This is a genomic window from Pantoea alfalfae (genome assembly GCF_019880205.1).
Lineage (GTDB): Bacteria > Pseudomonadota > Gammaproteobacteria > Enterobacterales > Enterobacteriaceae > Pantoea > Pantoea alfalfae.
On the sequence record NZ_CP082292.1, the window covers coordinates 2,701,218 to 2,756,987 of the forward strand.

Consider the following 55,770-nt stretch of genomic DNA (forward strand, 5'->3'; position numbering starts at 1 on the left):
CAGCGGCGAACTGGCGATCTGCGCCGGTTCCTGTGGACCCGGCAATTTACATCTCATCAACGGTTTGTTCGACTGCCATCGCAATCGCGTCCCGGTTCTGGCGATTGCGGCGCATATCCCCTCGAGCGAAATCGGCAGCGGCTATTTCCAGGAAACCCATCCGCAGGAGCTGTTCCGCGAATGCAGCCACTACTGTGAGCTGGTCTCGAATCCTGAGCAGTTACCGCAGGTGCTGGGCATCGCGATGCGTAAAGCGATTCTGAATCGTGGCGTCTCGGTTGTGGTACTGCCAGGAGACGTGGCACTGAAACTGGCACCGGAAAGCGCCAGCACTGAGTGGTATCCGCCGCAGTTGCCGCAGGTCCTGCCACAGCCCGCCGAACTGGCCCGGCTGGCACAGACGCTGAACGAGGCCACTGACATTACGCTGCTGTGCGGCAGTGGCTGCGCCGGTGCACATCAGGAAGTGGTGGCGCTGGCCGAAGCGCTGAAAGCGCCGATTGTCCATGCGTTGCGTGGCAAAGAACACATCGAGTATGACAACCCTTATGATGTCGGCATGACCGGCCTGATCGGGTTCTCATCTGGTTTCCACGCCATGATGAATGCCGGGACGCTGGTGTTGCTTGGCACCCAGTTCCCCTATCGTGCCTTCTATCCGGAAAACGCTAAGATCATCCAGATCGATATCAATCCGGGTAGTCTCGGATCACACTGTCACGTTGATCAGGCCTATGTCGGTGATGTGAAAAGCACGCTGCAGGCATTGCTGCCGCAACTGACGCACAAAAGCGATCGCAGCCACCTCGACAGTGCAGTCAAGCACTACGTCGAGGCACGCAAAAGTCTGGATGAGCTGGCGCAGCCCAACGACAAGCAACCGATTCATCCGCAATATCTGGCACAGCAGATCAGCCATTACGCCAGCGACGACGCTATTTTTACCTGCGATGTCGGAACCCCGACCGTCTGGGCGGCGCGCTACCTGAAGATGAACGGCAAACGTCGCCTGCTGGGTTCGTTTAACCATGGCTCAATGGCGAACGCAATGCCACAGGCGCTGGGTGCGCAGTCGATCGATCGCAACCGTCAGGTCGTTGCGCTGTGCGGCGACGGCGGCTTCAGCATGCTGATGGGCGATTTTATCTCGCTGGCGCAGCTGAAAATGCCGGTAAAACTGGTGATCTTTAACAACAGCGTGCTGGGCTTTGTGGCGATGGAGATGAAGGCCGGGGGCTATCTCACCGACGGCACGGAGCTGGAAAATCCCGACTTTGCTGCTATCGCCCAGGCCTGCGGCATCCGTGGTATCCGGGTGGAAAAGGCGTCAGAACTGAATGGCGCGCTGGAGCAGGCATTTGCCCATGATGGTCCGGTACTGGTGGATGTTATTACGGCCAAAGAGGAGCTGGCTATGCCACCACAGATCAAAATGGAGCAGGCCAAAGGCTTCAGCCTCTACATGCTGCGCGCCATCATGAACGGTCGCGGTGATGAGGTGGTAGAACTGGCGAAAACCAACTGGCTGCGGTAAAACAGTGATTCCATCCAGGCGGGCGCGATGCCCGCCTTTTTTTTATCTTCCGCCACATTCAGGAGCATAAGGTGATCGATTTACGCAGTGATACCGTGACCCGGCCCAGCGCCGCCATGTTAAGCGCAATGATGTCAGCCGAAACCGGTGATGACGTCTACCGTGACGATCCCACCGTAAATGCGCTGGAGGCGGAAGCTGCACGGCTGAGCGGCAAAGCCGCGGCGCTGTTTTTCCCGACCGGCACCCAGGCCAACCTGGTGGCGTTGCTCAGCCACTGCGAGCGCGGCGATGAATATATCGTCGGTCAGCAGGCACACAACTACAAATATGAAGCGGGCGGTGCGGCGGTGCTGGGCAGCATTCAGCCGCAGCCGGTGCTGGCCGCCGATGATGGCACCCTGCCGCTCGATGTGGTGGCTGCGGCCATTAAGCCGGATGATATTCACTTTGCCCGCACCCGCCTGCTGAGTCTGGAGAACACCCATCACGGTAAAGTTTTGCCGCTGGCGTATCTGGAACAGGCGTGGACCTTTACCCGCGAGCATAAGCTGGCGCTGCATATTGATGGCGCGCGTATTTTCAATGCCGTGGTCGCACAGAAGATCACGCTGGCGGCGATTGCCCGCTACTGCGACTCCCTCACCCTCTGTCTCTCTAAAGGTCTGGGCACGCCCGTCGGTTCGCTGCTGTGTGGCGATACGGCGCTGATTGAGCGCGCCCGTCGCTGGCGTAAAATGACCGGCGGCGGTATGCGCCAGACCGGTATTCTGGCGGCGGCGGGTCTGTACGCGTTAGAACACAACGTGGCGCGACTGCAGGAAGATCATGACAATGCCGCCTGGCTGGGGCAGCAGCTGCATGAACTGGGCGTCAGCGTCATCGATCAGCAGACCAACATGCTGTTCGTGTCCGTGCCGGAAGCCCAGGTCAAACCATTAGGTGAGTGGATGAAGGCGCGCGGCGTGTTAATCAGCGTGGGAACACGCACCCGACTGGTCACCCATCTGGATGCTGATCGTGCGGCGCTGGAGCAGGTTGTCGCCCACTGGAAAGCGTTTCTGCAGCAGTAATCCGCTATTCCGCCGCACCATACTTCTCCAGTAGTGCGGCTGCTATCGCGGCGGTTTCGGCATCGGGCTGACCGCGATAATCCGCAGGCCGGAAATGCATCTGAAACGCGGCAATCACCTTCTGCTGCTCACGCACACTCATCCCCGCTGTCACCGCATAACCGTAGCGTTGCAGGCTTTCCATGAGTGGCTGCACGGGCACAAGGGCGTGCGGATCCTGCCCCGCTAAATAAAATTGCACCCGTCCGGCATCGGGCCAGGCACCGAGTCCCCGCTGTGCCAGCTGTTGCCAGGGGAACAGTGGACCGGGATCCTGCTTGCGCTGCGGCGCGATATCACTGTGACCAACAATGTTTTCTGGTGGGATGCCGTAACGCTGTGCAATATCCCGCACCAGCGCCTCCAGCGTGGTGATCTGCGCGGCGGTAAAGGGCTGCCATTCGAGGCCGGTCAGCGTCCGGCGATAACCCTTATTTACCAGCTCAATACCAATCGAGGTGTCATTGATGCGGATGGCTCCACGCCAGAAGCTGGGCCCTGCATGCCAGGCGAGTTGCTGCTCCGGCACCAGCTGCCAGATAACGCCTTTACCGGCACGTTGGGGCGGCTGGCGGGGAATCAGATAGTGGGCGCTGACTTCCCGATCGGTGAGGGTCGCCAGCGACGAAGAAAAATCTTCGGCGGTGTAGTGGACCACAATCACCTTCACCCGCGGCCGCGCACCCTGCGCCGGATGCCGCAGATCGGCCCAGTAGCCGTCACGGGATTCCATGCCAGAGTGACACCCCGCCAGCAGCAGTGCCAGCAGCATTAACAGCCCGCGTTTCAACGAATGATCACCGCCGTACCGCTGACGCTGACCATCAGCATGCTGCCATCTTTTCCGACCGTTTCGTAATCAATGTCGATACCGACCACTGCGTTGGCACCCAGCACTTTTGCCTGCGCTTCCAGCTCTTCAAACGCGATTTCCCGCGCTTTACGCAGCTCTTTCTCATACGCGCCGGAACGACCACCGACCACATCACGGATGCCCGCGAAAAAATCACGGAAGATGTTGGCACCCAGAATCGCTTCTCCGGTAACCACACCGCAATATTCACTGATGCTGTGACCTTCCAGCGTTGGGGTTGTTGAAAATTTCATCGCATTCTCCTTGTTGAAAACCGGGCTAAGGCTCTTTCGACTAAAAAGCACGGCTATACTCTATGCTAAAAAGGGCACCTTGCCAGAGAACCCTAAGGAAATCGAGATGAGAAACAACGCGTTTGCGCTAATGATCCCGGCGGCCCTGCTGCTCAGCGCCTGTACTACCGTTGAGCCAGTCATTAAGGATAATGGCCCGCGTACCGCCCCCTGTATTGAAGGCGGTCCTGACCAGGTAGCCCAGAAGTTTTACGACCTGCGTGTCGAACAGCCTACGCAGGGTCTGCCTGACAGCAATACCCTGGCAAAATATCGCCCTTACCTGAGTGATGCGCTTTATCACTCCCTGCAGGCGGCCAGCGGCAGCAATGCCGGTTCACAGTGGCGTAACGGCGATCTCTTCTCCAGCCTGTCACAGGGTCCGACGGCTGCCAGCGTCGCCGATGCTTCCACCATTCCGAACCGCGATGCACGCAACATCCCGCTGCGGGTCGATCTGAGCCGCGACGGCAAACAGTGGCAGGATGAAGTGCTGATGATCCACCAGGGCACCTGCTGGGTCGTTGACGACGTGCGCTACATGGCGAACCCTGCACATGCCGAAGGCGGCAGCCTGAGCCAGATGCTTGAAAAATCAAAAAAATAATTCAGATTCAACGGTTATGAGAAGCGCAGCCACCGCAGGTGACTGCGCTTTTTTATTGCCAAAGCCCGCCCTGCGGCCTTTGGCAGCAGCCAGACAGCACATGATATTGTGCTAAGCTTTTGCTGTTTACCTGCTGTTTTACAAATTTTAACCCACCTTAATTGCATAACTATTCTGGTGACGTTAAAATCCGCGACACTAATAGCTATTCAAATCTGGCGCATGAGTATTCAACTAAACGCAATAAACTGCTTCTACGGTGCTCATCAGGCGCTGTTCGACATCAACCTTGAGTGTCCGCAAGGCGAGACCCTGGTGCTGCTGGGCCCCAGCGGTGCGGGCAAGAGTTCGCTGCTGCGGGTGCTTAATCTGCTGGAGCAGCCACGTTCAGGTCAGTTGCAGATTGCCGGCAATCAGTTCGACTTCACGCAGAAACCGTCTGATGCCGCGATTCGCGAACTGCGTCAGAACGTCGGCATGGTGTTCCAGCAATATAATCTCTGGCCACATCTGACCGTGCTGCAGAATCTGATCGAAGCGCCCTGCCGGGTTCTGGGCCTCAGTAAAAGCGACGCCCGCGCCCGTGCCGATAAGCTGCTTGACCGACTGCGCCTGACGCCCTACAGCGATCGTTTTCCGCTGCACCTCTCCGGGGGGCAGCAGCAGCGTGTGGCGATTGCCCGCGCGCTGATGATGGAGCCGCAGGTGCTGCTGTTCGATGAGCCGACGGCCGCGCTGGACCCTGAAATTACCGCACAGATTGTCAGTATCATTCGCGAACTGGCGCAGACACGCATTACCCAGGTGATTGTGACCCATGAAGTGGAAGTGGCACGTAAAACGGCCAGCCGCGTTGTTTATATGGAGAACGGTCACATTGTGGAACAGGGCGATGCCAGCCGCTTTACACAGCCGCAAACCGAAGCGTTTGCTCACTATCTTTCGCACTAAGTCAGGATGCTAAAAATGAAAAAAATGGTACTTGCTGCACTGCTTGCCGGTTTTAGCCTGAGCGCTACCGCGGCACAAACGATTCGTTTTGCGACCGAAGCCTCTTATCCTCCTTTTGAGTTTGTGGATGCGGACAACAAGATTCAGGGCTTTGATGTCGATCTGGCCAACGCGCTGTGTAAAGAGATCGACGCGACCTGCACCTTCACCAATCAGGCGTTCGACAGCCTGATCCCAAGCCTGAAATTCCGTCGCTTTGATGCGGTGATGGCGGGCATGGATATCACGCCGGATCGTGAAAAACAGGTGCTGTTCACCAAGCCTTACTATGACAACTCGGCGCTATTTGTCGCCCAGAAAGGCAAAGTCGCCAGTGTAGAAGCCCTGAAAGGCAAGCGGGTTGGCGTGCAGAACGGCACCACTCACCAGAAATACCTGACGGATAAACACAGCGACATTACCATCGTGCCTTACGACAGCTATCAGAACGCGGTGCTGGATCTGAAAAACGGCCGTATTGATGCTGTCTTCGGTGACACCGCTGTGGTCAACGAGTGGCTGAAGCAGAATGCTGCGCTGGCTGCCGTCGGCGACAAAGTGACGGATAAAGCCTACTTTGGTACTGGCCTGGGCATTGCGGTACGCACCGGTAATACCGATCTGCAGACTAAATTCAATGGCGCGCTGGACAAGATCAAAGCAGACGGCACCTACAAAACCATCTACAGCAAATGGTTCCAGCAGTAATCACTGATGAATGAAATGATGACCCTCGCAAGTGCCGCCGGTATGACCGTCGGCCTTGCTGTTTGTGCCCTCATCGCTGGCCTGGTGCTGGCGATGATTTTCGCTGGCTGGGAGTCACTGCGCCTGAGACCGCTGGCGTGGATTGGCACCGGCCTGGTGACGCTGATCCGTGGCCTGCCGGAAATTCTGGTGGTGCTGTTTATCTATTTTGGCGCCTCACAGCTGCTGCTCACCCTCTCTGACGGTTTCACGCTGAACTTCGGGCTGTTTACGCTGCCGGTTCAGATGCAGATAGAGAACTTCGATGTCAGTCCGTTCCTGTGCGGTGTGATTGCGCTGGCGATGCTCTACGCCGCCTACGCCTCGCAGACACTGCGCGGCGCACTCAAAGCGGTGCCGGTAGGTCAGTGGGAGTCGGGCCAGGCGCTGGGCATGAAAAAGTCGGTCATCTTTCTCCGGCTGATTATGCCGCAGATGTGGCGTCACGCCCTGCCCGGTCTGGGTAATCAGTGGCTGGTGCTGCTGAAAGATACCGCGCTGGTTTCGCTAATCAGCGTCAATGACCTGATGCTGCAAACCAAAAGTATCGCCACCCGCACGCAGGAGCCGTTTACCTGGTTCCTGGTGGCGGCCGCGATCTACTTAGTAATTACGCTATTCAGCCAGGCGGTGTTACGTCGCATCGAACTGCGCACCACCCGCTTTGAACGGGGGAACAGCTAATGCTGGCCTATCTGCCTGAACTCCTGAAAGGGCTGCACACCAGCCTGACGCTGACGGCGGCCTCGCTGGTGGTGGCACTGCTACTCGCACTGCTCTTCACTGTGGTCCTGTCGCTCAAAACGCCAGTGCTGAATCCGCTGGTAAAAGGATTTATCACGCTGTTTACCGGTACGCCGCTGCTGGTGCAGATCTTCCTGATTTACTACGGTCCGGGACAGTTCCCCTCGATCCAGCAGATCCCCTGGCTGTGGCATTTACTGTCGCAGCCGTGGCTGTGCGCGATGCTGGCGCTCTCGCTGAACAGTGCGGCTTACACCACGCAGCTGTTTTACGGTGCGGTCCGGGCGATTCCCTCCGGACAGTGGCAATCGTGCGCGGCACTCGGCATGAGCCGCAAAGATACCCTGCGCATTCTGCTGCCTTATGCATTTAAACGCGCCCTCTCCTCCTACTCTAATGAAGTGGTGCTGGTGTTCAAAGGCACCTCGCTGGCCTACACCATCACCCTGATGGAGGTCATGGGCCACGGCCAGCTGCTTTATGGCCGCACCTACGACATCACGGTCTATGCCGCGGCGGGTCTGATTTATCTCTGCGTTAACGGTTTGCTGACGCTGATGATGCGACTGATCGAAAAGCGCGCCCTGGCCTTTGAACAGCGTAACTGATTCCCGGGCGAGGCTCCTCGCCCTTTTCGCCTGAAAAATCATACTAATTGCATAAAAATTCATTTTATGGCAGGGTATCGCCTTCTCTGGCTGACCACATCACAGGAATCATAAAATGAAAAAATGGATTATCGCTGCTGCGCTGGCTTCGCTGGCGGTGACCGCTCAGGCCGCGGAAACGATTCGCTTCGCCGCTTCAGCAACCTATCCGCCATTTGAATCTCTGGACAAAGAAAATAACCTCGTCGGATTCGATATCGATCTGGCTAAAGCGCTGTGCCAGCAGATGAAAGCAGAGTGTACCTTCACGAACAATGCCTTCGACAGCCTGATCCCCTCACTGAAGTTCCGCCGCTATGACGCTGTGATTTCTGGTATGGATATCACCACGGAACGCAGCAAGCAGGTCGATTTTACCCAGCCCTATTACGCTAATTCCGCCATTGTGATTGCGCAGAAAGGTAAGTTCAGCAGCTTCGGTGATTTGAAAGACAAACGCATAGGCGTTGAAAACGGCACTACCCACCAGAAATACCTGCAGGATAAGCATCCGGACGTGAAAGTGGTGGCGTATGACAGTTATCAGAATGCGATTCTGGATATGAAGAGTGGCCGGCTGGATGGCGTGTTTGGCGACAGCGCGGTAGTGAATCAGTGGCTGAAGACCAATCCGGATCTCGCGACGGTCGGTGAACATGTTACAGATGCAGATTACTTCGGCACCGGCCTGGGCATTGCTGTGCGTAAAGGTAATACGGCGCTGCGCGATCGGTTCAATCAGGCACTGACTGAACTGAAAGCCAACGGCAGCTGGCAGCAGCTCAATCAGAAATGGTTCCCGGAGTAACTTCGGGGATTACCGGACTCAGTGCTGACGGCGGGTTAACAGCGTCAGCACTTCAAAATGCGCGGTGTGCGGGAACATGTCGAACAGCTGTACCTTCGTGACCTCATAGTTATTCAGTTGGGCAATATCCTGCGCCATGGTCTGCGGATTACAGCTTGAATAGAGCAGATAATCCGGGGCCATCTGGCTGAGATAATCACACAGCGCCTCACCGATCCCACGGCGCGGCGGGTTCACCAGCACCAGCTGCGGCACCGCGTCACGTCCGGTCGCAAACGCCGTCGAATCCAGCGCCGCAAACTGCACGTTTTTCAGTCCCAGCATCTCAGCAGAACGCTGGGCGCATTTAATCGCCTCAGCACTGATCTCAATGCCGGTCAGCGCCATCTCCGGTGTCGCGCAGTGCAGGCCAAAACCGCCTACGCCGCAGAAGAGATCCCACATGCTGTTAACCGGCAGCGCACGCACCCAGTCGCGCGCGGTGGCATAGAGCGCGCTGGCAACCTGCGGATTGGTCTGAAAGAAGCTCTGTGGGCGGATCCACAGCGGCACGCCATTAAAGTTCTCTGCCAGCGACTGCGCAGGCGTCAGCGCAATCTCCTCCTCTCCCTCCAGAATCGCCATGTGCACCGGCTGAATGTTGGCAGAAATCACTACCAGCTGCGGTAACTGCTGTTGCAGCCACGGCAATGCCGCGCGCAGCTGTTCCAGTTTGGCGGTTGAGCGCAGGACAAAGCGCAGCATGATGCCGCCCTGCTGGCTTTCGGTAATCAGCAGGAATTTCAGTTCGCCGCGTTTGCGCGCCACGTTATAGGGCGTCAGCCCGGCACGGGCGATAAACGGTTTGAGCGCTGCAAACACCGGCTGGAAGCTGGCGGGATAGAGCGGGCAGTCGCAGAGATCGACAGGCTCACCATCACGGTGAACAAGACCCAGCACCGGACGCTCCACACTACCGCTGACCACCATTTTGGCTTTGTTACGGAATGCCTGCTGCAGTGATGTCACTGGCGGCAACCAGGACGCAACCGGCTGATCGGCGAGTAACTGTTCCAGCATCGACTGTTTGTCGCCTAGCTGAATGGGATAGGGTTTTTCCAGCCACTGACAGGAGCGGCAACGGTTAGCGTCATAAAGCGCGCAGTGCATGGTAGAGCCTTAACGATGGGGTCGGGCGGAGCGCGATTGTATCATCGCTTCCTGAAAAAAGCGCGACTGCTGGCAGGCAGAAACAGCAGCATCAGCACCACCAGATCGGGGATTTTCTGCGACAGGGTATGGTGGATAATCTGGGCGTTATTGTCGCCATCGATGCTGAAAATCTCCGGGTAAATCCCGCCCAGCGAGGCGAACAGCATATAGATCAGCACAACCCCCTGCGTGGCCACATAGCCCCAGCGGCCACGGTTACTGCCGCGCATCAGGGTAAAGGCGCAGCGCAGTTCGAACAGGAAGATCAGCTGGCTGGCGATAAAGATAAGCGTAGAGTCCCAGGACTGGGCGCTGCGGTGAACAAAGTTGGCGATTTCATTATAACCCAGCTCATTGGCCAGCATCAGTACGCTCAGGCAGCGGGTCGCAATAATGGCAATGCCCGCGACCGTCACCGGAACCGGTGCGTCTGAAAGCGTTGCACTGCTTTTGAAGATTTCTGACATAGTCCCTGACTCCACCTGATCGAAAAACGGGCCGGTTAAACCGGCCCGTTCATATAGTGGCAAAGGTTACGTATTTCAGCCACGTTTAGCTTTCTGAATATCGCTTAAACGCTGTTTTTCTTCGTGTGCCATGAATCGCCAGGCGATAAAACCGACTAAACCGACCACAAACAGGATCAGGGAAGCCAGCGCATTGATTTCCGGGTTCACGCCGCGGCGTACGGTAGCGAAGATCGCCATCGGCAGCGTGGTGGCGCCGGGCCCGGTCACAAAGCTGGCGATTACCAGATCGTCGAGTGACAGAGTAAACGCCAGCAGCCAGCCGGTGACAATTGCCGGCGCAATCATTGGCACGGTAATGACGAAAAAGACCTTCAGCGGCGTCGCGCCTAAATCCATCGCCGCCTCTTCGATTGAGCGGTCCAGTTCACGCAGACGCGAGTTAATCACCACCGCCACATAGGCGGTACAGAAGGTGACGTGCGCCAGCCAGATGGTCAGCATGCCGCGCTCACTTGGCCAGCCAAAAGCGTTGCCCATGGCCACAAACAGCAGCAGCAGCGACAGACCGGTGATCACATCGGGCATCACCAGCGGCGCCGTCAGCATAAAGGCAAAACCGTTGTGCCCACGGAAGCGACCAAAGCGCACGATGATGACCGCCGCCAGCGTGCCCAGCACCACCGCCATGGTGGCCGACAGCCCGGCAATGCTCAGACTCAGCAGCACCGCGTCAATCATCGCGCTGTCCTCAAACAGCACTTTGTACCAGTGGAATGAGAAGCTGTCCCACACCGTTACCAGCGGTGAGCTGTTGAAGGAGTAAACCACCAGCAGCAGCATCGGCGCATAAAGGAACAGGAAGCAGCAGACCAGAATGCCGGTACGCCAGGGCGAGCGAATAGTTGGCAAATTATTCATGCCTTCTCTCCCATTTCACGGTTTTGATGCTTATGGAACCAGATGATCGGCAGAATCAGGATCAGCAGAATAATCACCGCCAGCGCGGAAGCCACCGGCCAGTCGCGGTTGTTAAAAAACTCCTGCCACAGGATACGACCAATCATGATGCTGTCCGGCCCACCCAGCAGTTCAGGGATCACGTATTCCCCCACCGCCGGGATAAACACCAGCATCGACCCGGCAATAATGCCGCCTTTGGTCAGCGGCACAATCACGCTGAAAAAGGTCTTCAGCGGACGCGCACCCAGATCCAGTGAGGCTTCCACCAGCGAGTAGTCGATACGGGTCAGCGCGGTGTAGATTGGCAGCACCATGAAGGGCAGATAGCAGTAGACGATACCGATATAGACCGCGGTGTTGGTGTAAAGAATAACCAGCGGATGATCAATTACGCCCAGCCACAGCAGGAAGCGGTTCAGAATACCGTTGTTGTTCAGCAGCCCCATCCAGGCGTAGACGCGCACCAGAAACGAGGTCCACGACGGCAAAATCACCAGCAGCAGCAGGATGGTGCGCATCGAGGGTTTACTGTGCGCCACGGCCCAGGCGAGCGGATAGCCAATCAGCAGACAGATCACGGTCGAGATCGCCGCCACTTTCAGCGACTGCAGATAGGCATCGACGTAGAGCGGATCGTCGGTCAGCGTCAGGTAGTTGCCGAAGTTGAGCACGATGCTGAACTGATCATCTGCCCAGCTCACCAGTTCGGTGTAGGGCGGGATAGCCCGCGCAATGTCCGCAAAGCTGATCTTCAGTACCGTCAGAAACGGTAACAGAAACAACAGCACCAGCCAGACATAAGGCAGAGCAATGACCAGCTTGCGGCCATGCTGCATTTTTACCCGCGTGGCCCAGCGTTGCAGCGGCGTGCCGACCAGTCGGGCGGGCGCTTTGGCGCGTTGAAAAATCTGGCTCATAGCCGCTCCTTAAACCGTCAACACCACGCAACTGTCGCTTTCCCAGCAGAGACGGACTTCATCCCCCCATGTCGGCAACCCTTTGCGGTAGCGATGCGCGTTTTGCAACTGTGCGCTGATCATCTGTCCGCTGTGCAGACGGACATGGAAGATAGAGAGATCGCCGAGATAGGCGATGTGGACCACTTCACCCACCGCAAAGTTACAGCCATTGGCCGGCACCTCATCACACAACATCACTTTTTCCGGACGCAGCGCGACATGCACCGGTACGTTATCCACCACAGAGACATCGGAATCGACTTTCAGCGGATGCATCAGGCCGGGGCTGTCGATTACCAGGCCATCTGCCTGACGTTCACGCAGCAAACCTTCGAAGACGTTAACCGAACCGATAAACTCGGCGCTGTAGCGGCTGGTCGGATGCTCGTAGATCTCCTCCGGCTCGCCAATCTGCACGAACTTACCGCGATTCATAATCGCGATACGGCCCGCCATCGTCATTGCCTCTTCCTGGTCGTGCGTCACCATCACGCAGGTCGCGCCCACACGCTCCAGAATATCAACCACTTCCAGCTGCATCCTGTCGCGCAGCTTCTTATCCAGTGCGCCCATCGGCTCATCCAGCAGCAGCAGTTTTGGCCGTTTCGCCAGGCTACGTGCCAGCGCCACGCGCTGACGCTGACCACCGGAGAGCTGATGCGGTTTGCGTTTCGCAAACTCCTGCATATGCACCAGCGCCAGCATTTCGGCGACGCGGCTGGTGATCTCCCCTTTCGGCAGCCGATCCTGCTTCAGACCAAAGGCGATATTCTGCTCCACCGTCATGTGCGGGAACAGCGCGTAGGACTGGAACATCATATTGATCGGACGCTGATAGGGAGCAACGTGCGACAGATCCTGTCCATCCAGCACAATCTGGCCGCTGGTGGGCGGCTCAAAACCGGCCAGCATACGCAGCAGCGTGGATTTGCCGCAGCCCGATGCGCCCAGCAGAGCGAAGATTTCACCTTTATAAATGGTCAGACTGACATCATCCACGGCGTGCTGGCCGTCAAAGGATTTGGTCAGATTGCGGATCTCCAGCAGCGGCGTTAAGGCCTTTGCGGTTTTATGTTGAGGGCGGGGAATGGCATCGTTCACAAAGGGTTCTCTCCGGAGCCAGGCGGAACATGGCGGCAAAATCCGCCGCTAAAAATGGCACAACAGAGGCCGACACTGCGCCTCTGTTGCTGATGCGTGACAGGTCAATCCGTTAAGGACGAATTACTTACCACTTTTTACTTTAGTCCATGCGCGCGTACGCACACGATCCAGTTTCGGATCCTGGACTTTCAGCACGAACAATTTCGACATCGCTTCTGGCGTCGGGAAGATACCCGGGTTGTTGCGGACGTCGGCATTGATCAGCGGCAGCGACGCTTTGTTGCCGTTGGCGTAATTCATTTTGTTGGAGACATCAGCGATCACTTTCGGATCCATGATGTAGTTCAGCCAGGCGTAGGCACCGTCGAGGTTTTTGGCATCCTTAGGAATTGCCATCATATCGAAGAAGGCCAGCGCCCCCTCTTTCGGCACGCTGTAGCCCAGATGCACACCATTTTTCGCTGCATCGGCACGGTTTTTCGCCTGCAGAATATCGCCCGACCAGCCGATGGCGACGCAGATGTTACCGTTAGCCAAATCGTTAATGTACTGCGACGAATGGAAGTAGCGGATATTCGGACGCAGTTTCAGCAGCAGGTCGGTCGCCGCGCCGGAATACTCTTTGGCATCAGAGGTATTCGGGTCTTTGCCCAGATAGTTGAGCACGGTGGCGAAGATCTCTTCTGGCGCATCCAGGAAGGAGACGCCACAGCTTTTCAGCTTCTCCAGATTTTCCGGCTTCAGTACCAGATCCCAGCTGTTGACCGGCGCATCAGCGCCCAGTGCGGCTTTAACCTTGTCGATGTTGTAACCGATACCGGTGGTGCCCCAAAGATAAGGAATGGCATATTTGTTACCCGGGTCGTGCTGCGCCACTTTTTCCATCAGCGCCGGATCGAGATTTTTATAGTTAGGCAGTTTGCTTTTGTCCAGCGGCTGGAATACCCCGGACTGCAGCTGACGCGCCAGGAAGCTGGAGGATGGCACCACGACATCGTAGCCGGTGCTGCCCGCCATCAGTTTGCCTTCCAGCACTTCGTTGGAGTCAAACACATCGTAGACCACTTTAATGCCGGACTGCTTTTCAAAGTTTGGCACGGTATCTGGCGAAATATAATCGGACCAGTTGTAGACGTGCAGCGTTTTATCTTCCGCCATACTGGTGGCCGACGCGGCCATCAGCGCAGCAGCTACTACAGCTGACAGCCATTTCTGACGTGAGTTGAACATATTTTTCCATCCTCCTGAGCGGGTCATTTCAACGCTGCAAACCTGAGATCCCTGCATTGCGTTCTGTACAAGACGTCAGTGACACAATGAATCATTATTCAGCGGGAGTTTAATAGCAAAATCCTATAGCTGGGACGCAGTTACACGTCTGTTACAGCCCCGCAAGCATAGCCCCCCCGGTCAGGCTTCACCAGACCCCAGCGTAAAAAACGCCTGAAACCGATATTTTATGCATGTTTGAGCTATGAGGTTCGGCTTTGATGGCATAAACCACGACAAATATCTGGCGGTAAAGGGCAAAGTGCAGAATAAAAAAAGGGGGCGGCAAATCGCGGGCATAAAAAAGCCGTCTCAGGGACGGCTTAGTGGGCGACCATGTCGGGCTTAGTGCAGCACAGAATGAACGCTGGTCACCGCAACGTGCTCTTCTTCTTCACCCACAATCAGCAGATTATTGGCAAAGGCTTCCAGGATGACCATGGAGATTTGCTCTTCACTCTGTTTCATAAAGTGTGAGAACTGACCAAAGGTTAATCCGGCGGTAGTGGTCATTGACTGACAGACAATGAGCTTCGGCAGATTATCATCCTGAATGTCGATAAAGGCTTTCACCGTCAGTGAACTGGCATTAATTTGCGACAGATCGCCAACCAGTGGAATCAGCGCCGTCGGCTTCACTTCAGCCAGCGCCGAAAACAGAATGACGTTGTCGACCAGATCGATTTTGGCGTCAAACACCCCATCGAAGTTTTGCATGTGCGGCAGATGAAGTGCCTGACAGGCATCGCATTCGAACCAGGTGATATTTTGCTGATCCAGCCAGCGACGCAGCAGGTCGATATCCGGAACGACAAGAGAATCCATCGTAAAATCCCAGTGGGGTGATAAACAGGCGACTTAGCTTACGGAAAAATGCGCGGCGATGCCACGAAAACTGCTGAAAAGCGCGTGTCAGCCAGCGGTTTTAGGACGGAGCCCGGGGATGGCCTGCTGCTCAATCCGCTGAATCATCAGCGCGGCAATGTTAAGGCCGCTGCTGGTTTCGATGCCTTCCAGACCGGGCGAGGCGTTCACTTCCATCACCAGCGGACCGCGATGAGCGCGCAGAATATCGACACCGGCGACTTCCAGCCCGAGCGTGGCCGCTGCTTGCACGGCGATCTGCCGCTCCTGAGGCGTGATGACCACCGGATACGCTTTACCGCCGCGATGCAGATTAGAGCGGAAATCGCCCTCTTTCGCCACCCGCTCTATTGCTGCCACCACCTGATTGCCGATCACCAGACAGCGAATATCTCGTCCCTGTGCTTCTTTAATAAACTCCTGCACCAGAATGTGGGCGTTCAGGCCGCGAAAAGCATCGATGACGCTCTCCGCCGCCTGACGCGTTTCCGCCAGTACCACACCGATGCCCTGCGTGCCTTCCACCAGCTTAACCACCAGCGGCGCGCCGCCCACCATGGCGATCAGATCGTCAGTGTCATCGGGTGAAGAGGCAAAGCCGGTGACCGGCATGTCGATGCCTTCCCGTGCCAGCAGCTGCAGCGAGCGCAATTTATCCCGGGTGCGGGTTATGGCGGCGGACTCATTCAGCGGAAAGCTGCCGCACATCTCAAACTGTCGCAGCACTGCCGTGCCATAGAAAGTAATGGCGTTGCCGATTCGCGGAATAACGGCGTCGAAATGGCCCAGCGGTTCACCACAATAGTGAACCGCCGGTGAGGCGGGATTGATATTCATATAGCAGGAGAGCGGATCGATGATTTGCACCTCGTGGCCGCGCGCGGCGGCCTCGTCACGCAATCGTCGGCTGGAGTAGAGCGTCTCATCGCGCGACAAAATGGCTATCTTCATCGCAGCTCTCCCTTGATGGATTAACGCGTGGCCCAGCCCTGCTGATGCAGATAGTCGAGCATAAACGGACGCGTCTCTTTAACGATCAGCCGCTGAATCAGCTCGCTCCAGGTTTCGCTACGCTGGTTGCTGTCGCGCTGCTGATAATAGAGTTCTGTGCGGCTGTCGTATTCTGCCAGCACTGCCGGATCCAGTGGCTGATAGCGGTTTTCATGCACCAGCATCGCATGCGGCATACGCGGTTTGACGTCCGGCTTTGACTCCGGATGCCCCAGGCAGAAACCAAACAGCGGCAGCACAAATTTTGGCAGGCCCAGCAGCTCGGTCACTTCCGCAATGCTGTTACGAATGCCGCCGATAAAGACGCCGCCCAGATCCAGCGATTCCGCTGCGACCATCGCGTTCTGTCCCATCAGCGCGGTGTCGACGCAGCCCAGCAGCAACTGCTCGGCACGTCCCAGTTGCGCATCCGGGCAAATCTGCAGGTGGCGATTAAAATCAGCGCAGAAAACCCAGAACTCAGGCGCATCCGCGACCCACGTCTGTCCGCCCGTCAGCGTCACCAGCTTGTCACGCAGCGCTTTGTCGGTGATACGGATAATAGAAGAACACTGTAAAAAGCTGGATGTGGACGCCGATTGCGCCGCATTAATAATCGCTTCACGCTGGGCTTCGCTGACCGGCTGGTCAGTAAAGGCGCGGATTGAACGGTGGCTGCACAGTAAATCAATGGTCGGTGTCATAAAGTCTCCAGCAACATTATCTTTTTTTATCAATCTGATTAAACAGCTGTGGCGCGATAGCTTTCGCGGTGCGCCACATCAATAGCCAGGCAGCAGGCAGCATCAGCACCACGCCGGCGATGAACAGCACGGTAGCCAGCGTTCTGGCATCAGCCTTGTCTGGCAGCGGCAGCCAGTGGTTGATCAGCAGCAGCGCACCCAGAATTAACAGGCCGCCAGCCGCCTCCAGCACCAGGATAAACCGGGGTAATCTGGCCACACTCTGCATCACTTCCTCCTGCCTTTGCGGCTTACTGAGCGTCAATTATGGCCAACAACCCAAAAATTGCGCGGGTTACACGGGCTGCCGTTGTGAAAAAGCTCTTGTTTCAGACGCTTCCTGAACGGCGGCAATAGCGTGCGGGCATCAGACTAACAGGCAAATCCTGCTTTCCTTAAGCGATACGAGCGGGCATGATGGTTGCTATTCTCTGTTTGATTATGTGATACGCATCACATAATAGTCGCTGCAAGGAGTTCTCAATGATTGCTGTTATTTTTGGTCGTCCGGGCTGTCCCTACTGTGTCCGTGCCCATGAACTGGCCGACAAACTGACCGCGGAGCGCGATGACTTTAGCTATCAGTATGTTGATATTAATGCAGAAGGCATTACTAAAGCCGATCTGGAAGCCAGCGCCGGTAAACCGGTCAGTACCGTGCCACAGATTTTCGTGGACGAAAAACATATTGGTGGCTACACCGAGTTTGCGGCCTGGACCAAAGAGAATCTGGGATTTGTCGCGTAAGCGCAGATAACCGGAATGAAAAAGGCGAGGCAGGATTTTCCTGTCTCGCCTTTTTGCTCTCTGGCTGATGCCAGCCATCCGGCACCGTTTAGTTGAGCGACGCCATCACAATCTGCATTAACCGTACCAGCAACGCCCCGCAGCCTGCCCAGAACAGCGCACTGAGACTCCATGCGATGGCAAACAGTCCGCTGCTGTGAATAAACAGGCTGTTATTGAGCAGCAGTGCTGCCAGCAACGTTCCCCAGAGCCCCATCAGCAGCGTGCTTTTTAACGGGCTTTCCACCTGCATCAACGCCATCACAATACCAGGTAACATAAAGAGCAGTAATTCGGGCTGACCACGAAGCGGGCCGGGACCGACCTGCCAGAAGTGACAGGTAAAAACAAACACCAGACTGTACATCACCACGCCGCACAGGCGGGTAGTCCAGAGATAAGAACGCTGCGGCATACCACCCCACTGATTAAAAGTAACCCCGACAATAACCTGCTGATATCCCTGATGCGTTCTGGTGGAAATAAAAATAAACAGTTCGTTGTGGCAACGAATGAAAACAGCCAATGGCTGTGAAAGATATTTGTGATTAGAATAGCGCCGCGATAACGGTTCCATTTGCAGTGTTGATACAACAGCACCTCAACGGCTTGCTCACGATAGCGAAAAACAGGCCACTCTTCAACAGGTTACACGTAAACAAGAAGTTAAACAGTGAATATTAACGTCGCAGGATTGTTAAGCGGAAATGACATTTTGTTATTATTTGTCGTTTTAGCGCTCGGCCTCTGTCTGGGCAAGTTGCGTCTTGGCTCAGTTCAGCTGGGAAATTCGATTGGCGTATTAGTAGTTTCGCTCTTATTAGGGCAGCAGCACTTCGCGATCAATACCGATGCATTGAGTCTGGGCTTTATGCTGTTTATTTTTTGTGTTGGTGTTGAAGCGGGTCCCAACTTTTTTTCTATTTTCTTTCGCGACGGCAAAAACTATTTCATGCTCGCCATCGTCATGGTGGTCAGCGCGCTGTTGCTGGCACTGGGGCTGGGTAAACTCTTTGGCTGGGATATTGGTCTTACCGCCGGCATGCTGGCCGGGTCGATGACCTCAACCCCTGTGCTGGTCGGGGCGGGTGATACCCTGCGGCAAAGCATCAGCGATCCAAAGCAGCTTGGATTGATGCAGGATCAGCTGAGCCTCGGTTATGCCGTGACCTATCTGATCGGCCTGGTCAGTCTTATTTTCGGCGCACGCTACCTGCCCCGTCTGCAACATCAGGATCTGCCGACCTGTGCGCAGCAGATTGCCCGGGAACGCGGTCTTGATGCGGACAGCCAGCGTAAAGTCTTTCTGCCGGTGATCCGCGCCTATCGCGTGGGCCCGGAACTGGTGGCGTGGAGCGGCGGCAAAAACCTGCGCGAGCTGGGTATCTATCGTCAGACAGGTTGTTACATTGAGCGTATCCGCCGCAACGGTATTCTCGCCAGTCCCGATGGGGATGCGGTGCTGCAGCTTGGTGATGATATCTCGCTCGTCGGCTATCCCGATGCACATGCCCGGCTCGACCCCAGCTTCCGTAACGGCAAAGAGGTGTTTGACCGCGATCTGCTGGATATGCGCATCGTCACCGAAGAGATCGTCGTGAAGAACCATAACGCAGTAAACAAACGCCTCAGCAAGTTAAACCTTACCGATCACGGCTGCTTCCTGAACCGCGTAATACGCAGTCAGATTGAGATGCCGATCGACGACAGCATCATGCTCAACAAAGGTGATGTGCTGCAGGTCAGCGGCGAGGCGCGACGGGTAAAAAGCGTGGCAGATCGCATCGGCTTTATCGCGATTCACAGTCAGATGACCGATCTCCTGGCCTTCTGTGCCTTCTTTATCGTGGGTCTGATGATTGGTCTGATTACGTTCCAGTTCAGCAATTTCAGTTTTGGTATCGGTAACGCGGCGGGTCTGCTCTTCGCCGGTATCATGCTCGGCTTCCTGCGCGCCAACCATCCGACCTTTGGCTATATTCCGCAAGGCGCGCTTACCATGGTGAAAGAGTTTGGCCTGATGGTATTTATGGCGGGTGTAGGATTAAGCGCCGGCAGCGGGATTAATCACGGCCTGAGCAGCGACGGTGCGCTGATGCTGTTGTGCGGTCTGCTGGTGAGCCTGATTCCGGTGATCATCTGCTATCTGTTTGGTGCCTATGTGTTGCGGATGAACCGCGCTCTGCTGTTTGGGGCCATCATGGGCGCGCGAACCTGCGCACCGGCTATGGAGATCATCAGCGATACGGCACGCAGTAATATTCCGGCGCTGGGCTATGCCGGAACCTATGCGATCGCTAACGTGTTACTGACGCTGGCGGGGACGCTGATTGTGATTATCTGGCCGATACTGCCCCTATAAAATTTTTTTGCTGACGTCCAGAACTTTATTGTTAAGCGATAGTCATAATAAGTGCCACTGCTTTTCTTTGAAATCCCCAAATTGTGGAGCCCGCTGGTCTTTTTCCCGGCGGGTTTTTTTATGCCTTTTTTCGTCCCATCCCGCGCTTCCATACCGGAATCAACTCTCAAACCGTCATAAAACTTAAACAGTTGTGCAACTCATCATGAGATTAAGAGCCTTTCCATAGACGAACTGGCCGACAAAAAGCAGGATAGCGCTCTGATAAGTTAGCAAATTGTGCTGCTTGATTGGTTGGGCGCGCTGTCGCTGAACGTTTATTTGCCGCTGTTATCGAGCCTGGGTGACCGGATGTTACCTGACGCTGATGACCGGCCTGTCTGCTGAGGAATTTATCCCGAAATGGAAGAGCTGAACCACGCACTGTTTACTGCCATCAATGCCACACCGGCGTCACCCACCTGGTTGCTGCAACTGGCGACCTTTATTGCCAGAGATCTGATCGCCATTGTGCCGCTGTTAATCGTCGCGATGTGGCTCTGGGGACCGCGCGATCAGGTTTCTTCGCAGCGGGCGCTGGTACTGAAAACCGGTATGGCGCTGATCTATGCGCTGGCAATCTCCTGGTGTGTGGGTCATCTGCTGCCGCATCCCCGCCCTTTCGCCATTGGCTACGGTTATCAGTTCCTGCCTCACGCCGCCGATGACTCCTATCCCAGCGATCACGGCACAACAATATTCACCTTTGCTCTGGCATTTATTTTCTGGCATCGCCTCTGGTCAGGCGTGGTGCTGATGGTGGCGGGTTGCGCCATCGCCTGGTCGCGGGTCTACCTGGGCGTTCACTGGCCAATGGATATGCTGGGTGGATTCCTGGTGGGTCTGCTGAGTTGTCTGGCGTCACATCTGGCGTGGCAGTTCTACGGCGAGCGGATGCTGGCGGTGATCAACCCACTCTATCGGGCGCTGTTTGCCGTGCCGATTCGTAAGGGCTGGACGCAGAATTAAAATAAGTGGCTGCTCATATGCCTGAATCAGGATCTCACAGCAACGTATAAAATTAACGCGAAGGGAACACGGTCAGAAGAGGAAGCGTCCCGCGGCATGGATAAAAACGCCAGGCGTTTTTGAACAACGCAACGCGCTGGCCCGGCTACGGGCGCACCTCAGGGATGAGGTGCGTAATTGCGCGAGTCGGGTATGTCAGGGACTGACCTTAGCGTCTTTCCGATCTGACCGTGTTCCCTGAGCAGGCGCGATATGACCGCTATTTGAGAAGCATGAATCAACAACTCAGGGACACATCAGCGTCCCTGCTTACTTATGAAAACCACTTCCCGAACCAGCCGTTGAACTTCATCATCACAAAATCAATCATCCGGCTGAAGAAGCCGCCTTCCGGCACATCCTGCATCACCACCAGCGGCCGCTGCTCAATCGTCTTACCGTCTAACTGAAAGTCGATGGTGCCGACCACCTGATTCTTCTTCAGCGGGGCTTCGAGTTGTGGCGTAGTGAGTCTGAAACTCGCCTTCAGGTTCTTCATCTGCCCTTTCGGGATGGTCAGCGCGGCATCTTTCGCCACGCCCAGATTCACCTGGCTCTTATCACCAAACCAGACCCTCTGCTGCGCAAACGGCGCATCCGCTTTAATCGGCGTTACCGTTTCAAAGAAACGGAAGCCCCATGTCAGCAGCTTTTCACTTTCGCGGAAACGAATCGCGTCGCTGGCGGTGCCGAGCACCACCGAGATCAGGCGCATATCGCCCTCGGTCGCGGAAGCCACCAGGTTATTACCCGCGCCGGAGGTGTGACCGGTTTTGACGCCATCCACCTTAAGGTTGGTGCTCCACAACAGGCGGTTACGGTTAATCTGGCGAATATTGTTGAAGGTAAACTCTTTCTCTTTATTCAGTGCGTACTCTTCGGGCACATCGCGGATCAGCGCCTGGGCAATCAGCGCCATATCTCGGGCCGTGCTGTACTGGCCTTCTGCATCCAGACCATGCACCGTCATAAAGTGGGTATTTTGCAGTCCCAGCGCCTTCACATAGTTGTTCATCAGGCCGATAAAGGAATCCTGACTGCCCGCCACATAATCTGCCAGCGCAATACAGGCGTCATTGCCGGACTGGATCACAATCCCTTTGTTCAGCTCATGCACCGGAATGCGATCGCCCGGCTTGAGGAACATCAGCGAAGAGCCACGCAGCTTAGGATTACCGGTCGCCCAGGCATCCTGTCCCACCGTGACCAGGTCATCCGGTTTGATTTTGTCCGCTTTAATCGCCTGACCGACTACGTAGCTGGTCATCATCTTGGTCAGACTGGCAGGATCGAGACGCTGATCGGCGCTGGATTCGGTTAACACTTTACCGCTGGCGTAGTCGATCAGAATCCACGCTTTAGCATCAATGCCGGGCGCAGCGGGAGCCTGCTCAGCAAAAGCGCTAAGGGGGGCGATAATCAGTAATGAAGTGGCAACGAGGTGCCGCAGGCGAGATGTGAAGCAAGAGTTTGTCATGGGCTTGGCCGGATTGTCCTTGTTAAATCGAAATTCCAGGGGCAGAAAATTCTCACTCAAACGCTAACCGTTGACGGCAGTGAAAAAAACCGCCGAATCGTAAAGTTTTTTAGAGTTTAGTAGAGTAACCCTGGCATAAGGGCCGCGCGCGTGTCGCTTTTCCCCACGTCTGTCACTTTCAAAACTGCGTGAAATTCCGATTTTTCGCAGAAGCGTTAAGCCCGTCACAATTATCGGCTAACCTGAAAGCCAGTCAGCCGAGGAGACCACCCATGGACTTAGCCCTTTTTGATCTTGATGAAACACTGATTTGTGAAGACAGCACCAGCCTGTGGCTGCGCTGGCTGGTATCACAGGGATTTGCCCCCAGCGAACTGATTGATCAGGAACAGGCATTAATGAATCAGTATTATGCCGGTACGCTGTCGATTGAAGAGTATATGAATAAAACACTCTCCCCTCTGGCAGGCATGGCGACACTGACCGTTGAAGGCTGGGTGCGCCGCTTCATTCACCGTGACATCATGCCACGCGTTTATCCTGCAGCACGCGAGCGCATTGAGTGGCACCGGGCACGCGGCGACAGAGTGATGATCATCTCCGCCAGTGGCGAACATCTGGTGGTGCCGATTGCTGAGAAGCTGGGTGCCTGCGGCGCGCTGGCGATTGGCGTTGAGATCGTGGATGAGCGCTACAGCGGCAACACCTACGGTACCATGACCTACAAAGAGGGCAAAGTGACCCGCCTGGGTGACTGGAAAGCGCTGCAGCAGCAGGAGAACTTTAACCGTACCTGGGCCTACAGCGATTCCATGAACGACCTGCCACTGCTGAAGCAGGCCGATCATGCCCACGTTATCAATCCGGATGAACAGCTGCACCAGGAAGCGCTAAACCGCGGCTGGCAGGTTTATCACTGGGCGCGATAATCCAGAGCCTGTCCTGGCAGACATCGTTGTTTCAGTCAGTCGGGACACGAACTACGCGCAACAACCAGCACGTACGGATTACGTGCTGGTTGTGAGCACTGCTCTGGTCCAGACTGACAAATAAAATCGTCTGCCAGGTCTTGCTCTTAGCCGCGGGACGCGCCAGCGTCCTGCGCTAATCCCACTTTCAGCAGCTTACCATTGGCCTCATCGGTCAGCACATAGAGCCAGCCATCCGGTCCCTGCCGCACATCACGGATTCGCGCCATCTGATCGCCCAGCAGGCGCTGCTCTTCCACCACTTTTTCGCCGTTGAGACTCAGACGGATCAGGTTTTTCTCTTTCAGTGCCCCGATAAACACCGAATTCTTCCACTGCGGAAAACGGGCGCTATTATAAAATGCCATGCCACTGATGGCCGGCGAATCCTTCCAGTGATAAAGCGGCTGTTCGGTGCCTGCAGCATGGGTGCCCTTTGATTCCGGCACTTTATCGCCGTTGTAGTCAATGCCGTACGTCGCCAGCGGCCAGCCGTAGTTTTTGCCACGGCTCATGATATTCACTTCATCGCCACCGCGCGGGCCATGTTCATTTTCCCATATCGTGCCGGTCCAGGGATTAAGCGCCAGTCCCTGCGGATTACGCAGACCATAGGCCCAGATCTCTGGCCGCGCGCCGGGCTTTTTCACAAACGGATTATCGTCCGGCACGCTGCCATCGGCGTTGAGCCGCAGCAACTTGCCCTGCAGCTTATCGAGATCCTGGGCTGCGCTGCTGACAAAATTATCGCCGAACGCGATCCAGAGGTATCCCTGGGTATCAAACGCCAGCCGGGTGCCGATATTGTTGCCGCTGGAGAGCATCGGCGTCTGCCGGACTACCTCGCGGAAATCGCTGAGTTGCCGGTTATCCGGACTCAGCGTCCCGACACCCACGACGGCACCCGCTTTGCCGCTGCTGTTCGCCTCAGTGTAGCTGAGCCAGACGCGACGGCTGGTCGCAAAATCGGGTGCCAGCACCACGTCCAGCAGACCACTCTGCCGTTCTGCCCAGACCTTTGGTACACCCTGGATCGGCTGCGACAGGCCACTCTGCGGACTCCAGCTGCGCAGCGCTCCGCTACGCTCAGTAATCAGCAGCGTTTTGTTGTCGGGCAGGAAGGCAACAGACCATGGATGTTGTAACTTATCCTGCAGTACCTCGACCTTTACGTCGGCGGCAAACAGTGGTGAGGCGCAAAGCAGCGCGCCGCCGAGCACAAGAGCAGTCGAAAAACGGGACATAAGGTTCTCCTGACGGGATAGCGTGCCCTTAAGCGTAGTCATCCGCTGCGTGGTGAACCTGAGGATTTACAAAAGATTAAACAGGGCGACAAGGATGTGCCGCCCCGAAAGGTTATGGCGCGTTGAAACTGACCGTGTCATGAACCAGCGTATCAATACCCGGCTTCAGATCATCAAAGGTGACTGGCGTCGTGCTGTTACTGACCGTTTTGCCAACGGCTTTTCGCACGATCCAGATCAACGGTTTGCCGGTCACGGCATCGCTGGCTTCAATCTCCAGGAACAGTTCACTGTTCGGAAATCGGTGGACGGATGCCGCCATGGTGCTGGCGACGACTGCCGCGATCGGCACGACTTCGTAAAACTGTACGCTCTCGTTCTCTGCCGAGACGGCGGTGATCGCGGCACGCACTTTAAGAGTATGTGGCGAAGCCTGATTAACCAGCGGCAGACGGGTGGCAATCGCCCCTTTCAACTGAATATCGGTGTAACTGCGTATCTGATCCAGCGTCTGCTGACTGACACGAGCCGTAGGCCGGGCAGCCGGATAGAACACGACCGGTGTATAGAGCACATCCTGATACTGGCTGCTCTTATAGTCGGGAGAAATCCAGCGCAGAGTCGGTTCCCCGCTGGCTGACTCAGAGGGCTTCAGCTGGCTGTAATCCGCTAAGAAACCCGAATAGTGCTGCTTGTCTGCACCATGAGAAGTACATCCACTGAGCAACAGTGCGGAGACTGCCAGCAGAGCAGCAATGGACGGTATACGCATGATCAACTCGCTTGTGTCAGGAAGGTTTAAGCAAGCATAGATAAATCACGGGGAAAAGGCTGAAAATAAGCGGTGTTTTAAGGGGTTATCTGTGCGGAAGGTAGGAATATACCCGCTGCATAACGCAGCGGGTGAAAGCCATTACTCGAAGCAGGTATCAGGATTATCTGACAGGGTGATGAACTGCTTACCGCCCTGGGTCAGCGCCATGATGGTGCCGCTTTCGATATCGTAAACCCAGCCATGCAGACGCAGCTTACCGTTACGCAGGGCAACGGAGACCGACGGATGAGTCTTCATGTTGTTCAGCTGAGCGATAACGTTCTCTTTGACCATCTCGTTCAGTTTCTTCTCTGGTGAGTCATACTCACGCTGCTCGACGACCGCCTTTGCTGCATCGGCATAGCGCAGCCAGTGCTCAACTGCAGGCATGGTATCCATGCAGGCACAGGAAGCGATGGCGTTCATGGCACCGCAGTTGGAGTGACCGCAGATGATGATGTCTGAGACGCCCAGCGCGACCACAGCATATTCGATCGTAGCGGAGACACCGCCCGGCTCCGGGCCAAATGAGGGAACGATGTTGCCCGCATTGCGGATAACGAACAGCTCTCCTGGCTCCTGCTGCGTCACCAGTTCAGGCACCAGACGGCTGTCTGAACAGGAGATAAACAGCGCTTTCGGATTTTGATTTGACGCCAGGCTTTTGAAAAGATCCTTCCTTTCAGGAAACACATTCTGCTGGAAATTCAGAAATCCGTTGATGATCTCTTTCATTATTTAGCTCTCACATTATCCATTTCATTACCTGAGGGGCATAGCCCCCTCAGTGGGGTTTGCTGGTTTATTATTAATGAAAACAAGTGAATATCAACCCGCGTTTTTCAGACAACCCTGAAGCGCTGGCATCGTCAGCGTTTCGCTTATTCACCATCCAGCGTTCCTGGAGCCGATTTCTTTTTACAGCACGGGAAGTTACTGGAAAAGGCAGAGGGCGATCCACCCACTTTTTTTGTCTGCGTCCTGAACCGGCTTTTACGCGTTTTTTCACTACTTTACGTCGCAGTTTGACCGAAACCAAAGATTTCTGTTTTGCATCTGGCCTTTCAGGGCAGGAAAAGGGGAGCAGGATAACGCCCGGAGAATGAGCCGGGCGGGTTCAGGCAATGATGTCAGCCACGGTGGAGGTGGCCGGGGGAGGAGATTTAGCGCTTAACCATACTGCTGCTGATGCGCCTTCTTGCGTCGCAGGTAGTCCTCGTCTTCACGTAGTTTGTCCCAGTAACCCTTGAAAATGGCCGCTGCAGCAGCCTTTTCCTCGTTGACGCCACGCGGCAGCTCCTTGCCATCCGCGTCATATTTGCGCCCGCCTTTGTGGTTGCTGTAACGACGCGCTCGGGTGTATCCCATCTGGATAAATTTGCGCGCCATATCCATGCCGACAAAATCGTCCTGACGCCGGTAATCCTCAAACAGCGCCATGATTTTTTCAGCCGACTCTTCAGCAATGGGGACGGTGCGAAAACGCCAGTGCGGCAGAATTTCGCCTTTATAAGGCTCGACCATCAGCACACCCTGCTCACCTCGCCCGACCTGATAAAGCTCGGGATGCTGGCGGAAGTCGATCGTGCTGAAGTCCTGATCATAATCGAAAGGTTTCATCTCTTTAGTTTAGGATCAAGTGCGTCACGTAGCCCGTCGCCGAGCAAATTAAATGCCAGAACCGTGAAGAAAATCGCCAGGCTGGGAAAAATCGCCACGTGCGGGGCAATCACCATGTCGGCCCGCGCCTCATTCAGCATGGCGCCCCACTCCGGCGTTGGCGGCTGGGCGCCCAGCCCGAGAAACGACAGACTGGCGGCAGTGATAATGGAAGTCCCTACCCGCATAGTGAAATAGACCACAATCGGCGATACCGTGCCGGGCAGAATATGCCGCATCAGGATTGTCCAGTCAGACGCGCCGATGCTGCGTGCCGACTCAATATAGGTCTGATGCTTCAGCACCAGCGTGTTACCGCGTACCAGTCGGGCAAAGGCCGGGATACTGAAGATAGCGACTGCCACAATCACGTTGCTCATGCCGCTGCCCATAATGGCCACCACCGCAATCGCCAGCAGAATGCCGGGAAAGGCAAACAGCACATCACAGATGCGCATGGTGATACGGTCCCACCAGCCTTCGTAATACCCGGCCAGCAGACCAAACAGCGTGCCAATCACTGCGCCAATGACCACCGAGAAAAAGCCGGCAATGAGAGAGATACGCGTGCCGACCAGCACGCGGCTGAAGATATCGCGCCCCAGCGAATCGACGCCAAAGAAATGCATCAGCGACGGCCCGTCGTTGAGCCGGTCATAATCGAAGTAGTTCTCGGCGTCGAACGGCGCAATCCATGGGGCGATCACTGCCAGTACAATCAGTATCAGCACAAACACCCCGGCCAGCAGCGCCACCGGCTGACGCCGGAAGCGTCGCCAGAACTCACGCCACGGCGTACGCACCCGGTTCTCCGCTATCAGCGGCATCGTTTTCAGGGCCGCTTCACGTCGCCAGTTTTTCATCGCGACTCCTTGAAACGAATAGCGGGGTTAATCACCGCATAGAGCATGTCGACAAACAGATTGATCAGAATAAACTCCAGTGAAAACAGCAGTACTTCGGCCTGAATAACCGGATAGTCGCGCATCGCCACGGAGTCGACCAGCAGACGCCCCAGGCCCGGCCAGTTAAACACCACCTCGACCACAATTGAGCCACCCAGCAGAAAACCAAACTGCAGCCCCATCATCGTGACCACCGGGATCATCGCGTTGCGCAGGCCATGTTTCACCACCACCAGCGACTCGCGTACCCCTTTGGCCCGGGCGGTACGCATGTAATCTTCCTGCATCACCTCCACGAACGAGGCGCGGGTAAAGCGCGCCATGACTGCCGCGACCGCTGCACCTAAGGTGATGGAGGGCAGAATGTAATGCTTCCAGCTCTCAGCCCCGACGGTGGGCAGCCAGCCCAGCTCAACCGAGAAGACCTGCATCAGCAGCATCCCCAGCGCAAAGGCGGGAAACGAAATGCCCGACACCGCCAGCGTCATGCCGAGCCTGTCGGGCCAGCGGTTACGCCAGACAGCCGAAACGATACCGATGGTCATGCCAAAAATCACCGCCCAGATCATGCTGGCCAGTGTCAGCCACAGAGTCGGCATAAAGCGCGAGGCGATCTCATCCGCAACCGGGCGTTTGGAAACCATCGACTGACCAAAATCACCCTGCAACGCATTCAGCATAAAGTGCCAGAACTGCTGTGGCAGCGGCAGATCGAGACCCAGTTCCTGACGCACCAGCGCCACCACCGAGGCATCCGCTTCCGGCCCGGCGATCAGGCGTGCCGGGTCGCCCGGCAGCAGGTGAACAAACAGGAATACCAGCACCGCCACGATCAGGAGCGTGGGGATCAGCCCAAACAGTCGTTTGAGAAAGTAGTTAAACATGCAACATCCTGCAGTTGCGGCCAGCCACGCGGGCTGGCCGGCTCCGTTACTTCAGCGTGGCCTCATCAAAATTGAATGAGGTATCGGGCATCACATAAAAACCAGTCAGGTTTTTGCTGTTGGCAGAAACCAGTTGCTCAACCACCAGCGGGATCCAGGGATGGTCCTGCCAGATGGTGTCCTGCGCCTCTTTGTAGAGACGCGCTTTTTCAGCACGGTCAGTGGTTTTCAGCGCATCGGCCAGATCTTTATCGACCTTCGGATTGCTGTAAAACGCGGTGTTGAAGATTGCCGGTGGCCAGGCAGCGGTGGCAAACAGTGGCGTCAGCGCCCAGTCGGCCTCACCGGTTGAGGCAGACCAGCCAGTATAGAACATACGCACGCCGCTCTCTTTCTGGCCTTTACCTTCGACTTCAGCAGCACGCTGACCCGCATCCATCGCCGTAACTTTTACCTTCACGCCAATCTGCGCCAGCTGCTGCTGCGTGAACTGCAGCACCTTCTGCGCGGTGCTGTGGTTGTGCGACGACCAGAGCGTGGTTTCAAATCCGTTCGGGTAGCCCGCCTCTTTCAGCAGCGCTTTGGCTTTAGCGGGATCGTAGCTGATAGCCGGATAGGTCTGCGCAAAGTCGATAGCGGGCGGCACGATGCCGGTCGCAGGCGTGGCGTAACCGGCGAAGGCCACCTTCGCCAGCGCCTGACGGTTGATGGCATATTCCAGCGCTTCACGCACCTTCGGATTGTCGAACGGCTTCTGCGTCACGTTAAGGCTGATGTAACGCTGCATAATCGAAGGCGTGGTTACCACATTGAGCTTGCTGTTCTTCTCCAGCAGTTTTGCCTGCTCATAAGGCACCGGGAACGCAAGGTTCGCTTCGCCGGTCTGCAGCATGGCCGCGCGGGTATTGTTATCCACTACCGGTCGCCAGGTAATGCTATCCAGCTTCGGATAGCCCGGTTTCCAGTAGCCGTCCCACTTCTTCACCTTCACAAAGTCGGTCTGATTCCAGGTTTCAAACACAAACGGACCGGTTCCCACCGGATGGAAACCGATCTCTTTGCCATATTTTTTCAGCGCGGCAGGCGAAATCATCGCCGCCGCCGGATGGGCCAGGATGTTGATAAAGGCGGAGAACGGCTCTTTCAGCGTGACTTTCACCGTAGTTGGATCCACCACTTCGGTGCTGGCGATATGTTTAAACAGGTTGTAGCGCTTGAGATGGTTATCCGGGTTGCTGGCACGATCGAGGTTGACCTTTACCGCGTCCGCATTGAAGTCCGTGCCATCCTGGAATTTAACCCCGGAACGCAGCTTGATGGTGTAGGTCAGGCCGTCGGCGCTGGCCTGATAGCTCTCCGCCAGCACATTGGTGAGCTTCATCTCTTTATCAAAGCCAAACAGCCCCTGATAGAACGATTTCGCGACCGCCTGCGACAGCGTGTCGTTGGCGTCATAGGGATCGAGCGTGGTGAAGTTGGACGCGACGGCAATCACCGCATCCTGTGCTGCCCAGGCGGGCAATGCCATTGCGCTGCTTAACACGCCAGCCGCCAGTAACCCTTTACGCATCGTACTCTGCATTTTGTTCTCCTGTAATCCCTGTTGGGTTGGTCGCCGGGGCGACATCGTCACTGTTCAGGTCGCGCTGATAACGTGGCGGGCGACGAAATGGCCCGGAGCCACCTCTATCAGCGGTGCCACTTCAGGTTCATCCCCTAACGCATGAATCGGGCTGGGGATCTCATCGACCAGTAAGGCGCGTTCACGAGGCCGGTGTGCCGGATCGGCTACCGGCACCGCGGCCATGAGTTTTCGGGTATAGGGGTGTTGCGGCTGTTCAAACACTGCCTGACGCGGCCCTATCTCAACAATCTGACCGAGATACATTACCGCCACGCGGTGGCTGATACGCTCCACCACCGCCATATCGTGAGAAATAAACAGAAAGGCGATGCCAAACTCGCGCTGCAGGTCGAGCATAAGATTAATAATCTGCGCCTGAATCGACACATCCAGCGCGGAGACAGACTCATCGGCGATGACCACCTTCGGATTCAGCGCCAGCGCGCGGGCAATACAGATGCGCTGGCGCTGCCCGCCGGAAAATTCATGTGGATAGCGCTGAGCATGCTCCGGCAGCAGACCGACTTTATCCAGCAGCCAGGCAACGCGCTGCTCCGCCTCGCGCCGCGGCATCGCCTTGTGAACCAGCAGCGGCTCCATAATCGAGAAGCCGACCGTCAGCCGGGGATCCAGCGAGGCGTAGGGATCCTGGAAGATAAACTGAATGTCGCGTCGCAGATGGGCGAGCGCAGCACCTGAGAGATGGTCGATGCGCTGTCCGTCAAAGGTCAGCGTGCCGCCCTGGCTGGCAACCAGCTTCAGTAGCGAGCGTCCGGTGGTCGATTTACCACAGCCCGACTCCCCCACCAGCGCCAAAGTCTCTCCGGCATAGAGATCAAAACTCACTTTTTCGACAGCATGGACCCGGCTTTTGACGCGATTCAGCAGGCCGCCGCGAATATCGAAGCGGGTGACCAGATCGCGCACCTGCAGAATGGGTGGCTGCAGGCGGCGTACCGTATCCTGCGGCACGTCATCAACCGCATCGCTATTCAGAAGCGAAAATTTGGCCGGCAGCGGCTGGCCCTGCATCGAGCCGAGTCTGGGCACCGCGGCCAGCAGCGCCTGGGTGTAGGGCTGCTGCGGTGCGCTGAACAGTTCGGCGACGGGCGCATTCTCCACCACATCGCCGCGATACATGACCTGAACGCGATCGGCCATTTCAGCGACCACGCCCATATCGTGCGTGATAAAAATCACCCCCATCTGCATCTCTTTTTGCAGCACGCGGATGAGTTGCAGAATCTGCGCCTGAATAGTGACGTCAAGTGCGGTGGTCGGCTCATCGGCAATCAGCAGCGCCGGTTTGCAGCAGAGCGCCATCGCAATCATCACGCGCTGACGCATTCCGCCTGAGAGCTGATGCGGAAAACGAGACAGGACATTGTGCGCATCGGGAATGCGTACCAGATCAAGCATCCGGCGCGCCTCTGCCAGTGCCGCTGCGTGGCTCAGCCCCTGATGAAGACGGATGGATTCAGCAATCTGCTCGCCCACGGAGAAGACCGGATTCAGCGAGGTCATTGGCTCCTGAAAGATCATTGCCATATCCGCGCCGCGCACCCGACGCATCTGACTTTTTGAGGCGCGCATCAGATCCAGCACCTCGCCGTTGCGACGACGTAATTGCACCTCGCCGCTCACCCTGCCGCCAGCCTGCTCAATCAGTCGCATCAGCGCCAGCGAGGTGACCGATTTTCCTGAACCTGACTCGCCTACCAGCGCCAGCGTTTCGCCGCGAAACAGATCGAGTGACAAATGACGCACCGCGTCTGTGACGGTGGCTTCGTGCTGAAAACGCACACTGAGATCGCGCACCGCCAGCACCTGATCAGGGGCCAGCGGCGGTAGCGTTTGCCTGTCGCTCATTTCTGCATCCTTAACTTTCGCGATAGATAGCGACGTCAGCCGCCTCGCCGACCCGCGCAACGCCCCGGTACATACCTTCGCTGTTGAACGGCAGCGCCACGTTGCCTGCGCGATCGACGGCGATTAAGCCGCCACTGCCGCCCAGTTCCAGCACGCTGTCATGAATGACGTTAACACTCGCCTGCTGCAACGAGCGTCCGGCGTAGCGCATCTGCGCGGCCACATCGTAGGCCGCCAGCGTCCGCATAAAGACTTCACCGGTGCCGGTACAGGAGACCGCCACGCTGTCGTTGCTGGCATAGCAGCCCGCGCCCGGCAGCGGCGAGTCGCCGACGCGTCCGGCCTGCTTATTGGTCATCCCGCCGGTTGACGTGGCCGCAGCGAGGTTGCCCGCCAGATCCAGCGCGACCGCCCCGACCGTGCCGAACTTACGGTCCGGGTCGAGCGGGTCGTCACTGAGTGCAGCACCATCATGGTCCAGCACCGCGGTATCGCTGTTGAGCGCGCGCTGTAACTGTTCCCAGCGTTCCGGCGTAGAGAAGAAATCAGGCTCGACCGTTTCCAGCCCCTGCGCCACGGCAAACTGCTCTGCGCCTTCCCCGATAAACAGCACATGCTCGCTTTTTTCCAGCACGGCACGTGCCGCCAGGACCGGATTACGTAATCGCGTTACGCCTGCGACCGCGCCCACTTCCAGCGAACGGCCATCCATGATGCAGGCATCGAGTTCATGGGTGCCCTGATGGGTGAAGACCGCGCCTTTGCCCGCGTTAAACAGCGGACACTCTTCCAGCAGTCGCACCGCCTCGGTCACTGCATCGAGTGCACTGCCGCCCTGCGCCAGTATCTGCTGACCCTGTGTGACAATATCGTGGAGCGCCTGACGGTAGCGTTGTTCCTTTTCAGCGCTCATTGCTGCGCGCGAAATCGCACCTGCGCCGCCGTGAATGGCGATCACTGCATTGACCATAACGCTCTACCCTGTGATTGCATCAGGACGAAAAACACTGATTTAAAATGGTTTTCACCCATTTTTGGTGATTTTTGACTATAGAAAGCCTGCTAAGTGTTGTAAAGCGGAAACTGTTCCTGTGGTTATAACCTTTTCTTACCGTCATATTTCACTTTGGTCGCAATGACCGGCAGGTCAGGCCGACGCCGATGTGACTCAGCGACCAAATCCCACCATAATAGGCAGCATCTGACATAACCAGGCTGGACTGTTCATGGAAAGTTTTACTGCAGGTTTGATCTCCCTTGAGGAGGCACAACAAAAAATGCTGTCACAGCTGACGCCCGTCACCGACTCGCTGAGTGTGCCGCTGGCCGAGGCGGTCGGGCGCATCACCGCAACCGCAGTCACCTCACCGATTGCCGTGCCGCCCTTTGATAACTCCGCGATGGATGGCTACGCCGTCAGGCTGGCCGATGTCAGCAACGGACAGCCGCTGCCGGTGGCGGGTAAAGCCTTTGCCGGCGCGCCGTTCAGCGGTGAATGGCCGCAGGGCAGCGTGATTCGCATCATGACCGGTGCGCCGGTGCCCACTGGCTGTGAAGCGGTAGTGATGCAGGAGCAGACCGAAACGCAGTGCGAGGAGATTGTGATTACCGCGCCGGTGCGTCAGGGACAGAATATCCGCCTGACCGGTGATGATATTCAGCCGGGCCATGTGGTGCTGGAAGCGGGTACGCGTCTGGGTGCCGCCGAGCTGCCGCTGCTCGCCTCGCTGGGTATCGCTCAGGTCAGCGTACTGCGAAAACTGCGGGTCGCTATCTTCTCAACCGGTGATGAACTCCAGCCAGTTGGTGAGCCGCTGGCAGACGGCCAGATTTATGACACCAACCGCTTTGCGGTCTCGCTGATGCTGCATAAGCTGGGTTGCGAAGTCATCGACCTTGGCATCATCAAAGATGATCCGTCCGCACTGCGTGCTGCTTTCACCGAGGCCGATCGGCAGGCGGATGTCGTGATTACTACCGGCGGCGTCTCGGTGGGCGAAGCGGACTTCACCAAAACGATGCTGGAAGAGCTTGGTGCCATCAGCTTCTGGAAGCTGGCGATCAAGCCGGGCAAGCCATTTGCCTTTGGCCGCCTTAACAGCAGCTGGTTCTGCGGCCTGCCGGGCAATCCGGTCTCCGCCGCCGTCACTTTCTATCAACTGGTGCAGCCGCTGCTTGCCACCCTCACCGGCCAGCAAAAATCAGCATTGCCGCCACGTCAGAAAGTGCGCTGCGCCTCGCGGCTGAAAAAGTCACCAGGCCGGCTCGATTTCCAGCGCGGCATCCTGCGACAGAACGCCCAGGGTGAACTGGAGGTAGAGACCACCGGGATGCAGGGCTCACACGTCTTCAGCTCTTTTGCCCAGGCGAACTGCTTTATTGTGCTGGAACGGGAACGCGGCAACGTGGAACCGGGCGAATGGGTCGAGGTGGAACCGTTCAACGCCCTGCTGGAGGCGTAAATGCTGCCTGAATTAAGTGATGAGGAGATGCTGCGCTACAACCGGCAGATCGTCCTGCGCGGCTTTGATTTTGACGGTCAGGAGCGGCTGAAAGCCAGTCGCGCGCTGGTCGTCGGGCTGGGCGGGCTGGGCTGCGCGGCTGCGCCCTACCTGGCTTCTGCCGGCGTCGGCAGCCTGACGCTGCTCGACTTCGATACCGTGTCGCACTCTAACCTGCAGCGGCAGATCCTGCACCATGACGCGGATATTGGCCGCGCCAAAGTGGACTCAGCCGCACACAGCCTGGCCGCCATCAATCCGCACTGCCAGTTGCATCCGGTCAACGGACAGCTTGACGATGCGGCGCTGCTGGCGCTGATCGCCCAACAGCAGGTGGTGCTGGACTGCACCGATAATGTCGCGGTGCGTGAGCAGCTTAACAGGCTCTGTCGACAGCAGCGGATACCACTGGTCTCCGGCGCTGCGATTCGGATGGAAGGTCAGATCAGCGTATTTAACTGGCAGCCCGGCACGCCCTGTTATCGCTGCATCAGCCGCCTGTTTGGCGAACAGACCCTGAGTTGCGTGGAAGCGGGTGTCATGGCTCCGCTGGTTGGCGTGATGGGTGCGATGCAGGCGATGGAAGCGATTAAAGTGCTGACGGCATTTGGCACGCCCGCCACCAGCCGGTTGCTGATGTACGATGCGATGAGCGCGGAGTTCCGCAGCATGAAGGTGGCGCAGGATGCGCACTGTGAAGTGTGTGGTGGAGGGGCTTAACCCTCTGCGGACATCCTTTTACAGACAGCTCAAAACTCAAGACGTATGCTCCTTGAGCCCTCACAGCTTTGCAGTGTTACCTGCTTAGGGAACATGGTCAGATCGGAAAGTCGCTTAAACCCTCCCAGGCGCTCGTCCCGCGCCATCCAGGGCGCGGGACGCTTTCCTCCTCTGACCATGTTCCCTGCGCCTTGAGCACATGCGTTGCTGCCAGATAATCCCTGAGCCTATGCTGAACGACAGAACCAGCCAAACCACCGGCATCAAAAATAACAAAACCAATCATCAGCACCAAAAAAAACGGGGTGGCCTGCGCCACCCCGTTTTTATCAGACGATACCCTGACTACGCAGGTAATCTTCGTAATTACCGGTGAAGTCCACCACCTTGTCTGCTTTCAACTCAATCACACGGGTTGCCAGCGAGCTGACAAATTCGCGGTCATGCGAAACAAACACCAGTGTGCCTTCATACATCTCCAGCGCCATATTGAGCGATTCAATCGACTCCATATCAAGGTGGTTGGTCGGCTCATCCATAATCAGGATGTTCGGTTTTTCCATCATCAGCTTACCGAACAGCATACGTCCCTTCTCACCACCGGAAAGGACTTTGGCTGGCTTCTTAATATCATCCTGCGAAAACAGCAGACGACCGAGAATACCGCGAATGGTCTGCTCATCATCGCCCGGCTGTTTCCACTGACTCATCCAGTCAAATACCGTCAGGTCATTGGCAAAATCATCGGCGTGATCCTGAGCGTAATAACCAATACGCGCATTCTCTGACCATTTAACCGTGCCATTATCAGGCGTAAGCTGACCCACCAGCGATTTCAACAGCGTCGATTTACCAATACCATTGGCACCAATTACCGCCAGCTTCTCACCCACTTCCAGCAGCAGATTTAAATTCTTAAACAGCGGACCGTTATCAAAACCTTTCGTTAAACCTTCCACTTCCAGCGCATTACGGAACAGTTTCTTGTCCTGCTCAAAGCGGATAAACGGGTTCTGGCGACTGGAAGCTTTCACTTCATCCAGTTTAATTTTATCCATCTGCTTAGCACGTGAAGTCGCCTGACGTGATTTAGAGGCGTTGGCGCTAAAACGACTGACGAATGATTGTAAGTCAGCAATCTGCGCTTTCTTCTTGGCATTATCAGATAACAGACGTTCACGTGCCTGCGTTGCCGCGGTCATATATTCGTCATAATTACCGGAATAAACCCGCAGCTCGCCATAATCCAAATCGGCCATGTGGGTGCAAACCATATTCAGGAAGTGACGGTCATGCGAAATGATAATCATGGTGCTGTCACGCTCGTTCAGAACCTGTTCCAGCCAGCGAATCGTATCAATGTCCAGGTTGTTCGTCGGTTCGTCGAGTAACAAAATATCCGGATTAGAAAACAGCGCCTGCGCCAGTAGTACACGTAATTTAAAGCCAGGGGCGATTTCACTCATCGGGCCATAATGCTGCTCAACCGGAATGCCGACACCGAGTAATAATTCACCGGCACGCGACTCGGCGCTATAGCCATCCATCTCACCGTAAAGCGCTTCAAGATCGCCGACTTTATACCCCTCTTCTTCGCTCATTTCTGGCAAAGAATAAATGCGGTCGCGCTCCTGCTTTACTTCCCATAATTCATGGTGACCCATGATAACGGTGTCCAGCACGCTGAATTGTTCAAAGGCGAACTGATCCTGACGCAACTTACCAATGCGCTCGTTGGGATCGTAAGAGACGTTGCCGCCTGAAGGCACCAGATCGCCACCCAAAATCTTCATGAAGGTGGATTTTCCGCTGCCGTTCGCACCGATTAAACCGTAACGATTACCGCCGCCAAATTTAACGGAGATATTTTCGAACAGTGGCTTGCTGCCAAACTGCATGGTGATATTGCTGCTAACTAACACGGCATTGACCTTTGTGAAGAGAATGGATGAAAAAACGGCGGCTATTATGCCAGATGTGACGCAGCGCACGCCAGCGTCAGGCGTGGATTCCTGGCGGGGTGATTGATATCCCGACAGAAATAAAAAAGCCGGAGGACCATAATGGCCCCCCGGCTCCCACTTACAAGGATTGTGTTGATCAATCGATCAGGAAACTGTCCAGGCTTTTACCGGAATCCAGCGCTTTTTTAATCGCTGCCGGGGTGCGGCCCTGACCTGTCCATGATTTCTGCTCACCGTTTTCGTCGGTGTAAGAATATTTAGCCGGACGCGGCGCACGCTTGGTACGTTTTTTTCCGCTTTCCAGCGCACCTAATAATTCATTAGGATCGATGCCGTCAGCCAGCAGCATTTCGCGATATTTAGACAGCTTTTCTTCTTTTTCGCGATTCTGCGTCTCTTCCGCTTCTGCTTCTTCGCGGCGCTCAGTAACAACAACGGTTAATTTTTCCAGGATCTCTTCAAGATCGGTCAGTGGCAGTTCACGAGCCTGGGCACGTAATGTGCGAATATTGTTCAGTACTTTAAATGCGTCACTCATCACAATGTCCTTGTTTAAGGGGGGTTAATAAAACTGTAGCGCCAAGATTACCTAATTCAAATAAAAAAATAAATTATTTTTACGCCCCAGATAATTCTTAAGTATTAATTCAGACAAAACAGCACTATTAAAATCGGCAGTGCCTGACGTTTTATTAACGCTGAATTAACAACAAATCGTGCTCAGGTTGCATTGTTGAAAACGATTTCAGAGGCTTTATAGCGAAAGCTGGCAGTTTATCTTATCCACTAAAGTGGGTTTTCATAGCATCATTATTTACGGTTGCGCACCTGGCAATAGCTGATTAAAAACGTGCTCTGAACGCGATCTCAGTCACACCAGCTTACAGATTATGTTTAAAAATCCCCCTCCGGGCCGTTAAAGAGCCCAAAATAATTACCGCCCTGATGAATTTTTAATATTGCCCGTTGCCATCTGTTAACTTTTTTTTGCCGCTGCGATTTGCAGCAGAGTCAGATTATTCGCAGTTCCCTCAGCTACGCAATAACAGTTCTGGCTGAAGCAGGCGGAGGAATAGTTGCACCCGGCTTACGAGCCTGGTCATGAGGCAACTTAAAAAATCCGTCCGGAGAATAAACTCAGAAAGGTGATGGAGTTCAAAAAGCTGACTCAGAATAGACCAGCAACATAAAAATAACGTCGCTTCGCGGCTGCTGATAATAACCCTGTGCTTATCACGCGTTTATTTTCTGCTGCCAGTGTCGGGAACAGAGGCGGTGAGATACCTGGTTATTCAACAGGTTAGATAATTATCAATAGCCGTGAGAGGCTGTCAGCATCTGATGCAATGCTGACAGGAAGAACGATTAAGGGCGGTTACTGCACAGAGGCAGCGACCGCCAGAGGGCTAATTTGCCTGGGTTGCGGGGCCAAATACCGGATATTGCGGCATCTCAACGTTCTGATAGGTTTCCCAGCCGCCGCCCAGCGCTTTATAGAGGGCGACTAAATCGAGCGCACTCTGCATCCGCGCCTGTGTCGCCTGCTCCTGCGCCTGTGCCAGCTGACGCTGTGCATCCAGCACCTCGAGGAAGGTTGAAAGCCCCTGCCGGTAACTGTCGCTGGCGAGATCAAAGGCGCGCTGAAGGGCACCGGTCGTTTCATCCAGCGCGGTAACACGCTGCTGATCGGCGCGATAGCTGACCAGCGCATTCTCCACATCCTGCAACGCCGTCAGCACCGTCTGACGATAATCCAGCGCGGCGCTGGCCTGCTGTGCCCGGGCGAGTTTGACGCTCGACACCAGCTGTCCACCCTGGAAGATCGGAATCGACAGCGACGGACCATAACTGTAGAAATGGCTGCTCCAGTTATCCAGATAGCTGACGTCGGTATTGCGCACGCCCAGCTGACCCGTCAGTGACAGGCTTGGGAAAAGCTGCGCCACTGACACGCCAATCTCTGCGGTTTGAGCATGAAGCGTCGCTTCAGCCTGACGAATATCAGGACGACGACGTGCCAGCGTGGAGGGAATACCCACCGGGACAAACTGCGGTAGCGTCGGTAACGCTTTTGGCGTACTGAGTTCAGCATCCAGCGCACCCGGCGTTTTACCAAGCAGCACCGCCAGCCCATTCATCGCCTGTCGCGCCTGAGACTGATACTGCGGCAGTTGGGCCTGCAGCGTACTGAGCTGGGCTCGGGCATTTTCCACATCGGTCAGCGGAGCCAGACCATTCCGCTGCTGGCTCTGCGTCAGCTCTGTAGTCTGCTGCGCCACCTCAATCTGCTGCTGCAGCGTCTGAATGGTGCTCTGCGCGCCACGCAGCTGCAGCCAGGCTCGCGCCACTTCGGCTTCCAGTGAGACCAGCGCATCGTTGCGCTGCTCTATCGCGGCCTGCTGCTGGGCATTGGCGGCCTCAACCTGACGGCGCACTTTGCCCCACAGGTCCAGCTCCCAGCTGGCATCGAAGCTGCCCTGATAGAGGTTAACCGGCTGGGTCAATCCATTGAGCTGGCTGGCCACGTTGCTGTCGAGCTGATCGGTTGCGCCATTGGATTTCAGCAAGCCTTCCAGCCCGAGCTGCTGACGCGTCACTTTGGCTGAACCTCCCAGGGTGGGGAACAGACTGCCCTGCGCCTGCGTCAGCTGTTCACGTGCACCGGCAATGCGCAGCACCGTCTGCTGCAGGCTCAGGTTGCCCGCAATTGCCCGCTCAATCAGACTGTCGAGCTGCGGATCATTGAAGCTGCGCCACCAGCGTGAATTAATCGCGGCATTTTGTGGCTTTGACGCCTCCTGCGAATCCAGGGTGTTGTAACCACCCGGCACGGCAGGTTTCGGCGCCTGATAGTCAGGTCCGACGGCACAGCCCGCCAGTCCGAAGGCCAGCAGTAAACTCAGGGGTTTCAGGCGATGAGAGAAATAAACCTTCATGTTAGTGTGCTCCTGCACTGCCTTCGCTCTTAATCGGCGACAGCAGCCAACAAAATGGAATCAAAATCAGGGCGACAATACTCAGGCCTGAGAAGACATCGATGTAAGCGAGGATACGCGACTGCGCAATCATCTCCTGATAGAGCTGACCGGTTGCCAGCGTGACGGGATCGCCCACCGCCGAGGTAAAGTCACGTATCGCCTGTGCCCAGTGCTGAAGCGTAATGTTGAACGGCTCATTCAGCGGCGTCATGTTATGCACCATGTGCGCTGACCGTACCTGTTCGCGCTCGGTAATGGCCGCGGTCGAGAGTGAAATCCCAATCGATCCGGCCACGTTACGGAACATGGTAAAGAGCGCCGAGGCGTCAGCATTAAGCCGCTGCGGAATGGTGACAAAGGCGATAGTCGTCAGCGGGACAAACAGGAAACCCAGCCCGATCGACTGCGCGCTGCGCATCAACACCAGCGTTTTAAAATCGACATTGGGTGTTAAAGTCGAGGAGTAGAGAAACGCCACGGCCAGACAGCTGAAGCCAAAGGCGATGATGTAGCGCGTCTGAACGATCGGCATCAGTTTCAGCACCAGCGGAATCGTCAGCACGATTAGTACCGCGCCAGGCGACAACACCAGACCTGACCAGGTGGCGGTGTACCCCAGATCCTGCTGCGCCAGCTGTGGTAACACTACGGAACTGCCATAGAGAATCATCGCCATCCCCGCCATCAACAGCCCGGCGACCCAGAAGTTGCGGTCTTTCATCACCAGAATATCGACCACTGGCTTACGGGCATACATCAGCCAGTAGATGGCCCCGACGATGCCAATCAGCGCCAGAATGGCGAACAGCACGATAAAGTGCGAGGCAAACCAGTCCTCATCCTCTCCGCGATCCAGCATCACCTGCAGACAACCCAGTCCTAAGGTAATCAGGCTGATGCCGATATAGTCGATCTTTAGCTTACCTTTGGCCCACTTACGCTCCCATGGTGGATCTTCCAGCAGCTGATAGATCGCCAGCACGGTAAGCACGCCGACCGGAATGTTGATAAAGAAGACCCAGCGCCAGCTGTAGTTGTCGGTAATCCAGCCACCTAATGTCGGGCCAATCACCGGCGCGACAATAATGGCAATAGAAGAGAGTCCAAATGCCTTGCCGCGATCTTCTGCCTTGAAGTAGTCCAGCAGCACAGACTGCTGAACCGGCTGCAATCCCCCACCAAAAAAGCCCTGCAGCACGCGGAACAGAATGATTTGCCACAGTTCGGTAGCGATGCCGCACAGGAAAGAGCAGATGGTAAACATCACGATGCAGATCAGGAAAAACTGTTTACGGCCAAACAGCCGGCTGAAGAACGCAGAGATAGGCAGCACAATGCCGTTCGCCACCAGATAGGAGGTCAGCACCCAGGTTGACTCATCGTAACTGGAGGAGAGCGAACCGGCGATATGCGGCAGCGCCACGTTAACAATGGTGGTGTCGAGGATCTCCATAAACACTGCCAGCGTGACCGTGATCGCCACTAACCACGGATTACTGGCGGGTTTCCAGCTCTGCGCCGTACTCATTCCACCGTTACCTTCGGTTCAACCGAGAGACCCAGCGGCAGCGGATGGTTTGGATCAAGTCCCTTATCGACCACGATTTTCACCGGCACGCGCTGAACGATTTTCACATAGTTGCCGGTGGCGTTCTCTGACGGGAAGGTTGAGAAGCGCGAACCAGAGCCCATCTGAATACTGTCGACATGCCCTTCCAGCTTCATATCCGGCCAGGCATCGACGCTGATTTCCACTTTGTCGCCCGGATTCATACGTTGCAGCTGAGACTCTTTGAAATTCGCCGTGACCCAGATCTCAGGTGAGACCAGCGAGAACAATGAGGAACCGGCCTGCACCAGGGTGCCCAGCTGAACGTTACGCTTGGTGATAAACCCGTCATAAGGCGCACGAACCTGGGTATAGGAGAGATTCAGATCGGCCGTGCTTAACTGTGCTTTCGCCTGCTCAACCTGTTGCTGACGCGCTTCAACATTGGTCTCCTGCTGACGAATCTGCAGGGCAACCTGTGACGCCACTTCAACCTGTGCTTTCGCACTTTGTAACTGCGCCTGCGCCGAACGTAACTGCGCGGACGCGCTGTCGATATTACGCTGACTGGTTGCACGCGGATCAACGCCACGCTGGCGACGATAATCCGCCTGCGCATTCAGCAGGTTCGCTTCAGCCTTAGCCTGGTCCGCCAGCGCCTGATCGCGCTGTGCCGGATACTGTACTTTTGACAGCGCCAGCTGTGCCTGCGCCTGATGCAGCTGTGCGACCGCTAAACCGAGCTGCGCATTAGCCTGTTCGCGCTGAGCACGATTGTCGCTGGGATCGATTTCCACCAGCAGATCGCCCTTCTTCACCCGCTGGTTATCTTTTACCAGCAGCTTCACGACATAGCCGGACGCTTTAGGCGCAATGGTAACGGCATCGCCTTCGGTAAAGGCATCATCGGTGGTTTCAATGTTGCGGGTAGAGAACCAGAACCAGAAGCCGACAATCAGCATAATCACCACCACCACCGCCAGAATAATCAGCGGCTTTTTACCGGGGCGTTTGCGCTCAGGCTGCTGGTCGTTGTCCTGATTTTCCTCTGGCTGACGGCTTTTATCCGTCGCGTTTTCTGCGTCCTGCTGGTGTTGATCGCGTTGATTATTCTCGCTCATAGTTCCCATCACTGGCTAAGGCCCTGATTCCGGGCATAAAGGTCCTGTTAACCTTATCTCGGAAATTGACAAAATCCAGTGCAACTTTACGAAACTTGAGGAATGGCGCACATCCTGCCACTTGATGGGCGTAGCAGGATGCGTCCGGGCTAATGGAGTAACTGCAACAGCAGCCAGCCGCTGGCCATTGACCAGGCCAGCAGAGGAAGGGAAAAGAGATGGAATTGCCACCAGACAGCTTTGTCTTTCGCCATGCGCAGTGCAATCAGGTTAGCAAGCGATCCCGGCAGCAGACCGAACCCGCCAATGTTGACGGCCCAGGCCAGCACATCCGTGGGCGGAACTTTTTGCAGCAGCAGAATTGTCGCCGGGACGTTGCTGATCACCTGAGACAGACCAATTGCCAGCAGATAGAGCGGTCCCTGGCCGAAATGCGTCACCGCATCGAAGTGCGCCTGCATCACCGGCAGACGTGTCAGCAGGAAGACGTCAATAAACATGGCGATGAACACCGCCAGCAGGCTCCAGTCAATGCGCAGCAGCACCGGGCGTGCCATCACCAGGAAAATAGCGAGGATCAGCAGCAGTATCCAGCCGGTGATCTCCAGCTCAAGACCGGCGATAAACAGCAGGTACAACACGACGCTGACGATAAACAGCGGCTTCTGCCACTGCGGCTGTTCCGGGTTGTCATGCTTATCAATCGACCGCTTTGAAAAACTGAACCAGGTTAACGCCACCAGACTCAGCAGCAGCCAGGCGGCCAGCGGCAGCATCTGCACGATAAACGCCACCACGCTCAGCTTGCCGTGACTCCACAACAGAATGTTTTGCGGATTGCCAACCGGTGTCAGCAGCGATCCGGCATTAACCGCCAGCGCCTCAAAAATAATCAGTCGCGAGATAGGTAAACGGGAGAACTTACGCAGCGTCAGCGTCAGCGGAACCAGAATGAACAGCGCCACATCGTTGGTCAGAAACGTAGAGAGCAGCGCCGCTGCCAGCACCATAAAGAGTGCAAGCGCGCGTTCATGCCGGAAACGCGCAATCAGCCGTCCTCCCAGCACGTCAAAGTAGCCGCTGGTTTCCAGCCCTTTGGTCAGGATTAACAACCCGGTGAGCGTGATAATGGTATGCCAGTCTACGGCACCGGGCAGATCGGCCCAGCGGAAATCCGCCAGAAATGCCAGAACTACGCCAATCACGATTAATAAATGCAAAATAGAGTCATGCAAAAAAGATCGAAGCAGTTGAGGCATAGTGAGGGTACGCCTTAGCGTTAACGGGTTTCGGAGAACTTCTTAAATACAGCCAGCGTTTCATCACTGACGTGATGCTCAATACCTTCTGAATCGCGTCGGGCCGTTTCGGGACTGATGCCTAACGCCAGCAGAAAACTTTCAACGATATGATGACGGGCGCGGCTCTCCTCTGCCAGCTTCTCACCTTCACCGGTAAGGAAAACACCGCGATAAGGCACCTGCTCAACCAGCCCGGCACTGCCAAGCCGCTTCAGCATTTTCGCCACGGTAGGTTGCGAAACGCCCAGACGGGCCGCCATATCGACCTGACGCGCTTCGCCAAATTCACCAATCAAATCAGAGATTAACTCAACGTAGTCATCAATTAATTCCCGACGATGCGCTTCACGCACCTGCCGAAAACCTTCGACATGCTCTTCAATATCTTTCAGTGGTCCTTTTGGCGCAGAAACCACGCTTTTAGCACGACGACTCATTCAGCTTCCTCATTATTATTTCCCGTACTGACACTGCTATACGGATTTAGCTGCGCTCATTGTAAACCAGCCGCAAAGAAGCTCAAATTTTTCGTCATTAGGCTTGGCTAAACAATATAGCCAGTGCTATATTTGTTGATAATGTAAGCAGCAAAAAAGTGGGATCCTGGTTGATCCTCTGTTGCGCCGGTGTGATGACATTTCTCACCGCAGGCTGCTGACTACCGCGTCGACAATGATTGGGAGGTGATTCTATGAGCACCCTGAAATGTTGCTTAGATTGCAGCAAATGCTTCCAGGCTGAAAAGAAAACAACCACGGAGATGAAATCCTGGCTGTGCCTGCTGACGCGTTCCCCGTTCACACTGCGTCTGATGTTGATTGAGAAGCTCCTGGGCCATAAGCCTGCCGATCGTCGCTGCCAGCATCTGATCTGGCGCGGCTAATTCTGATTCAGCGCCTTTCAGCCAGCGGCTGAGAGGCTTACTTCCCTCTTTCCGCATCCCTTTTTCTTATTTGTCCACGAAATCTTTATGCCTTACGGCATTAACGACGATGGCTGGTTATCGGCAGTGGATAGCAGGAGTCATCAGAGAGCGATTCGCGGTGTAAGGCGGGATGGTAAAATCAGCACAATAAAAAACGGCCCACAAGGGGCCGTTTTTTTGCAGGTCAGCTAAGCTAAACTTAGAAGCTGTAACCTACGCCAGCAATCCAGGTGCCAACGTCAACGTTACGGATACGGCTCTGCTCGTAACCAACGTCCAGCGCGACGTCCTGAATTGGGTTAAACTGCAGACCTGCACCGTAAGAGAAGCCTACGTCGCTTGAATCAGTTTTAGCGCGTGATGCAGTATCGTTCTGCTGGAATTTACCATAGCCGATACCCACAACACCGTAGATGCTAGCCCAGTCGTTCAGACGGAAAGCTGGACCACCGGTCACACCGTAGTACTGGCCTTTATTATAGATGCCAGCTTCGGTACGATCTTTTTCAGTGTAGGTGAATGAACCGATCCAACCCAGTGGGTTAGAACCGTCTTCGTAGCGGTATTTCAGGTTGAAGCCGTTAGCTTTGTTAGCCACGCCCTGATAGTCGCTCTGAGCATAGCCACCAGTTACGGTGCTCTGTGCCATTGCTGAACCTGCAGATACTGCCAGTACACAGGCTAATGCTGAAAGACATGCAATTTTTTTCATAACCACCTCAAATGTGAAAATACTTCTCTCCTGACAACGCTGAAAATATAACAAAAAATAGCGAGAAACTCTGCCCGGATTTTGTTGTCTAACAGAAAGTTTGGTGTAACAGGAAGTTAATGCGACATCCTATGTCATTCATTTTTCTTATAAAATCCGTCATCTTTCTGCAATAATCATTTTGTGCTCATTTCGTTCTTTAAGTTAAATCCTAAAAAATCCTGACATTTCTTTACCTAAATGGCCCTGATTCTGGCCAAAATTTGCTCAGTTAAGTCAAATTTAAAACGCGATTCCGTGATTCTTTGCCCGCTATTTCCTTTACACTGGCTGACTCATTACGTTAATGACCAGGAAAAGTACACAGGATGTCTGCCTCTCCCGCTTCCAAAAATCTCGCCCCGATAGTCATGCCGATTGCCGTGCTACTGATTGCGATGTTGTCGCTGCAGGGCGGCGCTTCACTGGCAAAAAGCCTGTTTCCTTCTGTGGGTGCCACCGGGATTACCGCACTGCGCCTGGGCTTTGGTACCCTGATACTCTGTGTCATTTTCAAGCCCTGGCGTTTACGCTTCAGCCGGGAGCAGCGTCTGCCTCTCCTGATGTATGGACTGGCTCTGGGCACCATGAATTTTACGTTCTATCTGGCGATTCGTACCGTGCCACTGGGCGTGGCGGTGGGACTGGAATTTACCGGCCCGCTGGCGCTGGCGCTGTTTGGATCGCGTCGGCCGCTGGATTTTGTCTGGGTGTTGCTGGCGGTAATTGGCCTGTGGTTCCTGCTGCCGTTTGGTACAGAGATGACCGCGATTGATCCGCTGGGCGCAGCGCTGGCAGTGGGTGCAGGTGCCTGCTGGGCGATCTATATCCTGGCGGGACAACGGGCAGGTGCAGAGCATGGCCCCGCAACCGTCGCCATCGGTTCGCTGATTGCCTCAGTCATTTTTGTGCCACTCGGGCTGACGTTCGCCGAAAGCGGCATCTGGACATGGGCGGTTATGCCAATCGCGTTGCTGGTCGCACTGCTTTCCAGCGCCATTCCCTATTCCCTTGAGATGATCGCCCTTACCCGCTTACCGGCGCGCATTTTCGGTACACTGATGAGTCTTGAACCCGCCATGGCCGCCTTTTCCGGCATGCTGTTTCTGGGGGAAACCCTGACCGGGCTTCAGTGGCTGGCGTTGCTGGCCATCATCATCGCCTCAGCAGGCTCAACACTGACTATGCGCCCGAAAAAGAGTCAGTTAAGCAGCGTTGAATTATCAGACGATAGGCATTAATAAGCGATTTCAGCCCGTACGCTGGCGGGCGAAATAACAATCATGCTCAGCATGAGAATTATTCTTAAACGCTGCGATTTACGGTTCATCCTATTTTGAAACAGTCACTTACCTGCTATTTACAATTTAGTATAACTTTATGATTTAGATGGCTATTTAATAATATTTATATTTTAACATAGCTTTAACCTTACCCGCACAGCCCTGCTTTTAAAAAAGACTGACACTATTTCATCCATCGTCAAAGTCGTTTCTGCAAAGCTGAAAAGCGCTGCTATACTTATCCCGTACTTGATTAGGACAACCATCAAAGAGAGGACTGAAACGATGAGTACCGCTAAATTGGTTAAAACGAAATCTTCTGACCTGATTTATACCCGCAACGACGTGGCCGAAGATGAGAAGAAAGCCACCATCGCGGTGTTGAACCGTCTGGTAGTCGAGTTTATTGACCTGTCATTGATCACTAAGCAGGCGCACTGGAACATGCGCGGTGCTAACTTCATTGGTGTGCATGAGATGCTGGATGGCTTCCGCACCACGATTACTGACCATCAGGATACCATTGCCGAGCGTGTGGTTCAGTTGGGCGGCGTGGCGCTGGGCACCACGCAGGTTGTAAATGACACGACTCCGCTGAAAAGCTATCCGCTGAATATTCACAGCGTGCAGGATCATCTTAAAGCACTGGCCGATCGTTACAGCGTTGTGGCGAATGATACCCGTAAAGCCATTTCAGAAGTTAAAGACGAAGATACCGCTGACATCTTTACTGCGGCATCGCGCGATCTGGACAAGTTCCTGTGGTTCATCGAAGCCAACATTGAATAACACGCAATGCACGCAATCAGGCGGGGAAACCCGCCTTTTTTACGTCTGTGTTAGTACAATTTTATGACCCTGTTAACAGTTCTTCCCTCCTCCGCTTCACAGCCTTAACATCTGAGGCACACTACCGATTGCACCAAAATAGCCACCTGCACCAAAGTTGAGCACCAATAGGGTGCAATGGCAGAATTAACTGCAAAATCGTGTCAGCTGTGTTATTTAACTTTCTGATTTCGCGGATTTTGCAAAGTTGGCATAATTCTTTCATATGACAAGCCGCAAACGCAGGCCCTGCCGCCTGGTAGTAAAAAAAGGAAAAATGATGAAGTCACTGTTAAAAGTTTCTGTGGCCGCGCTGGCGCTGGCCTTCTCCCTCTCCTCCACCGCAGCAGAAAAGAAGCTGGTCGTCGCTACTGATACCGCCTTTGTTCCGTTTGAATTCAAACAGGGTGACAAGTATGTCGGCTTTGATGTGGATCTATGGGATGCCATTGCGAAAGAGCTGAAGCTCGATTACACCCTGAAGCCAATGGACTTCAGCGGCATTATCCCTGCACTGCAAACGCGCAATGTCGATCTGGCACTGGCGGGCATCACCATTACCGAAGAACGTAAAAAAGCGATCGAGTTCTCTGATGGCTATTACAAAAGCGGTCTGCAGGTGATGGTGCGTAACAATGAAAACGACATCAAAGGCATCAGCGATCTGAACGGTAAAGTCGTCGCAGTAAAAAGCGGCACCGGCTCTGTGGAATATGCCAAAGCCAACATCAAATCGAAAGATCTGCGTCAGTTCCCGAACATCGACAGCGCCTACATGGAGCTGGGCACCAACCGTGCGGATGCCGTGCTGCATGACACGCCAAACATCCTTTACTTCATCCACACCGCCGGTAAAGGCCGCTTTAAAGCGGTAGGCGATTCAATTGAAGCGCAGCAGTATGGTATCGCCTTCCCGAAAGGCAGCGACGATTTACGTGAGAAGGTAAACGGCGCACTGAAAACCCTGAAAGAGAACGGCACCTACAACACGCTTTATAAAAAATGGTTCGGCACCGAACCTAAATAATAATTTGCCCGTTATCTGATTTCAGCAGGGAAACTTTTTCCCTGCTTTTTTCCATCGCAACATATCTGGAGTGACACTATGGAGTTTGACTGGAGCGTCATCTGGCCCGCCATGCCAGCGCTGCTCGAAGGCGCCAAACTGACCTTAATTATCTCAATCATTGGCCTGGTTGGCGGCCTGTTTATCGGGCTGGTGGCCGGTTTTGCCCGCGCTTACGGTGGCTGGATCACCAATAACATCGCACTGGTGTTTATCGAAATCATCCGCGGCACCCCTATCGTGGTGCAGGTGATGTTTATTTACTTTGCGCTGCCGATGGCATTTCCTGACCTGCGTATTGATCCTTTCACCGCCGCAGTGGTGACCATCATGATTAACTCTGGTGCTTATATTGCCGAGATCACCCGTGGTGCCGTGCTGTCGATCAACAAGGGATTTCGTGAAGCCGGACTGGCACTTGGCCTGTCGAGCCGCGAGACGCTGCGCTACGTGATTATGCCGCTGGCACTGCGTCGTATGCTGCCGCCGCTGGGCAACCAGTGGATTGTCAGCATCAAAGATACCTCACTATTTATCGTTATCGGCGTGGCTGAACTGACACGTCAGGGTCAGGAGATTATTGCCGGTAACTTCCGCGCTCTGGAAATCTGGAGCGCCGTCGCGATCATCTATCTGGTGATTACGCTGGTGTTGAGCTTTGTGCTACGCCGCATTGAGAAAAGGGTGAAAATCCTGTGATTGAGTTTAAAGATGTCTCCAAGCATTTTGGCCAGACCCAGGTGCTGCACAATATCGATCTGAAGATTAACCAGGGTGAAGTGGTGGTGATTATCGGCCCATCCGGTTCCGGTAAATCGACGCTGCTGCGCTGCATTAACAAGCTGGAAGAGATCACCAGCGGCGAGCTGATTGTTGATGGCCTGCGCGTTAACGATCCGAAAGTCGATGACCGCCTGATCCGTCAGGAAGCCGGTATGGTGTTTCAGCAGTTTCATCTGTTCCCACAGATGAGTGCGCTGGACAACGTCGCCTTTGGTCCCATCCGGGTGCGCGGTGCCAGCAAAGAGGCCGCACGCCAGCTGGCGAGAGAGCTGCTGGGCAAAGTAGGCCTGGCAGAGCGTGCACACCACTTCCCGTCTGAGCTGTCTGGCGGCCAGCAACAGCGTGTGGCGATCGCCCGCGCGTTGGCGGTGAAGCCGAAGATGATGCTGTTTGATGAGCCAACCTCTGCGCTGGACCCGGAGCTGCGTCACGAAGTCCTGAAAGTGATGCAGGATCTGGCGGAAGAAGGTATGACGATGGTGATTGTGACGCACGAAGTAGGCTTCGCACAAAAGGTCGCATCGCGTCTGATCTTTATCGACAAAGGCCGGATTGCGGAAGATGGCGATCCCGACAGCCTGATCAGCAATCCCCCCAGTGAACGTCTGCGCGAATTCCTGCAGCACGTCTCCTGATCAAAACGGGCCGCATCGCGGCCCGTTTTGATTGTTGGCAAAGTCTGCCCTGCCCAGCTGTGAGACCGAGGCTGCGAAGGAAACATGGGCAGATCGGAAAGTCGCTTAAACCATCCCTGGTCCCTCGGCCCGCGCGATTACGCACCTCATCCCTGAGGTGCGCCCGTAAACGGGCCAACGCGTTGCGTTGTTCAAAAAACGCCTGCCGTTTTTGTCCCAGGCGCGGGACGCTTTCCTCCTCTGCCCGTGTTCCCTGCGTTATTAGCTAATATGTTGCTGCCAGAGCAACCCTGATTGGGTTTGTCAGCAGTCTGAAACGGCCGTATCGCAGCCCGTCCTTTTTTCTCCGCAGATAGATTCCAGTTATGCGCGAAAAGAGATGCCTTAGCTTCCCAGGCGACTCAGCAGCTTGCTGCGCTGGGCGGCAGGCATAAAACTCCACGCCAGGAAGCGGCTCTGCTTCTGCCCCTGCGCCATATTCACCACCCGCAGCTCTGCGACGTCGAGCGCCTGCAGCTGTTTTTCCAGCGCCGGTAAATTCTCTTTGCGCGACACCAGTGAGGTAAACCAGCCAATCTGGCGACCAAACGCCACGCTCTCGGCGATCATCTTGCCGATGAACGCCTTTTCTCCACCGGGATACCACAGCTCATTGTGTTGCCCGCCAAAGTTAAGCGGCGCACTCTTATCCAGCCCAAGATTACGCACCTTACGCTGTGAACCCGAAACCGCCTCTTCCGCCGACGCGTGGAATGGCGGGTTACACATCACCGCACTGAAAAATTCATTTTTGCTGACCACACCCGCCAGCACCGCATCGCTGTTTTTCTGACGACGCAGACGGATCTGACGCGTCAGGCGCGGATTGGCTGCGACAATGCGATTAGCGGCTTTGATGGCGGCTTCATCAATTTCGGTACCGGTAAAGCGCCAGCCATATTCCGCCGCACCAATCAGCGGATAGATACAGTTTGCGCCGCAGCCAATATCCAGCACGTCCGCGGCCGGGATCGCGCCGTTGTTATCCAGTGCCAGCAGATCGGCCAGGTAGTGCAGATAATCGGCACGTCCTGGCACAGGCGGGCAGAGTGAGCCGGGCGTCAGTTGCCAGTCGATGTCATAAAAGAGTTTGATGAGCGCTTGGTTCAGCAGCATCACCGCCTCCGGGTCCGCGAAATCCACGGACTGCACGCCATAACCGTTAGGCCGGACTTTCGCCGCCAGCGGCGGATGGGCAGCGGTTAGCGCGGCAAAATCGTATTCGCCCTGATGGCGATTGCGGGCGTGGAAGGGCGACGTGCTGGCTGACTTTTTCATACGTTCTCTCAATTATTCAGGCGCGCGTACAATACGCTGTAGAGGGCGGAAAATAAACCCGCACCATCCGCTTACCTCATTCCGGTTCCGTCGGGCGATGCTGTCGGGCTAAGATAGATAAAATCATCTGCCGGAGACGTTATGAGCCATAAACGCTATTCTTATCAGCCCCGTGCGGGCCACGGTCTGCCACACGATCCGCTGAACGCCATTATCGGGCCGCGCCCGATCGGCTGGATTAGCTCTGTCAGCACCAGCGGCCAGCGCAATCTTGCGCCTTACAGCTTTTTTAACTGCTTCAACTATCATCCGCCGATTATCGGTTTCGCCAGCAGCGGCTGGAAAGACAGCGTCCGGAATATTGCAGAGACTAAAGAGTTTGTCTGGAATCTGGCGACCCGTCCGCTGGCCGAAGCGATGAATGAAAGTTCCGCATCGCTCCCTGCCGATCAGGACGAGTTTGCCTTTGCCGGATTAACCTCGCTGGCGGCTTCCCAGGTCAGCGCCAGCCTGGTGGCGGAAAGCCCGGTCAACTTCGAGTGCCGCCTGACGCAGCTGATCCAGTTGCAGGATGCCAGCGGCACCCTGCTCGACAGCTGGCTGGTGATGGGCGAAGCGGTGGCGATTCACATCGATGAATCGCTGCTTGAGGAGGGCATTTATCAGACCGCCAAAGCTGAGCCAATCCTGCGTGCAGGCGGCCCCAGCGCCTATTACGGCATCAGCGAAGCTCAGCGCTTTGATTTAGTCCGTCCGGACGCCCGCCGCAGGTAATCTCACTCCACAAGCGCATCGGCCCGGTGCGCTTTGATCTGCGCCAACGCGCGGGCGATGTCGGGGGCCAGCCAGCGATCCTGCTGCCAGCGATCAACCACCTGCCTTGACAGTAGCCAGGCGCGGCCAGGACGGGATTCGGCAAGCAGAAAGGCGCGGTTCGACAGCAACGTCAGCAGCAGGTAACAGGCTCCGCCCACCAGGTAAAAGGAGAAGTAGTCACGGGTCGAACCGGCCGCTATCTGGCTGGCCCGCATTAGCCCGACAATGCCGGTCACCGACACCAGCGCCGAATCTTTCAGGCTCATCTGCCAGACGTTTGACAAGCCGGGCAGCGCATAGCGCGCCACCTGCGGCAGCAGAATGCGTTGGCGGATGCGCCAGCGCGGCATGCCAATCGCGACAGCGGCTTCAATCTCCCCTTTCGCCAGGGCCAGCCGCGTGGCGCGATAGACTTCCGCCTGATAAGAGCCGGAGATAAGCCCGATAGCCAGCGCCCCGATCAGAAATGGTGGCGCTTCGATAAAGCCGTCCGCGCCAGACAGGCAGCGCTCCCCTGCACCCGATTAGCGCAGCGATGCACCAGGGCGGCGCATCGCTGATTTATTGCGGCCTGGCCTGCGCCAGCATGGTATGGATCATCGCCTTCAACACTTTTTGTAGCTCTGCGGCACGCGCCTGCTGCCAGGCATAAGGCGGGGTTTCATCCATGTAGTTCAGCTGCGCCAGCTCCAGCTGAACCGCCTCGATCTGCTGCTGTGGCTGGCCATAAGCGCGGGTGATGTAACCGCCTTTAAAGCGTCCGTTGAGCACCCAGCTGTAGTCGTGCTGGGCGGCGCACACCGCCTCTATGGCCGCGCTCATTTCAGGCGTGCAGCTCGCGCCGTCGTTGGTGCCGATGTTGATATCGGGCAGACGCCCCTCAAACAGGCGGGGAATTTCACTGGCAATGGAGTGGGCGTCAAACAGCAGCGCATAGCCGTGCTGCGCTTTGAGCCGCGCCAGCTCCTGCTGAATCTGCTGATGGTAAGGCTGCCAGATTTGATCGATGTAGCCCTGACGCGCCGTGACATCGGGCGTTTTGCCTGGTGCAAAGGTCGGCGTGCCGTCGAACAGGGTTTCCGGGAACAGACCGGTGGTGGCGGTGGTGTAAAGCGGCTGGTTGTCGGGCGGACGATTAAGATCGACTACAAAACGGGAATAGCGGCCAATTAACACACTGGCCCCGAGGTCACGCACAAAATCATACAGCAGCGGGATATGCCAGTCGGTGTCGGGCAGGCCGCGCGCGGCCGCGCTCAATCCGGCGTCCACCTCAGGCGTCAGTTCAGTACCGGCATGGGGAATGCTGACCAGCAGCGGCAGGCTGCCCTGGGAAAAATAGAAAGGGTTCATTGCGGTTCTCCACGATAGATAACGGTACAGGGCAGTTCACCACCCAGCCAGTAAACCAGTTCTGCCGGACGAGACAGCGGCCAGTGGACGAAGTTTGCCACTTTACCCGCCTCCAGCGAGCCGTGACTCTCCGCCAGCCCCAGCGCTTTAGCTCCCCACAGCGTGACGCCCGCCAGCGCCTCCTCCGGCGTCATGCCAAACAGCGTGCAGCCCATGTTGAGCATCAGACGCAGCGACAGCGCAGGTGAGGTGCCAGGATTGGCATCGCTGGCCAGCGCCATCGGCACACCGTGGCGACGGAAGAGATCCACCGGCGGACGCTGAGTTTCGCGTAGCAGATAAAACGCACCGGGCAGCAGCACCGCCACGGTGCCATGCTGCGCCATCGCCCTGGCATCCTCTTCGGTGGCATATTCAAGATGGTCAGCTGAAAGCGCACCATAGCGGGCGGCCAGTGCGGCACCGCCCAGCGCTGAAAGCTGTTCCGCATGCAGTTTCACCGGCATATCCAGCGCCACCGCCCGGTCAAATACCCGCGCCACCTGCTCCGGGGAAAAGGCGAGATGCTCGCAGAAAGCATCTACAGCATCCGCCAGCCCCTGCGCCTGCGCCTGCGGCAGAAGACGGTCGCAGATGATATCGATCCAGCCATCCGGGTCATGCTTAAACTCCGGCGGAAAGGCATGCGCTGCCAGACAGGTGGCGTGGACATCGGCGGCCACGCTCTCTCCCAGCCGGCGAATCGCCCGTAGCATCCGCAGTTCGCTCTCTTCATCCAGACCATAGCCGGACTTAATCTCTACGGTGGTGACACCCTCTGCCAGCAGGCGATTAAGTCGCCAGCGGGCCGAAGCCACCAGTTCCTCTTCCGTCGCCGCGCGGGTGGCGCGCACGGTAGAGAGAATGCCCCCGCCCTGCGCGGCAATCTCTGCGTAGCTGACGCCATTCAGACGCTGTTCAAACTCCTGACTGCGGTCGCCGCCAAACACCAGATGGGTGTGACAATCCACCAGCCCCGGCGTCACGATACCGCCAGGCAGACGATGATGCTGATCGGCGACGAACGCGGGCATCTCCGCTTCAGGCCCGACCCACACCAGCCTGCCCGCCCGCACCACCAGTGCGCCCTGAGGTATCAGATGGTACTTTCCGTCACGCATGGTGACCAGGTCGGCCCCCGTCCACACCGCCTCTACGCGCATCTCTTCTGTCATCGCTGCCTCATGCCTCCGCCGTTTACACTGTGCTTCAAAGTATGTATATGTATATACAACCACATCCGATGAGGATCAACCATGGCGACTTTTTTTGCCCCACGCGCACTGCTGGCGGAGGGCTGGCAGCAGCAGGTCCGT

The 55,770-nt window shown here is 55.8% G+C and carries 58 protein-coding genes and 1 pseudogene (2 of these 59 running past the window's edge); 23 read left to right on the plus strand and 36 right to left on the minus strand.

Features of this window, described 5'->3' with window-relative positions; genetic code table 11:
* Positions 1-1,534: the 3' portion of a ubiquinone-dependent pyruvate dehydrogenase gene (gene poxB, locus K6R05_RS12675; RefSeq protein ID WP_222924276.1), read on the plus strand. Its footprint begins 188 nt before the window's first position; only the last 1,534 of its 1,722 coding nucleotides appear in the window; the start codon falls outside the window, past its left edge; the stop codon is at positions 1,532-1,534.
* A 71-nt stretch (positions 1,535-1,605) separates the two neighbouring features.
* A complete protein-coding gene (gene ltaE / locus K6R05_RS12680) occupies positions 1,606-2,607 on the plus strand; it encodes a low-specificity L-threonine aldolase (RefSeq protein ID WP_161734250.1) in 1,002 nt (333 codons plus the stop codon).
* A gap of 4 nt (positions 2,608-2,611) precedes the next feature.
* Here ltaE and K6R05_RS12685 read toward each other — a convergent pair whose 3' ends face one another.
* Both K6R05_RS12685 and K6R05_RS12690 read right to left on the minus strand, forming a co-directional pair.
* Positions 2,612-3,436, minus strand: coding sequence for an N-acetylmuramoyl-L-alanine amidase (locus K6R05_RS12685; RefSeq protein ID WP_222924277.1), 825 nt, complete (start codon positions 3,434-3,436; stop codon positions 2,612-2,614).
* Positions 3,433-3,753, minus strand: coding sequence for a heavy metal-binding domain-containing protein (locus K6R05_RS12690; RefSeq protein WP_222924278.1), 321 nt, complete (start codon positions 3,751-3,753; stop codon positions 3,433-3,435). Before K6R05_RS12690 ends, K6R05_RS12685 begins: the two co-directional genes overlap by 4 nt.
* 106 nt (positions 3,754-3,859) lie before the next feature.
* Between K6R05_RS12690 and K6R05_RS12695 the strand changes: the two genes are divergently transcribed.
* The 6 genes from K6R05_RS12695 (at position 3,860) to K6R05_RS12720 (ending at position 8,335) form a co-directional block, all read left to right on the plus strand.
* Positions 3,860-4,399, plus strand: coding sequence for a lipoprotein (locus K6R05_RS12695; protein ID WP_135909545.1), 540 nt, complete (start codon positions 3,860-3,862; stop codon positions 4,397-4,399).
* Between the two features lie 222 nt (positions 4,400-4,621).
* A complete protein-coding gene (artP, locus tag K6R05_RS12700; RefSeq protein WP_013357289.1) occupies positions 4,622-5,350 on the plus strand; it encodes an arginine ABC transporter ATP-binding protein ArtP in 729 nt (242 codons plus the stop codon).
* Between the two features lie 15 nt (positions 5,351-5,365).
* Positions 5,366-6,097, plus strand: coding sequence for an arginine ABC transporter substrate-binding protein (gene artJ, locus K6R05_RS12705; protein ID WP_033732083.1), 732 nt, complete (start codon positions 5,366-5,368; stop codon positions 6,095-6,097).
* A gap of 6 nt (positions 6,098-6,103) precedes the next feature.
* Positions 6,104-6,820: an arginine ABC transporter permease ArtQ gene (artQ, locus tag K6R05_RS12710; protein WP_161734258.1), complete on the plus strand. Its 717-nt coding sequence runs from the start codon at positions 6,104-6,106 to the stop codon at positions 6,818-6,820.
* A complete protein-coding gene (gene artM, locus K6R05_RS12715) occupies positions 6,820-7,488 on the plus strand; it encodes an arginine ABC transporter permease ArtM (RefSeq protein ID WP_161734260.1) in 669 nt (222 codons plus the stop codon). Before artQ ends, artM begins: the two co-directional genes overlap by 1 nt.
* Positions 7,489-7,603: 115 nt before the next feature.
* Positions 7,604-8,335 (plus strand): arginine ABC transporter substrate-binding protein, encoded by a 732-nt coding sequence (locus K6R05_RS12720; protein WP_222924279.1) that lies wholly within the window; start codon positions 7,604-7,606, stop codon positions 8,333-8,335.
* A gap of 18 nt (positions 8,336-8,353) precedes the next feature.
* Here K6R05_RS12720 and rlmC read toward each other — a convergent pair whose 3' ends face one another.
* From rlmC to K6R05_RS12770, 10 genes are all read right to left on the minus strand, one after another.
* Entirely contained in the window at positions 8,354-9,484 is a 1,131-nt protein-coding gene (rlmC, locus tag K6R05_RS12725) for a 23S rRNA (uracil(747)-C(5))-methyltransferase RlmC (protein WP_222924280.1), read from the minus strand.
* 41 nt (positions 9,485-9,525) lie between these two features.
* Complete coding sequence (locus K6R05_RS12730) at positions 9,526-9,993, minus strand: YbjO family protein (RefSeq protein ID WP_222924281.1); 468 nt, start codon at positions 9,991-9,993, stop codon at positions 9,526-9,528.
* Positions 9,994-10,068: 75 nt separating this feature from the next.
* On the minus strand, positions 10,069-10,914 hold the full coding sequence (potI, locus tag K6R05_RS12735) for a putrescine ABC transporter permease PotI (protein ID WP_013357282.1): 846 nt from the start codon (positions 10,912-10,914) through the stop codon (positions 10,069-10,071).
* Complete coding sequence (gene potH, locus K6R05_RS12740) at positions 10,911-11,873, minus strand: putrescine ABC transporter permease PotH (RefSeq protein WP_161734268.1); 963 nt, start codon at positions 11,871-11,873, stop codon at positions 10,911-10,913. The genes potI and potH overlap by 4 nt, the downstream gene beginning before the upstream one ends.
* A 9-nt stretch (positions 11,874-11,882) precedes the next feature.
* Positions 11,883-13,016: a putrescine ABC transporter ATP-binding subunit PotG gene (potG, locus tag K6R05_RS12745; protein ID WP_161734270.1), complete on the minus strand. Its 1,134-nt coding sequence runs from the start codon at positions 13,014-13,016 to the stop codon at positions 11,883-11,885.
* 123 nt (positions 13,017-13,139) lie between these two features.
* Positions 13,140-14,249 carry a spermidine/putrescine ABC transporter substrate-binding protein PotF gene (potF, locus tag K6R05_RS12750; RefSeq protein ID WP_161734272.1) on the minus strand — a complete coding sequence of 370 codons (1,110 nt, stop codon included), beginning with the start codon at positions 14,247-14,249 and terminating at the stop codon, positions 13,140-13,142.
* 384 nt (positions 14,250-14,633) lie between these two features.
* Positions 14,634-15,113, minus strand: a complete 480-nt coding sequence (locus tag K6R05_RS12755) for a YbjN domain-containing protein (protein WP_161734274.1) — start codon at positions 15,111-15,113, stop codon at positions 14,634-14,636.
* A gap of 87 nt (positions 15,114-15,200) precedes the next feature.
* Complete coding sequence (gene rimK, locus K6R05_RS12760; protein ID WP_222924282.1) at positions 15,201-16,103, minus strand: 30S ribosomal protein S6--L-glutamate ligase; 903 nt, start codon at positions 16,101-16,103, stop codon at positions 15,201-15,203.
* Positions 16,104-16,123: 20 nt separating this feature from the next.
* Positions 16,124-16,846, minus strand: a complete 723-nt coding sequence (gene nfsA / locus K6R05_RS12765) for an oxygen-insensitive NADPH nitroreductase (RefSeq protein WP_161734278.1) — start codon at positions 16,844-16,846, stop codon at positions 16,124-16,126.
* Positions 16,847-16,862: 16 nt separating this feature from the next.
* Positions 16,863-17,114 carry a DUF1418 family protein gene (locus tag K6R05_RS12770; RefSeq protein WP_161734280.1) on the minus strand — a complete coding sequence of 84 codons (252 nt, stop codon included), beginning with the start codon at positions 17,112-17,114 and terminating at the stop codon, positions 16,863-16,865.
* A 254-nt stretch (positions 17,115-17,368) separates the two neighbouring features.
* Between K6R05_RS12770 and K6R05_RS12775 the strand changes: the two genes are divergently transcribed.
* Positions 17,369-17,632 carry a GrxA family glutaredoxin gene (locus K6R05_RS12775; protein ID WP_003849263.1) on the plus strand — a complete coding sequence of 88 codons (264 nt, stop codon included), beginning with the start codon at positions 17,369-17,371 and terminating at the stop codon, positions 17,630-17,632.
* A gap of 88 nt (positions 17,633-17,720) precedes the next feature.
* Here the strand turns inward: K6R05_RS12775 and ybjM are convergent, their stop codons facing one another.
* A complete protein-coding gene (gene ybjM, locus K6R05_RS12780) occupies positions 17,721-18,086 on the minus strand; it encodes an inner membrane protein YbjM (RefSeq protein WP_161734282.1) in 366 nt (121 codons plus the stop codon).
* Between the two features lie 258 nt (positions 18,087-18,344).
* Here ybjM and K6R05_RS12785 point away from each other — a divergent pair, with 258 nt between their 5' ends.
* Positions 18,345-20,033, plus strand: coding sequence for an aspartate:alanine antiporter (locus K6R05_RS12785; RefSeq protein WP_013357276.1), 1,689 nt, complete (start codon positions 18,345-18,347; stop codon positions 20,031-20,033).
* 402 nt (positions 20,034-20,435) lie between these two features.
* Entirely contained in the window at positions 20,436-21,041 is a 606-nt protein-coding gene (ybjG, locus tag K6R05_RS12790) for an undecaprenyl-diphosphate phosphatase (RefSeq protein WP_161734284.1), read from the plus strand.
* Between the two features lie 313 nt (positions 21,042-21,354).
* Here the strand turns inward: ybjG and K6R05_RS12795 are convergent, their stop codons facing one another.
* On the minus strand, positions 21,355-22,557 hold the full coding sequence (locus K6R05_RS12795; protein WP_222924283.1) for a serine hydrolase: 1,203 nt from the start codon (positions 22,555-22,557) through the stop codon (positions 21,355-21,357).
* 272 nt (positions 22,558-22,829) lie between these two features.
* On the opposite strand from K6R05_RS12795, the gene K6R05_RS12800 reads away from it, so the two are divergent.
* Positions 22,830-23,486: an HAD family hydrolase gene (locus K6R05_RS12800; protein WP_161734288.1), complete on the plus strand. Its 657-nt coding sequence runs from the start codon at positions 22,830-22,832 to the stop codon at positions 23,484-23,486.
* 146 nt (positions 23,487-23,632) lie between these two features.
* Here K6R05_RS12800 and K6R05_RS12805 read toward each other — a convergent pair whose 3' ends face one another.
* The 3 genes from K6R05_RS12805 to K6R05_RS12815 form a co-directional block, all read right to left on the minus strand.
* The gene (locus K6R05_RS12805; protein WP_222924284.1) at positions 23,633-24,769 is read right to left on the minus strand and encodes a PQQ-dependent sugar dehydrogenase; all 1,137 of its coding nucleotides are present in this window, start codon (positions 24,767-24,769) and stop codon (positions 23,633-23,635) included.
* 112 nt (positions 24,770-24,881) lie between these two features.
* Complete coding sequence (locus K6R05_RS12810) at positions 24,882-25,541, minus strand: DUF3313 domain-containing protein (RefSeq protein WP_222924285.1); 660 nt, start codon at positions 25,539-25,541, stop codon at positions 24,882-24,884.
* Positions 25,542-25,682: 141 nt separating this feature from the next.
* A complete protein-coding gene (locus K6R05_RS12815; RefSeq protein WP_128085280.1) occupies positions 25,683-26,318 on the minus strand; it encodes a carbonic anhydrase in 636 nt (211 codons plus the stop codon).
* A gap of 86 nt (positions 26,319-26,404) precedes the next feature.
* On the opposite strand from K6R05_RS12815, the gene K6R05_RS12820 reads away from it, so the two are divergent.
* On the plus strand, positions 26,405-26,689 hold the full coding sequence (locus K6R05_RS12820) for a hypothetical protein (protein WP_161734294.1): 285 nt from the start codon (positions 26,405-26,407) through the stop codon (positions 26,687-26,689).
* 64 nt (positions 26,690-26,753) lie between these two features.
* Here K6R05_RS12820 and K6R05_RS12825 read toward each other — a convergent pair whose 3' ends face one another.
* From K6R05_RS12825 to K6R05_RS12850, 6 genes are read right to left on the minus strand one after another with little or no spacing between them, the layout of a single operon-like run.
* Positions 26,754-27,203: a DUF4385 domain-containing protein gene (locus K6R05_RS12825; protein ID WP_095707465.1), complete on the minus strand. Its 450-nt coding sequence runs from the start codon at positions 27,201-27,203 to the stop codon at positions 26,754-26,756.
* Positions 27,200-28,105 carry a glutathione ABC transporter permease GsiD gene (gene gsiD, locus K6R05_RS12830; protein WP_222924286.1) on the minus strand — a complete coding sequence of 302 codons (906 nt, stop codon included), beginning with the start codon at positions 28,103-28,105 and terminating at the stop codon, positions 27,200-27,202. The genes K6R05_RS12825 and gsiD overlap by 4 nt, the downstream gene beginning before the upstream one ends.
* Complete coding sequence (gene gsiC / locus K6R05_RS12835) at positions 28,102-29,031, minus strand: glutathione ABC transporter permease GsiC (RefSeq protein WP_013357265.1); 930 nt, start codon at positions 29,029-29,031, stop codon at positions 28,102-28,104. Before gsiC ends, gsiD begins: the two co-directional genes overlap by 4 nt.
* Before the next feature lie 46 nt (positions 29,032-29,077).
* A complete protein-coding gene (gene gsiB, locus K6R05_RS12840) occupies positions 29,078-30,613 on the minus strand; it encodes a glutathione ABC transporter substrate-binding protein GsiB (RefSeq protein WP_222924287.1) in 1,536 nt (511 codons plus the stop codon).
* Positions 30,614-30,667: 54 nt separating this feature from the next.
* Positions 30,668-32,524 carry a dipeptide ABC transporter ATP-binding protein gene (locus tag K6R05_RS12845; protein ID WP_222924288.1) on the minus strand — a complete coding sequence of 619 codons (1,857 nt, stop codon included), beginning with the start codon at positions 32,522-32,524 and terminating at the stop codon, positions 30,668-30,670.
* A 10-nt stretch (positions 32,525-32,534) separates the two neighbouring features.
* Entirely contained in the window at positions 32,535-33,494 is a 960-nt protein-coding gene (locus K6R05_RS12850) for an isoaspartyl peptidase/L-asparaginase family protein (protein ID WP_222924289.1), read from the minus strand.
* A 256-nt stretch (positions 33,495-33,750) separates the two neighbouring features.
* Between K6R05_RS12850 and moeA the strand changes: the two genes are divergently transcribed.
* Positions 33,751-34,986, plus strand: coding sequence for a molybdopterin molybdotransferase MoeA (gene moeA, locus K6R05_RS12855; RefSeq protein WP_262390871.1), 1,236 nt, complete (start codon positions 33,751-33,753; stop codon positions 34,984-34,986).
* On the plus strand, positions 34,987-35,745 hold the full coding sequence (gene moeB, locus K6R05_RS12860; protein ID WP_222924290.1) for a molybdopterin-synthase adenylyltransferase MoeB: 759 nt from the start codon (positions 34,987-34,989) through the stop codon (positions 35,743-35,745).
* A gap of 97 nt (positions 35,746-35,842) precedes the next feature.
* On the opposite strand, the gene K6R05_RS12865 is transcribed toward moeB, so the two are convergent.
* From K6R05_RS12865 to mntR, 8 genes are all read right to left on the minus strand, one after another.
* The gene (locus tag K6R05_RS12865; protein WP_222924291.1) at positions 35,843-36,064 is read right to left on the minus strand and encodes a hypothetical protein; all 222 of its coding nucleotides are present in this window, start codon (positions 36,062-36,064) and stop codon (positions 35,843-35,845) included.
* Between the two features lie 10 nt (positions 36,065-36,074).
* Positions 36,075-37,667, minus strand: coding sequence for an ABC-F family ATPase (locus K6R05_RS12870; RefSeq protein ID WP_033782451.1), 1,593 nt, complete (start codon positions 37,665-37,667; stop codon positions 36,075-36,077).
* Between the two features lie 178 nt (positions 37,668-37,845).
* Entirely contained in the window at positions 37,846-38,247 is a 402-nt protein-coding gene (locus tag K6R05_RS12875) for an H-NS family histone-like protein (protein ID WP_003850507.1), read from the minus strand.
* An 868-nt stretch (positions 38,248-39,115) separates the two neighbouring features.
* Positions 39,116-40,645, minus strand: a complete 1,530-nt coding sequence (locus tag K6R05_RS12880) for an efflux transporter outer membrane subunit (protein WP_222924292.1) — start codon at positions 40,643-40,645, stop codon at positions 39,116-39,118.
* Between the two features lies 1 nt (position 40,646).
* A complete protein-coding gene (locus tag K6R05_RS12885) occupies positions 40,647-42,215 on the minus strand; it encodes a DHA2 family efflux MFS transporter permease subunit (RefSeq protein WP_161736767.1) in 1,569 nt (522 codons plus the stop codon).
* A complete protein-coding gene (locus K6R05_RS12890; protein ID WP_161736766.1) occupies positions 42,212-43,357 on the minus strand; it encodes an HlyD family secretion protein in 1,146 nt (381 codons plus the stop codon). The genes K6R05_RS12885 and K6R05_RS12890 overlap by 4 nt, the downstream gene beginning before the upstream one ends.
* Before the next feature lie 149 nt (positions 43,358-43,506).
* Complete coding sequence (locus K6R05_RS12895; protein ID WP_161736765.1) at positions 43,507-44,616, minus strand: SLC13 family permease; 1,110 nt, start codon at positions 44,614-44,616, stop codon at positions 43,507-43,509.
* 20 nt (positions 44,617-44,636) lie between these two features.
* Complete coding sequence (gene mntR / locus K6R05_RS12900; protein ID WP_010254350.1) at positions 44,637-45,095, minus strand: manganese-binding transcriptional regulator MntR; 459 nt, start codon at positions 45,093-45,095, stop codon at positions 44,637-44,639.
* A gap of 254 nt (positions 45,096-45,349) precedes the next feature.
* Here mntR and K6R05_RS12905 point away from each other — a divergent pair, with 254 nt between their 5' ends.
* Positions 45,350-45,541 carry a hypothetical protein gene (locus K6R05_RS12905; RefSeq protein WP_161736764.1) on the plus strand — a complete coding sequence of 64 codons (192 nt, stop codon included), beginning with the start codon at positions 45,350-45,352 and terminating at the stop codon, positions 45,539-45,541.
* A 241-nt stretch (positions 45,542-45,782) separates the two neighbouring features.
* Here K6R05_RS12905 and ompX read toward each other — a convergent pair whose 3' ends face one another.
* Entirely contained in the window at positions 45,783-46,295 is a 513-nt protein-coding gene (gene ompX / locus K6R05_RS12910; RefSeq protein ID WP_013357252.1) for an outer membrane protein OmpX, read from the minus strand.
* 368 nt (positions 46,296-46,663) lie between these two features.
* Here ompX and rhtA point away from each other — a divergent pair, with 368 nt between their 5' ends.
* From rhtA to glnQ, 5 genes are all read left to right on the plus strand, one after another.
* Positions 46,664-47,575 (plus strand): threonine/homoserine exporter RhtA, encoded by a 912-nt coding sequence (rhtA, locus tag K6R05_RS12915; protein WP_222924293.1) that lies wholly within the window; start codon positions 46,664-46,666, stop codon positions 47,573-47,575.
* Positions 47,576-47,902: 327 nt separating this feature from the next.
* Entirely contained in the window at positions 47,903-48,406 is a 504-nt protein-coding gene (dps, locus tag K6R05_RS12920; RefSeq protein WP_033731968.1) for a DNA starvation/stationary phase protection protein Dps, read from the plus strand.
* 319 nt (positions 48,407-48,725) lie between these two features.
* A complete protein-coding gene (glnH, locus tag K6R05_RS12925; protein ID WP_090962721.1) occupies positions 48,726-49,472 on the plus strand; it encodes a glutamine ABC transporter substrate-binding protein GlnH in 747 nt (248 codons plus the stop codon).
* Positions 49,473-49,550: 78 nt separating this feature from the next.
* Positions 49,551-50,210, plus strand: a complete 660-nt coding sequence (glnP, locus tag K6R05_RS12930) for a glutamine ABC transporter permease GlnP (RefSeq protein ID WP_013357248.1) — start codon at positions 49,551-49,553, stop codon at positions 50,208-50,210.
* Positions 50,207-50,929: a glutamine ABC transporter ATP-binding protein GlnQ gene (gene glnQ, locus K6R05_RS12935; protein WP_010254327.1), complete on the plus strand. Its 723-nt coding sequence runs from the start codon at positions 50,207-50,209 to the stop codon at positions 50,927-50,929. Before glnP ends, glnQ begins: the two co-directional genes overlap by 4 nt.
* 384 nt (positions 50,930-51,313) lie before the next feature.
* Here the strand turns inward: glnQ and rlmF are convergent, their stop codons facing one another.
* Positions 51,314-52,246, minus strand: a complete 933-nt coding sequence (gene rlmF / locus K6R05_RS12940; protein WP_222924294.1) for a 23S rRNA (adenine(1618)-N(6))-methyltransferase RlmF — start codon at positions 52,244-52,246, stop codon at positions 51,314-51,316.
* 141 nt (positions 52,247-52,387) lie between these two features.
* On the opposite strand from rlmF, the gene K6R05_RS12945 reads away from it, so the two are divergent.
* The gene (locus tag K6R05_RS12945) at positions 52,388-53,020 is read left to right on the plus strand and encodes a flavin reductase family protein (RefSeq protein WP_161736924.1); all 633 of its coding nucleotides are present in this window, start codon (positions 52,388-52,390) and stop codon (positions 53,018-53,020) included.
* Positions 53,021-53,136: 116 nt separating this feature from the next.
* Here the strand turns inward: K6R05_RS12945 and K6R05_RS12950 are convergent.
* From K6R05_RS12950 to hutI, 3 genes and pseudogenes are all read right to left on the minus strand, one after another.
* Positions 53,137-53,565, minus strand: a pseudogene (locus K6R05_RS12950) (ABC transporter permease subunit); the annotation flags it as partial.
* A gap of 58 nt (positions 53,566-53,623) precedes the next feature.
* A complete protein-coding gene (hutG, locus tag K6R05_RS12955; protein ID WP_161736923.1) occupies positions 53,624-54,415 on the minus strand; it encodes an N-formylglutamate deformylase in 792 nt (263 codons plus the stop codon).
* Entirely contained in the window at positions 54,412-55,629 is a 1,218-nt protein-coding gene (gene hutI, locus K6R05_RS12960) for an imidazolonepropionase (RefSeq protein WP_222924295.1), read from the minus strand. Before hutI ends, hutG begins: the two co-directional genes overlap by 4 nt.
* Before the next feature lie 81 nt (positions 55,630-55,710).
* Between hutI and K6R05_RS12965 the strand changes: the two genes are divergently transcribed.
* Positions 55,711-55,770 carry the 5' portion of a formimidoylglutamate deiminase gene (locus tag K6R05_RS12965; protein ID WP_222924296.1) on the plus strand. It continues 1,296 nt past the right edge of the window, so the window shows 60 of its 1,356 coding nt (coding positions 1-60); its start codon is at positions 55,711-55,713; its stop codon lies off the right edge, out of view.

What these genes read in the sequence shown, in the direction of transcription:
- K6R05_RS12690 (WP_222924278.1), bottom strand. Translation starts at nt 3,753, where the DNA reads ATGAAATTTTCAACAACCCCAACGCTGGAAGGTCACAGCATCAGTGAA.
- K6R05_RS12695 (WP_135909545.1), top strand. Translation starts at nt 3,860, where the DNA reads ATGAGAAACAACGCGTTTGCGCTAATGATCCCGGCGGCCCTGCTGCTC.
- artP (WP_013357289.1), top strand. Translation starts at nt 4,622, where the DNA reads ATGAGTATTCAACTAAACGCAATAAACTGCTTCTACGGTGCTCATCAG.
- artJ (WP_033732083.1), top strand. Translation starts at nt 5,366, where the DNA reads ATGAAAAAAATGGTACTTGCTGCACTGCTTGCCGGTTTTAGCCTGAGC.
- artQ (WP_161734258.1), top strand. Translation starts at nt 6,104, where the DNA reads ATGAATGAAATGATGACCCTCGCAAGTGCCGCCGGTATGACCGTCGGC.
- artM (WP_161734260.1), top strand. Translation starts at nt 6,820, where the DNA reads ATGCTGGCCTATCTGCCTGAACTCCTGAAAGGGCTGCACACCAGCCTG.
- K6R05_RS12720 (WP_222924279.1), top strand. Translation starts at nt 7,604, where the DNA reads ATGAAAAAATGGATTATCGCTGCTGCGCTGGCTTCGCTGGCGGTGACC.
- rlmC (WP_222924280.1), bottom strand. Translation starts at nt 9,484, where the DNA reads ATGCACTGCGCGCTTTATGACGCTAACCGTTGCCGCTCCTGTCAGTGG.
- K6R05_RS12730 (WP_222924281.1), bottom strand. Translation starts at nt 9,993, where the DNA reads ATGTCAGAAATCTTCAAAAGCAGTGCAACGCTTTCAGACGCACCGGTT.
- potI (WP_013357282.1), bottom strand. Translation starts at nt 10,914, where the DNA reads ATGAATAATTTGCCAACTATTCGCTCGCCCTGGCGTACCGGCATTCTG.
- potH (WP_161734268.1), bottom strand. Translation starts at nt 11,873, where the DNA reads ATGAGCCAGATTTTTCAACGCGCCAAAGCGCCCGCCCGACTGGTCGGC.
- potF (WP_161734272.1), bottom strand. Translation starts at nt 14,249, where the DNA reads ATGTTCAACTCACGTCAGAAATGGCTGTCAGCTGTAGTAGCTGCTGCG.
- K6R05_RS12755 (WP_161734274.1), bottom strand. Translation starts at nt 15,113, where the DNA reads ATGGATTCTCTTGTCGTTCCGGATATCGACCTGCTGCGTCGCTGGCTG.
- rimK (WP_222924282.1), bottom strand. Translation starts at nt 16,103, where the DNA reads ATGAAGATAGCCATTTTGTCGCGCGATGAGACGCTCTACTCCAGCCGA.
- nfsA (WP_161734278.1), bottom strand. Translation starts at nt 16,846, where the DNA reads ATGACACCGACCATTGATTTACTGTGCAGCCACCGTTCAATCCGCGCC.
- K6R05_RS12770 (WP_161734280.1), bottom strand. Translation starts at nt 17,114, where the DNA reads ATGCAGAGTGTGGCCAGATTACCCCGGTTTATCCTGGTGCTGGAGGCG.
- K6R05_RS12775 (WP_003849263.1), top strand. Translation starts at nt 17,369, where the DNA reads ATGATTGCTGTTATTTTTGGTCGTCCGGGCTGTCCCTACTGTGTCCGT.
- ybjM (WP_161734282.1), bottom strand. Translation starts at nt 18,086, where the DNA reads ATGCCGCAGCGTTCTTATCTCTGGACTACCCGCCTGTGCGGCGTGGTG.
- ybjG (WP_161734284.1), top strand. Translation starts at nt 20,436, where the DNA reads ATGGAAGAGCTGAACCACGCACTGTTTACTGCCATCAATGCCACACCG.
- K6R05_RS12795 (WP_222924283.1), bottom strand. Translation starts at nt 22,557, where the DNA reads ATGACAAACTCTTGCTTCACATCTCGCCTGCGGCACCTCGTTGCCACT.
- K6R05_RS12800 (WP_161734288.1), top strand. Translation starts at nt 22,830, where the DNA reads ATGGACTTAGCCCTTTTTGATCTTGATGAAACACTGATTTGTGAAGAC.
- K6R05_RS12805 (WP_222924284.1), bottom strand. Translation starts at nt 24,769, where the DNA reads ATGTCCCGTTTTTCGACTGCTCTTGTGCTCGGCGGCGCGCTGCTTTGC.
- K6R05_RS12810 (WP_222924285.1), bottom strand. Translation starts at nt 25,541, where the DNA reads ATGCGTATACCGTCCATTGCTGCTCTGCTGGCAGTCTCCGCACTGTTG.
- K6R05_RS12815 (WP_128085280.1), bottom strand. Translation starts at nt 26,318, where the DNA reads ATGAAAGAGATCATCAACGGATTTCTGAATTTCCAGCAGAATGTGTTT.
- K6R05_RS12825 (WP_095707465.1), bottom strand. Translation starts at nt 27,203, where the DNA reads ATGAAACCTTTCGATTATGATCAGGACTTCAGCACGATCGACTTCCGC.
- gsiD (WP_222924286.1), bottom strand. Translation starts at nt 28,105, where the DNA reads ATGAAAAACTGGCGACGTGAAGCGGCCCTGAAAACGATGCCGCTGATA.
- gsiC (WP_013357265.1), bottom strand. Translation starts at nt 29,031, where the DNA reads ATGTTTAACTACTTTCTCAAACGACTGTTTGGGCTGATCCCCACGCTC.
- gsiB (WP_222924287.1), bottom strand. Translation starts at nt 30,613, where the DNA reads ATGCAGAGTACGATGCGTAAAGGGTTACTGGCGGCTGGCGTGTTAAGC.
- K6R05_RS12845 (WP_222924288.1), bottom strand. Translation starts at nt 32,524, where the DNA reads ATGAGCGACAGGCAAACGCTACCGCCGCTGGCCCCTGATCAGGTGCTG.
- K6R05_RS12850 (WP_222924289.1), bottom strand. Translation starts at nt 33,494, where the DNA reads ATGGTCAATGCAGTGATCGCCATTCACGGCGGCGCAGGTGCGATTTCG.
- moeA (WP_262390871.1), top strand. Translation starts at nt 33,751, where the DNA reads ATGGAAAGTTTTACTGCAGGTTTGATCTCCCTTGAGGAGGCACAACAA.
- moeB (WP_222924290.1), top strand. Translation starts at nt 34,987, where the DNA reads ATGCTGCCTGAATTAAGTGATGAGGAGATGCTGCGCTACAACCGGCAG.
- K6R05_RS12875 (WP_003850507.1), bottom strand. Translation starts at nt 38,247, where the DNA reads ATGAGTGACGCATTTAAAGTACTGAACAATATTCGCACATTACGTGCC.
- K6R05_RS12880 (WP_222924292.1), bottom strand. Translation starts at nt 40,645, where the DNA reads ATGAAGGTTTATTTCTCTCATCGCCTGAAACCCCTGAGTTTACTGCTG.
- K6R05_RS12885 (WP_161736767.1), bottom strand. Translation starts at nt 42,215, where the DNA reads ATGAGTACGGCGCAGAGCTGGAAACCCGCCAGTAATCCGTGGTTAGTG.
- K6R05_RS12890 (WP_161736766.1), bottom strand. Translation starts at nt 43,357, where the DNA reads ATGAGCGAGAATAATCAACGCGATCAACACCAGCAGGACGCAGAAAAC.
- K6R05_RS12895 (WP_161736765.1), bottom strand. Translation starts at nt 44,616, where the DNA reads ATGCCTCAACTGCTTCGATCTTTTTTGCATGACTCTATTTTGCATTTA.
- mntR (WP_010254350.1), bottom strand. Translation starts at nt 45,095, where the DNA reads ATGAGTCGTCGTGCTAAAAGCGTGGTTTCTGCGCCAAAAGGACCACTG.
- K6R05_RS12905 (WP_161736764.1), top strand. Translation starts at nt 45,350, where the DNA reads ATGAGCACCCTGAAATGTTGCTTAGATTGCAGCAAATGCTTCCAGGCT.
- ompX (WP_013357252.1), bottom strand. Translation starts at nt 46,295, where the DNA reads ATGAAAAAAATTGCATGTCTTTCAGCATTAGCCTGTGTACTGGCAGTA.
- rhtA (WP_222924293.1), top strand. Translation starts at nt 46,664, where the DNA reads ATGTCTGCCTCTCCCGCTTCCAAAAATCTCGCCCCGATAGTCATGCCG.
- dps (WP_033731968.1), top strand. Translation starts at nt 47,903, where the DNA reads ATGAGTACCGCTAAATTGGTTAAAACGAAATCTTCTGACCTGATTTAT.
- glnH (WP_090962721.1), top strand. Translation starts at nt 48,726, where the DNA reads ATGAAGTCACTGTTAAAAGTTTCTGTGGCCGCGCTGGCGCTGGCCTTC.
- glnP (WP_013357248.1), top strand. Translation starts at nt 49,551, where the DNA reads ATGGAGTTTGACTGGAGCGTCATCTGGCCCGCCATGCCAGCGCTGCTC.
- rlmF (WP_222924294.1), bottom strand. Translation starts at nt 52,246, where the DNA reads ATGAAAAAGTCAGCCAGCACGTCGCCCTTCCACGCCCGCAATCGCCAT.
- K6R05_RS12945 (WP_161736924.1), top strand. Translation starts at nt 52,388, where the DNA reads ATGAGCCATAAACGCTATTCTTATCAGCCCCGTGCGGGCCACGGTCTG.
- hutG (WP_161736923.1), bottom strand. Translation starts at nt 54,415, where the DNA reads ATGAACCCTTTCTATTTTTCCCAGGGCAGCCTGCCGCTGCTGGTCAGC.
- hutI (WP_222924295.1), bottom strand. Translation starts at nt 55,629, where the DNA reads ATGACAGAAGAGATGCGCGTAGAGGCGGTGTGGACGGGGGCCGACCTG.